Source organism: Candidatus Trichorickettsia mobilis (assembly GCF_963422225.1).
Taxonomy (GTDB): domain Bacteria; phylum Pseudomonadota; class Alphaproteobacteria; order Rickettsiales; family Rickettsiaceae; genus Trichorickettsia; species Trichorickettsia mobilis_B.
In genome coordinates, this window is sequence record NZ_OY728607.1 from 1626372 (window position 1) to 1678977 (window position 52606).

69 protein-coding genes, 1 other RNA gene and 1 pseudogene (1 of these 71 running past the window's edge) are annotated in these 52606 nt (G+C 34.2%); 39 read left to right on the forward strand and 32 right to left on the reverse strand.

The features are described from left to right. The 3 genes from R2I74_RS08245 to R2I74_RS07805 all read right to left on the reverse strand — a co-directional run. Positions 1 to 35, reverse strand: partial view of a transposase gene (locus tag R2I74_RS08245; RefSeq protein ID WP_394355837.1) — the beginning only. The gene continues 154 nt to the left of window position 1, outside the view; the window shows 35 of its 189 coding nt (coding positions 1-35); its start codon is at positions 33 to 35; its stop codon lies beyond the left edge, outside the window. Continuing rightward, complete coding sequence (locus R2I74_RS07800; RefSeq protein WP_394355838.1) at positions 5 to 856, reverse strand: IS91 family transposase; 852 nt, start codon at positions 854 to 856, stop codon at positions 5 to 7. The genes R2I74_RS08245 and R2I74_RS07800 overlap by 31 nt, the downstream gene beginning before the upstream one ends. Before the next feature lie 186 nt (positions 857 to 1042). Then, the gene (locus R2I74_RS07805; protein WP_316353273.1) at positions 1043 to 2047 is read right to left on the reverse strand and encodes an IS701 family transposase; all 1005 of its coding nucleotides are present in this window, start codon (positions 2045 to 2047) and stop codon (positions 1043 to 1045) included. Positions 2048 to 2312: 265 nt separating this feature from the next. Between R2I74_RS07805 and R2I74_RS07810 the strand changes: the two genes are divergently transcribed. The 3 genes from R2I74_RS07810 (at position 2313) to R2I74_RS07820 (ending at position 4248) form a co-directional block, all read left to right on the forward strand. After that, entirely contained in the window at positions 2313 to 2528 is a 216-nt protein-coding gene (locus R2I74_RS07810) for a hypothetical protein (RefSeq protein ID WP_316355121.1), read from the forward strand. Next, positions 2518 to 3207: a hypothetical protein gene (locus R2I74_RS07815; protein WP_316355123.1), complete on the forward strand. Its 690-nt coding sequence runs from the start codon at positions 2518 to 2520 to the stop codon at positions 3205 to 3207. Before R2I74_RS07810 ends, R2I74_RS07815 begins: the two co-directional genes overlap by 11 nt. A 252-nt stretch (positions 3208 to 3459) precedes the next feature. Next, complete coding sequence (locus tag R2I74_RS07820) at positions 3460 to 4248, forward strand: hypothetical protein (RefSeq protein WP_316355124.1); 789 nt, start codon at positions 3460 to 3462, stop codon at positions 4246 to 4248. Between the two features lie 269 nt (positions 4249 to 4517). Here R2I74_RS07820 and R2I74_RS07825 read toward each other — a convergent pair whose 3' ends face one another. The 5 genes from R2I74_RS07825 to R2I74_RS07845 all read right to left on the reverse strand — a co-directional run bounded on the left by R2I74_RS07825 (position 4518) and on the right by R2I74_RS07845 (position 9875). After that, positions 4518 to 4844 carry a transposase gene (locus R2I74_RS07825; RefSeq protein ID WP_316355126.1) on the reverse strand — a complete coding sequence of 109 codons (327 nt, stop codon included), beginning with the start codon at positions 4842 to 4844 and terminating at the stop codon, positions 4518 to 4520. 17 nt (positions 4845 to 4861) lie between these two features. After that, positions 4862 to 5691 (reverse strand): IS5 family transposase gene (locus R2I74_RS07830; RefSeq protein ID WP_316353078.1). Its coding sequence is split into 2 segments (ribosomal slippage): positions 4862 to 5301 and positions 5301 to 5691, totalling 831 coding nucleotides; the frame shifts between segments, so codons are not numbered across the junction. A 214-nt stretch (positions 5692 to 5905) separates the two neighbouring features. After that, complete coding sequence (locus tag R2I74_RS07835; protein ID WP_316355128.1) at positions 5906 to 6865, reverse strand: UDP-glucuronic acid decarboxylase family protein; 960 nt, start codon at positions 6863 to 6865, stop codon at positions 5906 to 5908. Further along, complete coding sequence (locus tag R2I74_RS07840) at positions 6862 to 8685, reverse strand: tetratricopeptide repeat protein (RefSeq protein WP_316355130.1); 1824 nt, start codon at positions 8683 to 8685, stop codon at positions 6862 to 6864. The genes R2I74_RS07835 and R2I74_RS07840 overlap by 4 nt, the downstream gene beginning before the upstream one ends. 5 nt (positions 8686 to 8690) lie before the next feature. Next, positions 8691 to 9875 carry a class I SAM-dependent methyltransferase gene (locus R2I74_RS07845; RefSeq protein ID WP_316355131.1) on the reverse strand — a complete coding sequence of 395 codons (1185 nt, stop codon included), beginning with the start codon at positions 9873 to 9875 and terminating at the stop codon, positions 8691 to 8693. Between the two features lie 460 nt (positions 9876 to 10335). On the opposite strand from R2I74_RS07845, the gene R2I74_RS07850 reads away from it, so the two are divergent. From R2I74_RS07850 to R2I74_RS07875, 6 genes are all read left to right on the forward strand, one after another. Further along, positions 10336 to 10644, forward strand: coding sequence for a helix-turn-helix domain-containing protein (locus tag R2I74_RS07850; protein ID WP_316353007.1), 309 nt, complete (start codon positions 10336 to 10338; stop codon positions 10642 to 10644). A gap of 20 nt (positions 10645 to 10664) precedes the next feature. Further along, entirely contained in the window at positions 10665 to 10820 is a 156-nt protein-coding gene (locus R2I74_RS07855; protein WP_316353265.1) for a helix-turn-helix domain-containing protein, read from the forward strand. Between the two features lie 54 nt (positions 10821 to 10874). Beyond that, complete coding sequence (locus R2I74_RS07860) at positions 10875 to 11123, forward strand: hypothetical protein (protein WP_316354176.1); 249 nt, start codon at positions 10875 to 10877, stop codon at positions 11121 to 11123. Then, a protein-coding gene (locus R2I74_RS07865; RefSeq protein WP_316353078.1) for an IS5 family transposase occupies positions 11113 to 11942 on the forward strand; the annotation gives its coding sequence in 2 pieces (ribosomal slippage) (positions 11113 to 11503 and positions 11503 to 11942; 831 coding nt in all). Before R2I74_RS07860 ends, R2I74_RS07865 begins: the two co-directional genes overlap by 11 nt. Positions 11943 to 11962: 20 nt before the next feature. Then, on the forward strand, positions 11963 to 12166 hold the full coding sequence (locus R2I74_RS07870) for a tyrosine-type recombinase/integrase (RefSeq protein WP_316355133.1): 204 nt from the start codon (positions 11963 to 11965) through the stop codon (positions 12164 to 12166). Positions 12167 to 12191: 25 nt separating this feature from the next. Then, positions 12192 to 12755 carry a hypothetical protein gene (locus tag R2I74_RS07875; RefSeq protein ID WP_316355135.1) on the forward strand — a complete coding sequence of 188 codons (564 nt, stop codon included), beginning with the start codon at positions 12192 to 12194 and terminating at the stop codon, positions 12753 to 12755. Here the strand turns inward: R2I74_RS07875 and R2I74_RS07880 are convergent. The 3 genes and pseudogenes from R2I74_RS07880 to R2I74_RS07885 all read right to left on the reverse strand — a co-directional run bounded on the left by R2I74_RS07880 (position 12729) and on the right by R2I74_RS07885 (position 14520). Next, complete coding sequence (locus tag R2I74_RS07880; RefSeq protein ID WP_316355136.1) at positions 12729 to 13661, reverse strand: hypothetical protein; 933 nt, start codon at positions 13659 to 13661, stop codon at positions 12729 to 12731. The genes R2I74_RS07875 and R2I74_RS07880 overlap by 27 nt on opposite strands. Positions 13662 to 13905: 244 nt before the next feature. Further along, positions 13906 to 14061, reverse strand: a pseudogene (locus R2I74_RS08250) (type II toxin-antitoxin system RelE/ParE family toxin); the annotation flags it as partial. Between the two features lie 51 nt (positions 14062 to 14112). Further along, the gene (locus R2I74_RS07885; RefSeq protein WP_316355138.1) at positions 14113 to 14520 is read right to left on the reverse strand and encodes a GNAT family N-acetyltransferase; all 408 of its coding nucleotides are present in this window, start codon (positions 14518 to 14520) and stop codon (positions 14113 to 14115) included. 171 nt (positions 14521 to 14691) lie between these two features. Between R2I74_RS07885 and R2I74_RS07890 the strand changes: the two genes are divergently transcribed. Both R2I74_RS07890 and R2I74_RS08255 read left to right on the forward strand, forming a co-directional pair. Then, a complete protein-coding gene (locus R2I74_RS07890; protein WP_316355139.1) occupies positions 14692 to 15150 on the forward strand; it encodes a MarR family winged helix-turn-helix transcriptional regulator in 459 nt (152 codons plus the stop codon). Next, positions 15147 to 15293: a phosphotransferase-like protein gene (locus R2I74_RS08255; RefSeq protein WP_394355839.1), complete on the forward strand. Its 147-nt coding sequence runs from the start codon at positions 15147 to 15149 to the stop codon at positions 15291 to 15293. Before R2I74_RS07890 ends, R2I74_RS08255 begins: the two co-directional genes overlap by 4 nt. 205 nt (positions 15294 to 15498) lie before the next feature. Here the strand turns inward: R2I74_RS08255 and R2I74_RS07895 are convergent, their stop codons facing one another. Further along, positions 15499 to 16623, reverse strand: coding sequence for an IS91 family transposase (locus tag R2I74_RS07895; protein ID WP_316352999.1), 1125 nt, complete (start codon positions 16621 to 16623; stop codon positions 15499 to 15501). Positions 16624 to 16756: 133 nt separating this feature from the next. Between R2I74_RS07895 and R2I74_RS07900 the strand changes: the two genes are divergently transcribed. From R2I74_RS07900 to R2I74_RS07915, 5 genes are all read left to right on the forward strand, one after another. Beyond that, the gene (locus R2I74_RS07900; RefSeq protein WP_316355141.1) at positions 16757 to 16966 is read left to right on the forward strand and encodes a hypothetical protein; all 210 of its coding nucleotides are present in this window, start codon (positions 16757 to 16759) and stop codon (positions 16964 to 16966) included. 63 nt (positions 16967 to 17029) lie between these two features. Beyond that, a complete protein-coding gene (locus R2I74_RS07905; protein ID WP_316353080.1) occupies positions 17030 to 17515 on the forward strand; it encodes a helix-turn-helix domain-containing protein in 486 nt (161 codons plus the stop codon). Beyond that, on the forward strand, positions 17509 to 18069 hold the full coding sequence (locus R2I74_RS07910) for an IS630 family transposase (protein ID WP_316353004.1): 561 nt from the start codon (positions 17509 to 17511) through the stop codon (positions 18067 to 18069). The genes R2I74_RS07905 and R2I74_RS07910 overlap by 7 nt, the downstream gene beginning before the upstream one ends. A gap of 3 nt (positions 18070 to 18072) precedes the next feature. Beyond that, on the forward strand, positions 18073 to 18345 hold the full coding sequence (locus R2I74_RS08260; protein WP_394355840.1) for a phosphotransferase-like protein: 273 nt from the start codon (positions 18073 to 18075) through the stop codon (positions 18343 to 18345). Continuing rightward, the gene (locus R2I74_RS07915; protein WP_316355143.1) at positions 18342 to 18917 is read left to right on the forward strand and encodes a GNAT family N-acetyltransferase; all 576 of its coding nucleotides are present in this window, start codon (positions 18342 to 18344) and stop codon (positions 18915 to 18917) included. The genes R2I74_RS08260 and R2I74_RS07915 overlap by 4 nt, the downstream gene beginning before the upstream one ends. A gap of 88 nt (positions 18918 to 19005) precedes the next feature. On the opposite strand, the gene R2I74_RS07920 is transcribed toward R2I74_RS07915, so the two are convergent. Continuing rightward, positions 19006 to 19835, reverse strand: a protein-coding gene (locus tag R2I74_RS07920) for an IS5 family transposase (protein WP_316353063.1) whose coding sequence is annotated in 2 segments (ribosomal slippage) — positions 19006 to 19445 and positions 19445 to 19835 — 831 coding nt in all. Because the reading frame shifts where the segments join, the coding sequence is not laid out codon by codon here. 350 nt (positions 19836 to 20185) lie between these two features. Here R2I74_RS07920 and R2I74_RS07925 point away from each other — a divergent pair. Together R2I74_RS07925 and R2I74_RS07930 are read left to right on the forward strand one after the other, a co-directional pair. Further along, entirely contained in the window at positions 20186 to 20434 is a 249-nt protein-coding gene (locus R2I74_RS07925) for a hypothetical protein (RefSeq protein ID WP_316355145.1), read from the forward strand. Continuing rightward, on the forward strand, positions 20431 to 22020 hold the full coding sequence (locus R2I74_RS07930) for a GNAT family N-acetyltransferase (protein WP_316355147.1): 1590 nt from the start codon (positions 20431 to 20433) through the stop codon (positions 22018 to 22020). Before R2I74_RS07925 ends, R2I74_RS07930 begins: the two co-directional genes overlap by 4 nt. A 217-nt stretch (positions 22021 to 22237) precedes the next feature. Here R2I74_RS07930 and ubiG read toward each other — a convergent pair whose 3' ends face one another. After that, on the reverse strand, positions 22238 to 22966 hold the full coding sequence (gene ubiG / locus R2I74_RS07935; RefSeq protein ID WP_316355149.1) for a bifunctional 2-polyprenyl-6-hydroxyphenol methylase/3-demethylubiquinol 3-O-methyltransferase UbiG: 729 nt from the start codon (positions 22964 to 22966) through the stop codon (positions 22238 to 22240). Then, the gene (gene rsfS, locus R2I74_RS07940; RefSeq protein ID WP_316355358.1) at positions 22966 to 23298 is read right to left on the reverse strand and encodes a ribosome silencing factor; all 333 of its coding nucleotides are present in this window, start codon (positions 23296 to 23298) and stop codon (positions 22966 to 22968) included. Before rsfS ends, ubiG begins: the two co-directional genes overlap by 1 nt. A gap of 138 nt (positions 23299 to 23436) precedes the next feature. Here rsfS and R2I74_RS07945 point away from each other — a divergent pair, with 138 nt between their 5' ends. After that, on the forward strand, positions 23437 to 23670 hold the full coding sequence (locus tag R2I74_RS07945) for a BolA/IbaG family iron-sulfur metabolism protein (protein ID WP_316355152.1): 234 nt from the start codon (positions 23437 to 23439) through the stop codon (positions 23668 to 23670). 294 nt (positions 23671 to 23964) lie between these two features. Here the strand turns inward: R2I74_RS07945 and trxA are convergent, their stop codons facing one another. The 5 genes from trxA to hflK form a co-directional block, all read right to left on the reverse strand. Further along, on the reverse strand, positions 23965 to 24282 hold the full coding sequence (gene trxA / locus R2I74_RS07950; protein ID WP_316355155.1) for a thioredoxin: 318 nt from the start codon (positions 24280 to 24282) through the stop codon (positions 23965 to 23967). Positions 24283 to 24465: 183 nt separating this feature from the next. Beyond that, positions 24466 to 24591 carry a type B 50S ribosomal protein L36 gene (gene ykgO, locus R2I74_RS07955; RefSeq protein WP_316355157.1) on the reverse strand — a complete coding sequence of 42 codons (126 nt, stop codon included), beginning with the start codon at positions 24589 to 24591 and terminating at the stop codon, positions 24466 to 24468. Between the two features lie 73 nt (positions 24592 to 24664). Beyond that, positions 24665 to 26317, reverse strand: a complete 1653-nt coding sequence (locus R2I74_RS07960; RefSeq protein ID WP_316355159.1) for a Do family serine endopeptidase — start codon at positions 26315 to 26317, stop codon at positions 24665 to 24667. Positions 26318 to 26382: 65 nt separating this feature from the next. Then, positions 26383 to 27240: a protease modulator HflC gene (hflC, locus tag R2I74_RS07965; protein ID WP_316355161.1), complete on the reverse strand. Its 858-nt coding sequence runs from the start codon at positions 27238 to 27240 to the stop codon at positions 26383 to 26385. A 64-nt stretch (positions 27241 to 27304) separates the two neighbouring features. After that, positions 27305 to 28354: an FtsH protease activity modulator HflK gene (gene hflK / locus R2I74_RS07970; protein WP_316355164.1), complete on the reverse strand. Its 1050-nt coding sequence runs from the start codon at positions 28352 to 28354 to the stop codon at positions 27305 to 27307. A gap of 61 nt (positions 28355 to 28415) precedes the next feature. On the opposite strand from hflK, the gene R2I74_RS07975 reads away from it, so the two are divergent. From R2I74_RS07975 to rsmD, 3 genes are all read left to right on the forward strand, one after another. Then, entirely contained in the window at positions 28416 to 29432 is a 1017-nt protein-coding gene (locus R2I74_RS07975) for an Mrp/NBP35 family ATP-binding protein (RefSeq protein WP_316355166.1), read from the forward strand. 184 nt (positions 29433 to 29616) lie between these two features. Then, positions 29617 to 30327, forward strand: a complete 711-nt coding sequence (locus tag R2I74_RS07980; protein WP_316355168.1) for a pseudouridine synthase — start codon at positions 29617 to 29619, stop codon at positions 30325 to 30327. After that, positions 30324 to 30899 (forward strand): 16S rRNA (guanine(966)-N(2))-methyltransferase RsmD, encoded by a 576-nt coding sequence (rsmD, locus tag R2I74_RS07985; RefSeq protein ID WP_316355170.1) that lies wholly within the window; start codon positions 30324 to 30326, stop codon positions 30897 to 30899. The genes R2I74_RS07980 and rsmD overlap by 4 nt, the downstream gene beginning before the upstream one ends. A 17-nt stretch (positions 30900 to 30916) precedes the next feature. Here rsmD and R2I74_RS07990 read toward each other — a convergent pair whose 3' ends face one another. Next, positions 30917 to 31390, reverse strand: coding sequence for a DUF2383 domain-containing protein (locus R2I74_RS07990; protein ID WP_316355172.1), 474 nt, complete (start codon positions 31388 to 31390; stop codon positions 30917 to 30919). 301 nt (positions 31391 to 31691) lie between these two features. Here R2I74_RS07990 and R2I74_RS07995 point away from each other — a divergent pair, with 301 nt between their 5' ends. Beyond that, on the forward strand, positions 31692 to 31868 hold the full coding sequence (locus R2I74_RS07995; RefSeq protein ID WP_316355174.1) for a DUF2706 domain-containing protein: 177 nt from the start codon (positions 31692 to 31694) through the stop codon (positions 31866 to 31868). Positions 31869 to 31920: 52 nt separating this feature from the next. On the opposite strand, the gene R2I74_RS08000 is transcribed toward R2I74_RS07995, so the two are convergent. Beyond that, a complete protein-coding gene (locus tag R2I74_RS08000) occupies positions 31921 to 33471 on the reverse strand; it encodes a lysine--tRNA ligase (protein ID WP_316355176.1) in 1551 nt (516 codons plus the stop codon). A gap of 108 nt (positions 33472 to 33579) precedes the next feature. Between R2I74_RS08000 and R2I74_RS08005 the strand changes: the two genes are divergently transcribed. From R2I74_RS08005 to R2I74_RS08030, 6 genes are all read left to right on the forward strand, one after another. After that, positions 33580 to 33825: a type II toxin-antitoxin system Phd/YefM family antitoxin gene (locus tag R2I74_RS08005; protein ID WP_316355179.1), complete on the forward strand. Its 246-nt coding sequence runs from the start codon at positions 33580 to 33582 to the stop codon at positions 33823 to 33825. Beyond that, on the forward strand, positions 33815 to 34078 hold the full coding sequence (locus tag R2I74_RS08010; protein WP_316355180.1) for a Txe/YoeB family addiction module toxin: 264 nt from the start codon (positions 33815 to 33817) through the stop codon (positions 34076 to 34078). The genes R2I74_RS08005 and R2I74_RS08010 overlap by 11 nt, the downstream gene beginning before the upstream one ends. A 47-nt stretch (positions 34079 to 34125) precedes the next feature. Continuing rightward, positions 34126 to 34698: a disulfide bond formation protein B gene (locus R2I74_RS08015; RefSeq protein ID WP_316355182.1), complete on the forward strand. Its 573-nt coding sequence runs from the start codon at positions 34126 to 34128 to the stop codon at positions 34696 to 34698. A gap of 19 nt (positions 34699 to 34717) precedes the next feature. Then, positions 34718 to 35281 (forward strand): demethoxyubiquinone hydroxylase family protein, encoded by a 564-nt coding sequence (locus R2I74_RS08020; RefSeq protein ID WP_316355184.1) that lies wholly within the window; start codon positions 34718 to 34720, stop codon positions 35279 to 35281. Then, complete coding sequence (locus R2I74_RS08025) at positions 35278 to 35799, forward strand: SixA phosphatase family protein (protein ID WP_316355186.1); 522 nt, start codon at positions 35278 to 35280, stop codon at positions 35797 to 35799. The genes R2I74_RS08020 and R2I74_RS08025 overlap by 4 nt, the downstream gene beginning before the upstream one ends. A gap of 156 nt (positions 35800 to 35955) precedes the next feature. Continuing rightward, positions 35956 to 39285 (forward strand): UvrD-helicase domain-containing protein, encoded by a 3330-nt coding sequence (locus R2I74_RS08030; protein ID WP_316355188.1) that lies wholly within the window; start codon positions 35956 to 35958, stop codon positions 39283 to 39285. A gap of 101 nt (positions 39286 to 39386) precedes the next feature. On the opposite strand, the gene R2I74_RS08035 is transcribed toward R2I74_RS08030, so the two are convergent. Continuing rightward, positions 39387 to 40505 (reverse strand): penicillin-binding protein activator, encoded by a 1119-nt coding sequence (locus R2I74_RS08035; protein WP_316355190.1) that lies wholly within the window; start codon positions 40503 to 40505, stop codon positions 39387 to 39389. 26 nt (positions 40506 to 40531) lie between these two features. Here R2I74_RS08035 and rsmI point away from each other — a divergent pair, with 26 nt between their 5' ends. The 4 genes from rsmI to R2I74_RS08060 all read left to right on the forward strand — a co-directional run bounded on the left by rsmI (position 40532) and on the right by R2I74_RS08060 (position 43223). After that, positions 40532 to 41386: a 16S rRNA (cytidine(1402)-2'-O)-methyltransferase gene (gene rsmI, locus R2I74_RS08040; RefSeq protein WP_316355192.1), complete on the forward strand. Its 855-nt coding sequence runs from the start codon at positions 40532 to 40534 to the stop codon at positions 41384 to 41386. Positions 41387 to 41702: 316 nt separating this feature from the next. Continuing rightward, a complete protein-coding gene (gene rpmI / locus R2I74_RS08050; RefSeq protein WP_316355194.1) occupies positions 41703 to 41909 on the forward strand; it encodes a 50S ribosomal protein L35 in 207 nt (68 codons plus the stop codon). Positions 41910 to 41962: 53 nt separating this feature from the next. Further along, entirely contained in the window at positions 41963 to 42331 is a 369-nt protein-coding gene (gene rplT / locus R2I74_RS08055; RefSeq protein ID WP_316355196.1) for a 50S ribosomal protein L20, read from the forward strand. Positions 42332 to 42770: 439 nt separating this feature from the next. After that, entirely contained in the window at positions 42771 to 43223 is a 453-nt protein-coding gene (locus R2I74_RS08060) for an adenylyltransferase/cytidyltransferase family protein (RefSeq protein ID WP_316355198.1), read from the forward strand. Between the two features lie 372 nt (positions 43224 to 43595). Here R2I74_RS08060 and R2I74_RS08065 read toward each other — a convergent pair whose 3' ends face one another. The 4 genes from R2I74_RS08065 to R2I74_RS08080 all read right to left on the reverse strand — a co-directional run bounded on the left by R2I74_RS08065 (position 43596) and on the right by R2I74_RS08080 (position 45310). Continuing rightward, positions 43596 to 44135 carry a hypothetical protein gene (locus R2I74_RS08065; RefSeq protein WP_316355200.1) on the reverse strand — a complete coding sequence of 180 codons (540 nt, stop codon included), beginning with the start codon at positions 44133 to 44135 and terminating at the stop codon, positions 43596 to 43598. 68 nt (positions 44136 to 44203) lie between these two features. Next, a complete protein-coding gene (locus tag R2I74_RS08070; protein ID WP_316355231.1) occupies positions 44204 to 44737 on the reverse strand; it encodes an IS630 family transposase in 534 nt (177 codons plus the stop codon). After that, complete coding sequence (locus R2I74_RS08075; protein WP_316353116.1) at positions 44676 to 45029, reverse strand: IS630 transposase-related protein; 354 nt, start codon at positions 45027 to 45029, stop codon at positions 44676 to 44678. The genes R2I74_RS08070 and R2I74_RS08075 overlap by 62 nt, the downstream gene beginning before the upstream one ends. Positions 45030 to 45067: 38 nt before the next feature. Continuing rightward, positions 45068 to 45310 carry a hypothetical protein gene (locus R2I74_RS08080; RefSeq protein WP_316355202.1) on the reverse strand — a complete coding sequence of 81 codons (243 nt, stop codon included), beginning with the start codon at positions 45308 to 45310 and terminating at the stop codon, positions 45068 to 45070. Between the two features lie 114 nt (positions 45311 to 45424). Here R2I74_RS08080 and R2I74_RS08085 point away from each other — a divergent pair, with 114 nt between their 5' ends. Beyond that, complete coding sequence (locus R2I74_RS08085; RefSeq protein WP_316353080.1) at positions 45425 to 45910, forward strand: helix-turn-helix domain-containing protein; 486 nt, start codon at positions 45425 to 45427, stop codon at positions 45908 to 45910. Beyond that, a complete protein-coding gene (locus R2I74_RS08090) occupies positions 45904 to 46464 on the forward strand; it encodes an IS630 family transposase (RefSeq protein ID WP_316353004.1) in 561 nt (186 codons plus the stop codon). Before R2I74_RS08085 ends, R2I74_RS08090 begins: the two co-directional genes overlap by 7 nt. 113 nt (positions 46465 to 46577) lie before the next feature. Here the strand turns inward: R2I74_RS08090 and R2I74_RS08095 are convergent, their stop codons facing one another. The 5 genes from R2I74_RS08095 to R2I74_RS08115 form a co-directional block, all read right to left on the reverse strand. After that, positions 46578 to 46892, reverse strand: a complete 315-nt coding sequence (locus R2I74_RS08095; RefSeq protein ID WP_316355205.1) for a hypothetical protein — start codon at positions 46890 to 46892, stop codon at positions 46578 to 46580. Positions 46893 to 46897: 5 nt separating this feature from the next. Then, the gene (radA, locus tag R2I74_RS08100; RefSeq protein WP_316355207.1) at positions 46898 to 48274 is read right to left on the reverse strand and encodes a DNA repair protein RadA; all 1377 of its coding nucleotides are present in this window, start codon (positions 48272 to 48274) and stop codon (positions 46898 to 46900) included. A gap of 223 nt (positions 48275 to 48497) precedes the next feature. Beyond that, positions 48498 to 49046: an inner membrane-spanning protein YciB gene (locus R2I74_RS08105; RefSeq protein WP_316355210.1), complete on the reverse strand. Its 549-nt coding sequence runs from the start codon at positions 49044 to 49046 to the stop codon at positions 48498 to 48500. A gap of 9 nt (positions 49047 to 49055) precedes the next feature. Further along, entirely contained in the window at positions 49056 to 49880 is an 825-nt protein-coding gene (locus R2I74_RS08110) for an FTR1 family iron permease (RefSeq protein WP_316355212.1), read from the reverse strand. Between the two features lie 21 nt (positions 49881 to 49901). Then, on the reverse strand, positions 49902 to 50240 hold the full coding sequence (locus R2I74_RS08115; RefSeq protein ID WP_316355214.1) for a cupredoxin domain-containing protein: 339 nt from the start codon (positions 50238 to 50240) through the stop codon (positions 49902 to 49904). A gap of 232 nt (positions 50241 to 50472) precedes the next feature. On the opposite strand from R2I74_RS08115, the gene ssrA reads away from it, so the two are divergent. The 4 genes from ssrA (at position 50473) to R2I74_RS08135 (ending at position 52430) form a co-directional block, all read left to right on the forward strand. Further along, positions 50473 to 50804: a transfer-messenger RNA gene (gene ssrA / locus R2I74_RS08120) on the forward strand. 198 nt (positions 50805 to 51002) lie between these two features. After that, a complete protein-coding gene (locus R2I74_RS08125; RefSeq protein ID WP_316355216.1) occupies positions 51003 to 51488 on the forward strand; it encodes a ClpXP protease specificity-enhancing factor SspB in 486 nt (161 codons plus the stop codon). Beyond that, positions 51472 to 52098: a ribonuclease HI gene (gene rnhA / locus R2I74_RS08130; RefSeq protein ID WP_458693313.1), complete on the forward strand. Its 627-nt coding sequence runs from the start codon at positions 51472 to 51474 to the stop codon at positions 52096 to 52098. Before R2I74_RS08125 ends, rnhA begins: the two co-directional genes overlap by 17 nt. Further along, positions 52086 to 52430: an NADH-ubiquinone oxidoreductase subunit NDUFA12 family protein gene (locus R2I74_RS08135; RefSeq protein WP_316355220.1), complete on the forward strand. Its 345-nt coding sequence runs from the start codon at positions 52086 to 52088 to the stop codon at positions 52428 to 52430. Before rnhA ends, R2I74_RS08135 begins: the two co-directional genes overlap by 13 nt. Positions 52431 to 52606 lie beyond the last annotated feature (176 nt).

Here is a 52606-nt window from a genome sequence, read left to right on the forward strand (position 1 = left end):
ATAATCAGGCTAGATATAAACTGCAGTACAGGCATGTGACGTGATCAATCGTGTTATTGTAGTGGTGGTCAAGAAATCTAAACGTTACTTGCAGTCCATCATATTCCTCTATTCTTGCCTCAGAAATAGGAGGTCGTTTTATATATCGCCCTAAATAGTTTATGTTGCGTTTATGATCGTCTGATGGTTTTTGCAAATAAACATACCAACTGATTTCATATAGGCCGATCATCCAGTTGTTAAAATCGCCATCATTTTGATATTTCGACGGTAATTTCAAATTACTTGAGGCGTATTCTGAGCGAAATAACTCAAGAATTCTATGTCTCCACATTTTTTTAATAGGCTCGGCAGGGAAAAATAATTTACGCCAATTACCCTTGCTATCTATACCGCCGCAAGTAACCGATAAATGGATATGAACATTACGTTTTAAATCTCTACCGAAGGTGTGCAGGGCAGTAAATATAGCGACTACAATCTTTTTCTTTGTTGCTATTTCCTTAATAATTCCGGCGGCAACAGCAGAAATTAATCCAAACAGATTGCGATTAAGCCAAAATATTGGCCATAATGAGTCGGGCATTGTAAATGTAATGTGCTGCCAACGTGTCTTTGGTAGAACATTGGTAGCTTTACTTATCCATTGATCTGTTTGCTTCTTACCGCAACGAGAACAAAATCTACCTTTACAACTAAATACTACTGATTTACCGTGATCACATGTAGGGCAGCTATAACTCTTAAATCCTAAATATTTCGTTCCGCACAATATAACTTTAGTAACGTTAAAGATAATACCATACCTCAGCTCGCTATATTTTTCAGTGAAATCGACGCCAATTACCCCGATCAAGAAAAATATGTTTTATAGAGATTCCTTTACCGATTATTTCCATCTTTTACTCTGATTATTTGTAATGACTTGCATATTACCTTTGATAACAGAAGTTGGCAAGAGATGTAAAAAGCTAAGCTGCCACCGATAGGTGGCTTATCTTGTACTTAACTACTAAAGTAGTAATTTTTATGTATACAGGACTTACGCAAATCGCACGACAGGGCTCTTTAATTCCTGGATTAAATAGTTCCTTAATAACCCGCTCTTTAGCTGATATACGGTGCTAGAAGCAGCATTTGCAGCTTTTTTCAAACAATTCCAGACCATGATAGCGCAAGCTATATGATTTCTCTGTATTCTTCCTATTCTACATTGGCACTTTTCAATACCGGTGACTTGCTTGACTTCACGATGAAATTCCTCAATCTTCCACCTGAAGCCATACTCTTGTTGTACAGCATCAAGCGAATTTTGAGCCATGTCGTTTGTGACGACATAGTCAGTTCTGTTGGTAGAAACAGTTACTCTGAATAATTTCACTTTATGATCTTTAGGAAATTTATGAATCTTGATAATCTTACCGTTGCTAATATCATCAGTACTCCAATCCAAAGAATCAACTCTACAGTAAGCCTTATTACCGTTGCTATCGTCTACTAAACGATTACTTTTGATAGGACAATAGTAATATTTACCGATAGTTTCTATTTGAAGTAGAATCGAGGTTGTCGCATACCAACTATCCATAAGTACTGTGTTAAATGCAACCTTTTTGCTATAATGAGCATTACGCAGCATTTCTTTAACGTGATCTATTTTAGTTAAACCGTCTTTATCGGGATTGAATATCCTATAATCTATTATCCAAAACTTATTCTCTTCAGGATTAACATAAACACAGGTCACAATACCTATGCCTTTTATTACTTCCTTGGCATTGCCGCTATATTGATACCTGACTTCATCTATATTATTCGAGTAACTTTTATCTAATACGCTATCGTCAAATAGCAACTTGCCGTTAGCGCTGAAGATAATCTCTTCTTTACCGTGTTCCCATATTAATCTTGGTGATAATTTAGCATTCGCTAGATATCTTCTGACCCTGTCGTCGCTTAAACCTTCTACATGATCAGCAAAATTTGTAATAGTATAATTTGTCTGGCTCGATAATAAATACTGACAATAATCTATTCTTGTAGTCATCTTATACTCACAATCTAAATTACATTATACTCCCATAATATCTCGATTCTTATCTAATTTCATTAGTCTTGCGGAAGTCCTGGTATAGTCAATTCAGTAGAATTGGGTGCTAGACGTGAGGAGTGAAGCCTATAAATAATAGGTGAACTTTGATCAACAACGCACCAAGTTCTAATCAATTGACTATATAACAATTAAGAAGCTAAATATTTACTATACAAGAAAATGAAGAAGCATAAGCGTAGGGTTTAATTAAGGGTGTGACATGAAAACACAAAATCCAACAGTACAAGAAGCAAAAGGTAAAGTTGTACTTTTATGTCCCGATGCTTTTATGCCTGACTATATACCCAAAAACGATTCATCCAAGCTTGATATTCAGGAAATAAATTCTAAAGATAAGTTTGATAAGGCATTGAGGGATAAATTGCAAGATACCCAAGTATTTTTTGTGCATGCTCATGGGAATAATGCTGAGTAACAATGGCTTTCAAACAAATTCTAATGACACTCAGGGCACTACCAAGGCTATCAATGGCACTATCCAGGTAGGACAAACAGATCATATTAAAACAATTGAATTATTAAGCAAGATACCAGGAAAGGTAGCCATTATTACTTCTTGTTTTGCTGGTCAAGTTAAGAAAGATTTAGAAAAGATGCAAGAAAGAGGCGATATAGCCAAACCTACTGACGTTTTATTTATACTACATGCTTCTTCAAAAAACCCGGCACATGCTAATCTTACACTCAATCTCTTTGATTACCAATTGTTAGAATCAAATAATCAAAACTTTGACTTACCAGCATGGGTTGCAAATAGCATATTGCAAGGTATACAGGAAAATATTAGTATCATAGACAAAGAGGGCAAGTTAGTAGAATTTAGAAATCTAGCTCCTCATACTACACCGGTAGGTAAGCATAGAGTAGATAATCCTGAGCAATTTGTAAATTCCTTAAAACTTGCTGGAACGCTAGAAAATATCCAAGATCTCTCTGCAATAATGTCTAAGTCAGATTCAAAACCTGAAGAAAAACTGAAAGAAGCAGGAAATTATTTATACACCAAATATTGTGCGGTACTTGATGAATTAAATAAAATTCAATCATTTCCTGGTAAATGGCAAGAGACAAATGTAGAAACGATCAAGGAATAATATAAGGCAAAGTTTGAACAAATTACAGAAAAGCAAATTAATGCAAACATTATTAATAGTTGGCGCCAAATAATAGTTGATTCCGATAAGTATAATACGAAGCTCTTAACAACACAATTAGAGTCCGGCGCGGGAAAAAGCGTTCAGTTGCTTAATTTTATTGCAAAGACATGCGGAATCGAGAAACTAGATAGAAAATTACAAGAAGAGATTCTAATCAATTATTCTCGCGGGATAGAAGTTTGTTTAAGTGTGAAAGAAAAGTATAGCATAGATACAATGATAAAAGCCATAGAGCTTATTGGAAAGGATACTGATATACTATTTTCTATCAATGGTCTTGGAGCTATGACAAAAGTTGGTCAAACAAAACCTATTGAACATGAGGAAATAGCTTTCAATTACTTGGTCACTGCTATTGCTGAAGATAAAACAATAATGACAGCTGAGAAAATAGAGAAAATAAAGGCTTTGGGCAACCCAAATATTAAAGAATTTGTTAAGGATGCGTATTCAGAATATCAATATTTAGTTGATATTAGTATTAAAACTACACTAGATTCATCACGTATAAAGGCTTTGTCCTCAGACGATGCTTGTAAACTCGCCAAAGACTCACCTTTATTATATAGGGAGGTGGTTAATGCAGCGATGCCTGTACAACCTGTTTCGCAAGCTACCACACTTGCTCAGAATTCATTAGGAGTCCCAGTTCTTTCTTCATTACCATTACCAAGTTTATTATTGAGTAAGCCGACGCCTGTACGACCATTGTTGAAAAACAGCATAGAGCTTTTATGTTCGGAAGATGCTCGAAATCTTGCTAAAAATTCGCCTAATGAATATAAAGAGTTGCTTGAGGTTGGTAAACTTAATCCTGAAGCTCTGAAACAAAAACTAAGAAATCTAACAAAAGAACAAAACCTTGTACAAAGTAATTCAACTGAAGGTAAACAGCCAAATATTGGCAAATATACTGCGGTAGTAAATACAAAAAAAATAGAACAGGATAACACACAGTCGAACAACCAACGAAGGTAAGTTGTATCAACACACGTGAATGGTGCTATAGGTTTAGTTCCAATATCTGATGGGTTGGATTTAAAATAAACAGATTTGGCTCTTTTTTGCCAAGTGCTTATTATAAATTTATAAGGAGTTAACACTTTTAACCTTAGTTCTGGATTAGAAGATGGCAAGAAGGCGGTTATATACAAGGAATTAGAGAACTCTATAAAAGACTTAGAACAAATTTTAAAGAGTATCATGAGAAAATATATAACCGCACTATATTATACCAATTGCAATAATTAACACGGTGTATTTATCCAGTCTCTATACATAATTGATTTTACTAAATCTACATTCTGAGCAAGTTGATTCCAAGCGTAACAAGCCATAGTGACAATATCTTCATATGCACCGTAACATTGGTTAGACAAGAAATGATTTTTGATCCACTCCCAAACTTGTTCCATTGCATTAAGTTCTGGTGCATAAGGCGGAAGCGGTATCAAAGTGATATTGCTTGGAACAGTTAGTTTTTTGGCTGTGTGCCAACCTGCATTATCCATTAGTAAAGCTATATGTCGGTTGCTTTGAGTAGTGAGAGAAAGGTCTTCTAAGAATTTATTCATTAGACCTCTTTCGAAACTCATTTACCAAGATCCCAATTATATAAACCAGCAATTAAATTGAACCTAAGACCAAATCTTTTGCGTCTATTTCGATATTTATCAGCAATTATTTTAAAACGCTTTAACATACCTATAACATTTTCATTTAATACTCTGTCACTTGCTAAACTTCTATTATTTTTCTTATCTTCTTTGGTTAAAGCATTCTTTTTACTCTTTTTTTTTGGTAGCTCAGAATTTGTATGAATCTTCTGTAAGCCTTGATAACCAGTATCAGTAATCACTTTAACCTCAGGCAGTATATGGGTTCTTGATTCTTTAAATAATTTAAAATCATGACGCTTACCATTGGAAAAAGAAGTGCATATGACTCGTTTGCTTTTCTTATCTACTACTATTTGAGTCTTTAACGTATGTCTTTTCTTTTTACCTGAGTAATAGTATTTCTGTTTTTTTGGGGTCGCTCTATAGGGCTTTCTGTAGCATCTATTAAAACTAATTCATACTCCATACCGCTTTTAACTAGAGCCTTCTTACCTGGAAGAGCAAAATCCGGATGTTTTATTAGAGTGTCTTCAACAAAACGAATTGTTTTAAATGCACTGCTTTCGCTAACCCCATAATTCTTAGCTATATGAAAATAGGTACGGTATTCCCTTAAATATTCAAGTGTCATTAATAGGCTGTCTTCCATACTAAGACTAGCTCTTCTGCCACCTTGGTACCTCCTATTTATTTGTTTCTCTGTCTTTAAAATCCCTACCATCTTTTCGAATGTACTATTTCTTACCCCAGTTAATCTTCTAAAATGCTCTTCCGATAAAATGCTTAAATTTTTATATCTCATATAGTTCTAAATTAAGTAAATTCGACTTTATAGCATATTTAGTCCAGTTTCGAAAGAGGTCTAATATCTTACGCACTCCTATATCAGGATGGCGGTCACAGACTAAGTTATTAAAACTCTATACAAATCAAATACCCATAAATGCGCAAATTACCAATTTAAATCAAAATGAGAGATGCTTCCTATAATTATTGAAGCCTGCTGTTATTATGGCTTAACTTGACACGTATGGTTCATTAAGCATCCTCGTTTTAAAATAATAAATCGCTTTTAGTAAACCATCTTTTAGCAATATTTGCGGTTGCCACCCTAACGTTTTAGCTAGGCTAATATCCGGACAACGTTTTTTAGGGTCGTCTAATGGTAAAGGGCAATAAACAATTTGGCTCTTAGATTGGCACAGATTGATAATAAGATTTGCCAAATCCTTCACTGTTATTTCTTCAGGGTTACCAATGTTAACAGGGCCTGTAACATCAGAGTTAACCATTGCCATTATGCCTTTTAGCAAATCATCGACATAACAAAGAGATCTCGTTTGCTCTCCTTGACCATACATAGTTAAGGGTAAACCTTGTAATGCTTGAGTAATAAAATTACTAACAACACGACCATCTTCTGGATCCATGAAGGGCCCATAAGTGTTGAAAATTCTTATAATTTTAACTTGAACACCATGATATCTTTTGTAATCCATGCTAAGTGCTTCAGCTGCCCTTTTACCTTCATCATAACAAGATCTGATTCCAATAGGATTAACGTTTCCCCAATAATCTTCAGTTTGTGGATGTTTCTCAGGATCTCCATAAACTTCAGAAGTAGAAGCTTGAAAAAAAATAGCTTTATGCTTTTTTGCAATTTCCAGCAAATTTAGGGTTCCAATAACATTTGTTTTTAAGGTAAAAATAGGATTTTTTTGGTAAGGAATAGGGCTTGCTGGACTAGCTAGGTTAAAGATAACATCATATTTTTCATCTTTAAAATCAAATTGATTAATAATATCATGTTTTATAAATTTAATGTTTTGATATTTTTCTAATGTCTTTAGGTTACTCAAAGACCCTGTGCATAGATTATCAACTATGGTTATAGATTGTGCTTTATCTTTTAAATAATGAGCTAAATTTGTTCCTAAAAACCCGGCTCCACCAGCAATGAGTATTTTATTATTCATAGGTCTCTTTCTATTATAATTGGGTCTTTGTGATTCTGTTTTGAATATTTTGTGTGATTCTTAATTAAATCATCAATAGCTTTTTTAAAATAATGATTGTCTGTTAGATGATCTATTACTTGTTTGATATCTTCAAGTTTAAATAAATTTTGTGCTTGCTTTAATTTTTCTGGGTTATTGATTAATTCAACTGTTTTTGAGATATATTCTTCATCTGAGTAGGCTATAAAATCCTCAGCTTTGAGCTTGCGTAAAATAGCCGAGGCAAAACGGCCGTAAGCTTTAGAAGATTCGTAAGTAATAGTTGGTTTTTCAAGGTACAAATAATCAACAACCGTGTTGAATCCTCCAAATGGATAGCTGTCTATAGCAAAATCTGAGGATTCAATGATACCCATATAATAATTGTAGGAAGCAGCCGGAGAAATTTCTACATGCTCTGCTCCTAAAACATCTGTTACATTTTTACAAAATGGAATGAATTCATTTTGCATAGTTAAGCCACCAGCTATAATGCGAAATACAACATACTGATTTGCACGCTCAATAATTTTACGTAAATTTAATAACATTGGGTAATTATATTTAGAGGCTGCCCAACCACAACAGATAAAAATTTTATCTGCTTGTGGTTTATAAAGATCTTGTTTTTTATAATTTGGCCATATGGCTTGTGCAGCCAGGCCTGGAATTAAAACAAGGCGTTCAGAATAGTTCTTAGCTGCATTTGGTACATCTTCAACATCTTGACCACCAATAAAATAATCAATTTTTGAACCAAAAGTAGAAACAGGGTGTCCATACATACAAACTTGAATAGGAGCAATACGAACATTAGAGAAGAAAATACTTTCGAATGTCATACCAATATCTGGATAAATAACGACATTAATATCTTGTGCAGATATACCCAAAGCCCCATCATTCATAGGGTCGATAAAGATAGTTTCTTTAAAAACAGAATAATCCATATTCTCATATCTTTCTTTGCCAAAGTTAATAAGAGTAAGCTCATAATCATCTTTTAAACTGTTGATTAAAGGAGCTAAACTTTTATACACTGCTGTAACGCTAAACCATTTTGCTGATGCAATGGCTATTTTTTTCTTATTAGGTTTTTTTAATACTTTAAATTCTCCCACAGTATCAGAGAGCAACTGATTTAGCTTGTATTTGATCAATTTATCATTTTCACAATCGTAGTTAGTTGATAAAAACATAATCGATCCAGGATCTAGATACTTTATAAGTAATCTTTCATCAACATTTTTTAATGCATAACTTAAATTACGGGAGCACGTTGGATGAGCAGTAATGCCAGAATGAAAGAGATATGAACTATACCATATAGAAGCCAAACTTGGGCTAAGATCGAATAATAATTTAGGGCTCAATTGAAGCGAGTTATAAGGATTTAATAACATCAATATTTTTGGCCAATTACTATCTTTTTGTGATAGAATTATAGATAGAGGGACGCATGTGGTTTTGTGACTGGACATGGCGGCCATATTACAAATAGTACTATTCAATCGAACAAAAATCTCCTCACAAGAAGCAGGAATAATAAAATCTAGGCGACATATTAAATGAAAAAAAGTTTGTAAAAAATGATTTAAAAACTCATATAGAGAACTATTCATCTTGAAATAGGAATTGTTATAAAAAAATGCAAGAATAATATATATTTCATTGCATAAAGTATCAATTTTTTTCTGTTCATAAAGAGTGAGAAGGTAGGATTCATCAAATGAAATTGAGGTTGTTCCATCTTCATTTGTTATAGTTTTTGCATTTGATTTCACTTCTACTTTAGACATAAAAACTACTCTGAATAAACAACTATATTATTATTTTTTATGTAATACACATTTTGATAAGCAATTTTCATTTTTTTAATTTGTAAATAGATGTCTTGGACGCGCCATGACGTGGTAACAATAATGTTATCAACTGGATTTTTTAATAAAATTGATGCATTTTGAATCAATTGCCCTGTCCCAGGAACATAAAAACCACATTTGCGCTCATCAGAATCAACGATTAAAGGAAAACGATCATTTGATACATTAAAAGCATTTAAAAACGCAGCTCCTTTACCTGTAGCTCCCCAAAATGCTGTTTTATTTTTATCTAGTGTGTTTAAGAATTCTTCGACGTTCTCTTTTTCCTTCTGAATACCTTGAAAGTAATTTTTTGACTTGTTTTTAATGTCTGAAAGGCCGTCATCTGGAATTGCTTTTATAAAAGCAAGAATTACTTCGTCATTATATTCAGATGATATCTCTTCAATATTAAAACCTGATCTTTCTGTCAAAAACTTAAAGCTTCTGTCTGAAAAATTTGATACATGCTCATAGATAAGGTCAGAAGTCCTTTTTTGTTCAATAGCTTTGTTTATTTTGGGCATCTCAACAACAAATAAAGGATAGTGATTATAGTAAGAACACCAAAACGCAATATCAGCCATAAAATTAAAAGGATCTTCAAGATGCTCAATCACATGGCGACAAATTAAAATATCAGGCTTGTACAATTCTATATCTCGTTCAGGTACAAAGTAATCTTTAATACCTTGAATTTCCGAGTTTAGTTCTGTGGCATCAATAGAAGGATCAAACCCAATACATTTTGCATTTGAAAATTGGGCTTTAATTTTTTGTAAAAAAACACCATTTCCACAGCCTATTTCAATTACTGTACTTTGCTTAAGCGGAAGTTTTTTATTAATCTTAGTAATAAGCTGATCGAGGTATTGGTTCCAAATATCTCCACTATTGTACATTAGATTAGAGCCGTCACTATACGGGACTTGGTCATATGCAAAAGAAAAATTAAAAATATGCCCGCATCGTGCACAAGAGCAAAAATTAAGAGGTAATCTTTTAGCGTTTGTAGCCTCCTTATGACTTTTAGGCAAATTTAAGGCGCATAAAGGCTGTTGGTGATCAATGTAAATTGGGTATAGTTTATGAAAACCACACACGATACAATGTTTCTGTATATTCATCAGATGCCGCCTTTATTCAGTTGCTAATTATGTATAAATCAAGACTTCTACCTAACCACAAAAAGTTAGTAGGTTTTTGTTCTAGCAATAGATAATTGATTAAGCAAGATATTATTAAGATTAAACACACATATGAAGATCTTGTACTAGTTTTTTGGATACAGGTCTGTATATAGCTGAAAAAATTGGAAGATTTATCAAATCTTGAAAACCTCAATTTTGGATTAGGAAAGAGTGTTTTATTGAAAGTTTTATAGGTTTAAGGCAATAAGCCAACTACAGTAGAAAGAATATGAACAAAGGCATTGAGGACGTTCAACAAAATGTTAATCTATCTGTCACTAATCTTAGCAAAATCATCGACAAAACAAGAGAGGTCTAATACCAATTGCAATAATTAACGCGGTGGCCTAAAATGGATTTTTAACGGATAAAAGGTACTCAAATAGCTAAGTTAATATTGCCGCTAGGTTTTCATGATCATGATTTTATAAAAATGATGAAACATGAGCCGCATGGTCGGAATCGCATACGTTTATTGGCGATGTATCACCTTCAATTAGGCAAATCTTTTAAAGCCATATCTGCAATAGTGAAGTTGCACTGGAAAACCGTGCAATCATGGCTCAGAAGATTTAGAAATCATGGTTTTGAAGGTTTATTTGAATCACAAAGAAGCGGCGCTCCTAGGAAGATTAACACTCTACAAAAATCTGCTCTTTTTGATAAAATCAATATGCTCAGTGAAAGTGAAACTGGCGGTATATAACCGCAAAGGAGCTACATAACATGTTGCTTGAGGAATATGGCGCTAAATGCGCTTTAAAAACAGTCTACAATACTATGCATCGCCTTGGTTTTAGCTGGATTACTTCTCGTTCAATGCATCCAAAGTCAAATCAAGAGACTCAAAATACATATAAAAAAACTTCCCAGACATGTTAACAGAATTATTACCAAAAAATATCGATAGATGTAACGTTGATATATGGTCTCAGGATGAAACTCGAGTTGGGCAACAAGGGTAGCTTAACTCGTATATGGGCTAAACGCGGCACTAGACCCCGTAAAGTTCGGCAACAGCAATTCATTTCAACATACATTTACGGAGCTGCTTGCCATGATACGGGAGAATCTTTTGCATTAATTTTACCATATGCCAACACACGGGCAATAGACCTCTTTCGAAACTGGACTAAATATGCTATAAAGTCGAATTTACTTAATTTAGAACTATATGAGATATAAAAATTTAAGCATTTTATCGGAAGAGCATTTTAGAAGATTAACTGGGGTAAGAAATAGTACATTCGAAAAGATGGTAGGGATTTTAAAGACAGAGAAACAAATAAATAGGAGGTACCAAGGTGGCAGAAGAGCTAGTCTTAGTATGGAAGACAGCCTATTAATGACACTTGAATATTTAAGGGAATACCGTACCTATTTTCATATAGCTAAGAATTATGGGGTTAGCGAAAGCAGTGCATTTAAAACAATTCGTTTTGTTGAAGACACTCTAATAAAACATCCGGATTTTGCTCTTCCAGGTAAGAAGGCTCTAGTTAAAAGCGGTATGGAGTATGAATTAGTTTTAATAGATGCTACAGAAAGCCCTATAGAGCGACCCCAAAAAAACAGAAATACTATTACTCAGGTAAAAAGAAAAGACATACGTTAAAGACTCAAATAGTAGTAGATAAGAAAAGCAAACGAGTCATATGCACTTCTTTTTCCAATGGTAAGCGTCATGATTTTAAATTATTTAAAGAATCAAGAACCCATATACTGCCTGAGGTTAAAGTGATTACTGATACTGGTTATCAAGGCTTACAGAAGATTCATACAAATTCTGAGCTACCAAAGAAAAAGAGTAAAAAGAATGCTTTAACCAAAGAAGATAAGAAAAATAATAGAAGTTTAGCAAGTGACAGAGTATTAAATGAAAATGTTATAGGTATGTTAAAGCGTTTTAAAATAATTGCTGATAAATATCGAAATAGACGCAAAAGATTTGGTCTTAGGTTCAATTTAATTGCTGGTTTATATAATTGGGATCTTGGTAAATGAGTTTCGAAAGAGGTCTATTAATGAAATATACAAATTTGGCGGGCATTGTAAAATCAATTTCGCCACATAAGCTTAGACATTTTCTGTTTACTTGGCTGAAAAAAGGCATAGACGATGCTTTAATCCAGCCTTATTTTGGTCATGAAAAAAGAGGCTTCCTAGAAATATACTTCTGCCTTAGTTTATCTGACGCTCAGGAAAAATATAATGAAGTCATTAACTAAAGGCCTTATAATATGGTTGTTTCATATGACGTCAGCTCATGCAGAATCACGATTTATTGAGCTTGGTAATCCTGAAGCTAAGGACTGTTGGGTGTATCTTTGTGGATTAGCAGAATCTTTTTATTCGTCAGATGAGCAGAAATATAGGCAAATATTGCATGATATAGGGAGTAAGCTTAATATACGGTTTATAGCACTTATGCCACGGTATCGATGTGCAAAATTTGATAATAAAATTTGTTGGGCCCATCAAGATTTTAAACAAGCAACAGAAACCTATCAATCCATATTGACAGATTTACAAGGTATGCACGTAACTGGCTGGATTGGATTTTCTAACGGTGGTTATTTTTTACATGAAATTTCGCAGCAAAAGTTTTTAACTGCACCAGTTATAACAATCGGAGCAGCAGGACATATAGATTCAACAGATCAAGTTTACATTATGATAGGTAAATATGATAAGTATGCATACGAGCGTGCCAAAAATTTAAGATATAAAATTATTGAATATGAAGGTGGGCATACTATAGATAGTGATGCTTTAGGGAAAACGTTACAGCTAATCTGTACTCCCCCGAATGGCTAGTATTATTGCTACTGGACTTCGACCACATCCGTAGCCATAGCAAAATGGAACTTTTGATTTAGGATTTGTCTCATAATATATTTTGTACAAATCTTTTTGGAAATAACCGCTCCACTCCTTGCCATAAGGCATAAGATAATTGCCAAATAAATGTATCTTAAAATCTTTAGGAAATTTTTTTAGTGGCACGCCTGTATCATCCTGTAGTATGACGTCAGCATTTGTTAGCACAAAATCCCTTAATTTAGAAAAAATATTTTGGTGAAATGAATAAGAACTGGCTTTGATCATACAAGTATCAAATAAACTATTATCTTTTATGAATTTGATTAAATCATCGCTCAAATTTTGATTTACCACATTTGTTTGAACATAGATAAGTTTCTTTTCTAATTGTAGATGTATGAAAGTTATTTCAAGAGTCTTGCCGAAAGAATAATCTGGGTATTTAATATCTTTAACTAAGCCACCCATCAATGCAATCTGTGCAAGAAACAAAGGTAAAATACCATGTTTATGAGTAATTATTTGATTCATGTCTGAGGTAACAAAAAAGCTGCGACGCAAGAGAGAGTCCAGTTGACGATTTAAGTTTTTAGGGATTTGCAAGCCATCACCAGCAACGCCTCTTGGTTCCAAGCCAATTAAAAGATAGTTCTGCGCTTGTGGAAATAACATCAAAGGGTAAATAATATCTGGCCCACCAAATGGATAAAATACTGCTTTGGTTTTATGAGTAAATAATCTTAGCTGGTGATTAACAAAACTTTCTAATCTTGGGGCTGTAATTGCTTTAAATTTGTCAAAGCGCGGATGTTGGTATGTTTTAAACATATCATCTTGTAATATGGCTACCACAGAAGAGCTATAGATAAGGCTTAAAAGTAAAAATATAAATTTTTTCATAAATCTTTAAAAAAGGCAAGTATCACATTATACGTCAGCATCGGTAATAGTAGTCAACAAATAATTTAATAACTCACCTTACGTAGCAACAAATTGATGTGGAAGCCATCCCCTATTTTGTTTAAATACAGAGATTTGACGTTCTAAATAACGTCAGATATCATATCAGGATAGCGGTACTGTACAGACTAAGTTATTAAAACTCCATACAAATCAAATGCCTATAGATGCGCAAATTACCAATCTAAATCAAAATGGGAGATGCTTCCAATCTATGTTGATTATTCCTTTTACCTTTTAGCTTCTTTAAATGATTAGCAGGTGGTATTTTTAAAGATTCTATATTTGCAACAGCAGCAATCATCTTCAATTTTTTTCTAGCTATTGATTGTATCTCGTTGGGTAACTTTTTGGATAAGGTTCCATGTCAGACTTTTTCAGTTTCGCTACATTACAAGCTCCGCTTTAAAAAGATGCAGCTGGAATTTTGCGTATAACCAGGTCTCTCAAAATCCACCATGTACTTCAATTTTTCATAAAATGCTTTAGCGCCCTGAAAGCTCATTGTAGTAACCGTTGCCATGCTGCATCCTGATTTGCGACCATAATCATGAACTTGCGCCATCAATTTATACCCCAAACCGCTCTTGCGAAACTCTAGATGTACCCATAATTGATCGGTATAAATGCTGCCGAAAATCACACTGCCATTGCATCCTGCTATGATTTGATTATATTCATTGCGTACAAAAAAAGCAAAAGGATAAGCTTTGCCAAATTCAGGTGTTTCTTGATTAATTTCTTTAGTTAGAAAATCAATGTCAATACTTGCAGGAGATTTTGTAAATTCGATATTCATGATTTGTCACTCCTCTGATGACCAAAATTACGATTTAAATCCAACTTTATCTTGACATATTTTACTATTATATGCAAATATAATCTGTGTGCAAATCATATTATTTTATGAAGATTTCTATATGTCAAAATCAAAGCAACTTATCACACTGCACAATCAGAGGGTAATACCATGAAAAAAGACAGTAATTGGATCAATATGACCGACATGAGTGGATTTTTGCTTTATCAAACCTACTTTTCTTGGAAAAGGAAAATTGAAAGCACGCTTTTACCGCATGAACTAACTCATGTCCAATTCATTCTTTTAATGTCACTTGGATTTATGATGCGCGAAGGTTCTGAAGTCACGCAAAATGATCTGTCTAGATTTACCAGTTTTGACGTCACTATGACCTCACAAGTTTTAAGACTTTTAGAAAAAAGAGGCTTCATTAAACGTTCTCAAAAAATCGGCGATGAACGTTCTAAATTTCCAAAACTGACAACAGAAGGGATCAATAAAATTAAAACTGCAAGCGCTGATTTAATGGAAGCTGAGAAGTGTTTTTTTGAATGTCTAAAAGGTCAAAAGCAAGAATTTGATACCTTTTTGCGACGGATATTAAAACATCAGGTCGTAGTCGTATGAGCAAAATTATATTTTTAAATGGATGCGGATCATCAGGCAAAACATCTATTGTAAGATCAATACAGCATTTGAGTAACGACCTTTGGCTTACCTTTGGAATTGATACATTTATCAGCATGACACCATTCCCTTTTTTAGTATAGGAATTTCAAAAATTTTACCAAAAATATTTTTTTGAAAATTTTAAAATTTTCTTTAAAAATTTGGTTGTTAAATTGTGATATTAGAAATTATTGACACTTGTATAAAAATCTTCTCTTAAAATCTATCTCAAAATAGGCCAATTTTTTAAAATTATATTAACGTGGCGTGAAGCAACGGTTCACCATATGAATATCACCGAGGCGTTCACAATAATTCATTGATCTTCACTAATAACAAGGGTGGAGATAAACCGTAATAAACCTGTCTCAGGCTCATAAATTGATTACAGTTTGGACAAGATAACGGATCTTTTTTAAAGTTTAACCAAATCATTAATCTCCAGTTCAATGACTTGATTTTCTTAGGTATAATTTGGTTTATCGCCTTATATACAATAGGTAGTTGTATTCCTCTAGTTCTGTTAGATAAAAAGCCGTAGTACCTTATTATTCGAAAATAACGATCGGGTATGTGCATAATCAGGCTAGATATAAACTGCAGTACAGGCATTGTGACGTGATCAATCGTGTTATTGTAGTGGTCAAGAAATCTAAACGTTACTTGCAGTCCATCATATTCCTCTATTCTTGCCTCAGAAATAGGAGGTCGTTTTATATATCGCCCTAAATAGTTTATGTTGCGTTTATGATCGTCTGATGGTTTTTGCAAATAAACATACCAACTGATTTCATATAGGCCGATCATCCAGTTGTTAAAATCGCCATCATTTTGATATTTCGACGGTAATTTCAAATTACTTGAGGCGTATTCTGAGCGAAATAACTCAAGAATTCTATGTCTCCACATTTTTTTAATAGGCTCGGCAGGGAAAAATAATTTACGCCAATTACCCTTGCTATCTATACCGCCGCAAGTAACCGATAAATGGATATGAACATTACGTTTTAAATCTCTACCGAAGGTGTGCAGGGCAGTAAATATAGCGACTACAATCTTTTTCTTTGTTGCTATTTCCTTAATAATTCCGGCGGCAACAGCAGAAATTAATCCAAACAGATTGCGATTAAGCCAAAATATTGGCCATAATGAGTCGGGCATTGTAAATGTAATGTGCTGCCAACGTGTCTTTGGTAGAACATTGGTAGCTTTACTTATCCATTGATCTGTTTGCTTCTTACCGCAACGAGAACAAAATCTACCTTTACAACTAAATACTACTGATTTACCGTGATCACATGTAGGGCAGCTATAACTCTTAAATCCTAAATATTTCGTTCCGCACAATATAACTTTAGTAACGTTAAAGATAATACCATACCTCAGCTCGCTATATTTTTCAGTGAAATCGACGCCAATTACCCCGATCAAGAAAAATATGTTTTATAGAGATTCCTTTACCGATTATTTCCATCTTTTACTCTGATTATTTGTAATGACTTGCATATTACCTTTGATAACAGAAGTTGGCAAGAGATGTAAAAAGCTAAGCTGCCACCGATAGGTGGCTTATCTTGGTTTTGTTCCAGGAAGAAATGGTCGCAGTCCAACTATGGGTGTTGAAACAGGCTCCAAAGGCGATCAACTTTTTGGGGTTATGCCTGATTTTGCTAATCTGCTGGCAAGCGGAGGCAATAATCTTATTATTGACGAAGTTTTATTTGACGATATTTATCTTAAATCTTACATCAATGCATTATACCAATTGCAATAATTAACGCGGTGGCCTAAAATGGATTTTTAACGGATAAAAGGTACTCAAATAGCTAAGTTAATATTGCCGCTAGGTTTTCATGATCATGATTTTATAAAAATGATGAAACATGAGCCGCATGGTCGGAATCGCATACGTTTATTGGCGATGTATCACCTTCAATTAGGCAAATCTTTTAAAGCCATATCTGCAATAGTGAAGTTGCACTGGAAAACCGTGCAATCATGGCTCAGAAGATTTAGAAATCATGGTTTTGAAGGTTTATTTGAATCACAAAGAAGCGGCGCTCCTAGGAAGATTAACACTCTACAAGAATCTGCTCTTTTTGATAAAATCAATATGCTCAGTGAAAGTGAAACTGGCGGGTATATAACCGCAAAGGAGCTACATAACATGTTGCTTGAGGAATATGGCGCTAAATGCGCTTTAAAAACAGTCTACAATACTATGCATCGCCTTGGTTTTAGCTGGATTACTTCTCGTTCAATGCATCCAAAGTCAAATCAAGAGACTCAAAATACATATAAAAAAACTTCCCAGACATGTTAACAGAATTATTACCAAAAAATATCGATAGATGTAACGTTGATATATGGTCTCAGGATGAAACTCGAGTTGGGCAACAAGGTAGCTTAACTCGTATATGGGCTAAACGCGGCACTAGACCCCGTAAAGTTCGGCAACAGCAATTCATTTCAACATACATTTACGGAGCTGCTTGCCATGATACGGGAGAATCTTTTGCATTAATTTTACCATATGCCAACACACGGGCAATGAATAAATTCTTAGAAGACCTTTCTCTCACTACTCAAAGCAACCGACATATAGCTTTACTAATGGATAATGCAGGTTGGCACACAGCCAAAAAACTAACTGTTCCAAGCAATATCACTTTGATACCGCTTCCGCCTTATGCACCAGAACTTAATGCAATGGAACAAGTTTGGGAGTGGATCAAAAATCATTTCTTGTCTAACCAATGTTACGGTGCATATGAAGATATTGTCACTATGGCTTGTTACGCTTGGAATCAACTTGCTCAGAATGTAGATTTAGTAAAATCAATTATGTATAGAGACTGGATAAATACACCGTGTTAATTATTGCAATCGGTATTACACAATCATGTTGTCTATTTTGTTGGAGTATTCTGTGATCTCGCAACCATGCAGATGCGAGAAATCTTAAGGTGTGATCGTGCCATTGGGCTTGCAAATGATCAAATAGATAGAGTGCATGTTGGTCTTAGAGAATACGATCTCAACGTTGATACAAGTACTGCATCGCCATTTGAGACTGCAACACAAATTTTGACTTTTGTAGAGAGCACGCACACGCCACAAGGTTTTATTAATATGCAGAAGAAATTCAAATGAATATAACTTTCACTCCTTTAGCTGAATCACATTTTCCGCAGCTAGCGAAGTGGTTAGAGGCACCGCACGTTAAAGCATGGTGGGATCAAGATGTTCAATGGACTCCAAAATTAATCCAGGAAAAATATACCGATTACGTCAAGGGAAAAAGACAAGAAAACGGTATTGCTAAAGTGATCAGCGCTCATGTTATTTGTGTGGATAATACACCTATCGGTTATATCCAAATTTATAATGCTTATGATTTTGCACGCAGGGAGCCGTTAATTGACCTACCTTCAAGCCTTGCTGCCTTTGATGTATTGATCGGTATCGAGCATTATTTAAAACAGGGTATCGGATCTCAGGCCATCTCACAGTTTTTAAAAGAATATGGTAATTCATATACTCATATCTTTGCTGATCCAGAGAATACTAACTTTGCCGCTATTAGAGCATATGAAAAAGCTGGTTTTAAGAAAAGTACAAAGCAGCCAAGTACGGGAGGTGAAGTATGGATGATTCGAGAGCAAACAGCTCGTCTCAGATCCGCTCTGCACTATCCAAAAGATATGGTGATGAGTGGCAAATGATATTTCATCAAGGCACAAAATACGAGGTTGAAGATGAGCACGAAAAATAATACTCAAAAAAAATCATATATTAGACCTCTTTCGAAACTCATTTACCAAGCTCCCAATTATATAAACCAGCAATTAAATTGAACCTAAGACCAAATCTTTTGCGTCTATTTCGATATTTATCAGCAATTATTTTAAAACGCTTTAACATACCGATAACATTTTCATTTAATACTCTGTCACTTGCTAAACTTCTATTATTTTTCTTATCTTCTTTAGTTAAAGCATTCTTTTTACTCTTTTTCTTTGGTAGCTCAGAATTTGTATGAATCTTCTGTAAGCCTTGATAACCAGTATCAGTAATCACTTTAACCTCAGGCAGTATATGGGTTCTTGATTCTTTAAATAATTTAAAATCATGACGCTTACCATTGGAAAAAGAAGTGCATATGACTCGTTTGCTTTTCTTATCTACTACTATTTGAGTCTTTAACGTATGTCTTTTCTTTTTACCTGAGTAATAGTATTTCTGTTTTTTTGGGGTCGCTCTATAGGGCTTTCTGTAGCATCTATTAAAACTAATTCATACTCCATACCGCTTTTAACTAGAGCCTTCTTACCTGGAAGAGCAAAATCCGGATGTTTTATTAGAGTGTCTTCAACAAAACGAATTGTTTTAAATGCACTGCTTTCGCTAACTCCATAATTCTTAGCTATATGAAAATAGGTACGGTATTCCCTTAAATATTCAAGTGTCATTAATAGGCTGTCTTCCATACTAAGACTAGCTCTTCTGCCACCTTGGTACCTCCTATTTATTTGTTTCTCTGTCTTTAAAATCCCTACCATCTTTTCAAATGTACTATTTCTTACCCCTGTTAATCTTCTAAAATGCTCTTCCGATAAAATGCTTAAATTTTTATATCTCATATAGTTCTAAATTAAGTAAATTCGACTTTATAACATATTTAGTCCAGTTTCGAAAGAGGTCTATTATTTATCTCATCGGAAAGCCTGGTACAGGCAAGTATACAATCGCACAAGAATTAGCAAAATTTGGATTTATTGTTTGCGATAATCAACTGATTAACAACCCCATTTTCACATTGCTGAATTATGATGGTTTCAGCAAAATTCCTGAAATTGGATGGAATGCTATTGGACGCATACGCACTGCTGTCTTCGATTTTATATCAATAGAACAAAACCACAATTACGTTTTAACCAATTGTCTGTATGAGACGCAAGGTGATCGCAGGTGCTACTCACAAGTAGAATCTATGGCATTAAAACGTGGCTCGTTATTTATTCCTGTAAAACTGCTTATCTCAGAAGAAGAGCACTTAAAGCGTATTACGGAGCCTTCAAGGAGAGCGAGGTGGAAATCAATTGATCCTTTGGATGTATACCAAACCGAGCCGCTGATCACCATAGAACATCCACATTTATTCGAATTAGATGTGAGCGGGTTCTTTGCAGCGCAAGTAGCCGAGAAAATTTTAAAGCATATACAGAGCTTAATCTCATGAATAACACAGGCTTAGTTGAAGAAAAAATAAATATACATTTTGGAAAAGCCAACATAAATCACATTGATATAATTTTTGATTGGCTAGCTGAACCTTTTGTTCAAGAATTCTGGGATAATACGCAAGAGCATAAAGACGATATTTTAAATTTTGTTAATGGCAGAAAAGTGCTTTCGAATTATTGTGACGGCAAGTATGTTTATTGGATAGCGGCTTGCGATGGTCATCCGTTCGCAATGCTGATGACCATCCAAGAAACAGCTGAAGATCATAAGGGTGGTATTAAATTAAATCACCTTTCGAAAACCGGTCATACTTATGGTATCGATTACATGATCGGGGATAAAAATTATTTTGGCAAAGGCTATGGCGCAAAAACATTGTCGAAATTTCTTGATTTTTTTAGAAGAGATTTCGACACATCAGCAGATACATTTATAATCGACCCTTCCAGCGATAACGCACGAGCAAAACATGTCTACATGAAGGCAGGCTTTCTGCATATTGCTGACTTTGTAATGGGTGGAGATTGTAGCGGTGCCGGTAAACCCCACCATTTATTGATTAAATGGTTTCTGTCTGTGAATAATAATCATATCAAAGCAATTTGCCATCATTTTAACCTTGGAACGCCCATTCAAGTGCCCACAAGAGTACACGGTGGTTTGCTTCACATCATGTGGCGTCTTAGTACAGATAAAGGCTCTTACGCAATCAAGCAGCTATCAAAAGATATTGATTTGAAAAACGATCAAGTTATTAAAAATTATGAATTGAGTGAAAGAATCGCCTCGCGCTTTGTAGTGTATGGTATTTCAGGCGTATGTGCTATCGCACAATCTGGCAAATATCTCTTCATGATAGATGGGGCTGGTTTTTTAGTGTATCCATGGGTTAATGCAAAAGCACTAGATCAACACGCTGTTTCAGAACCTCATGCCCTAAAAATAGCGACTTACCTCGCCAAAATGCACTATCTTAATTTGGATGAACCTGAAATAATCCAGCCAGAATTCTATACTTACACAAAAGAAAAAATTCTTGAATTAATTGACAAAGCGATGCGTTTTAATTGCCCTTTTACTGCAACTTTACGGAGAAATCAAAATAATATATTGGCAGCTAACGAATCATATCAAAAAGCAATACCGATTTTAAAAACACATAGTATCGTCAGCCATGGTGATTTGGATCAGAAGAATGTTTTGTGGGACAGTAGCAATAATCCAATCCTAATCGATTGGGAATCTGTCCGCAAAGTCAATCCTACTTATGACATTATCAACACAGCATTTTATTGGAGCGGAATTACCAGTAACTTTGACAAGGATCTCTTTTTTAAAATGATTGAGGCATACCAAAAAGCTGGTGGCGTTATACATCATGATCATGTTTTTGCTGCGATTTATGGTGTATTTAGTTGGATTGGTTGGTTAGTTTATAACATAGATCGTTCCTGTGTTCATGGTGATTCTGAACATAAATCTATGGGCATTGAGCAAGTGAATCAAACGTTAGCGACGATTCTACGACTACAAACGGTCATACCTGAAGTAGTCAAAATGATGAATGGCGTTGTTGCCTGAATAGGATTCAAGATATATTACCCCTTTTCCCCATAATCTGGGTTTAAGCAACGCGCATGAAAATTGGTTTGCCGATTTCAAACATTTTGTTTACATCTAACCCTCTGAGATTCACAGACATTTTTTGTCCCCATGTTCTATCGTAAGAACAACTTAACAGTGCCATATATATCTGATCAAGGAATGGAACTGCTATTGTTGAATAGTTTTCTACTGGTTATTGTTTTATGGCATAGGCAAAATAGTTAACATCAATATCATCACTTAAATACCAAAGACCACTGCAGGGATTAAACGTTAATCCCTTTAATTCTTTTAAACATACTTGGTGATTATATAATAAATGATAAAGTTCAGATGGTTTAAGAAATTTACTATAATCATGCGTACGTTTTGGCACCCAACCTAACAAATATTCAGCAACAATAATTCCTAATAAATAAGATTTGATAGTACGATTAAGAGTAGAGAGAATCAGCATGCCATTAGGTTTCAATAATGAAGCAAGGCTTTTTATGAAGTAGTGAATATTAGCTACATGTTCAACTAGCTCAAGGCATAATAATACATCGTACTGTAAATTCTGGGCAGCTAATTCTTCTACAGTGCAATGGAGATAATCTATTGATAAATTATGTTTTTCTGCATAATTACGTGCTACTTTTATATTATTATTGCTAGCATCCAAGCCGGTGACATTAGCTCCTAATTGATGTATAGGCACTGTAACCAGACCACCACCACAACCAACATCTAAAATACTCAAACCCGTAAATTGCTGATTTTGAATTTGAAAGTGCAAACTAATTTTATCTTTAATAAACTGCAATCTTATCGGATTGATCTGATGCAATATCTTAAACTCGCCATTCTTATCCCACCAGCTTTCAGAAATTTTATCAAATTTTTCTAACTCACTGTGATCAACCGAAGAATTGACTATCATTAAATTACCTTATTCCATTTTTCTTCCAATCTTAAATGCTCTCTAGCTGCTGGATAGAAAATATGGACGATAATATCACCAGCATCTACTAACACCCATTCAGATTTACCCATGCCTTCTATATTAATAGCTAAATTAGTTTTATGCTTTAACTCAAGACTCAAATATTCAGCAATTGCTGAAATATTTTTAATAGAGCGACCATTAGCAAAAATCATATATTTAGCTAATTGTGTTTTATTACTTAAGTCGATAGTAACTATATCTTCTGCTTTTTTTTCAAGCAGACATTCTATAATAAAATCTCTTAGTTGTTCGGTGTCAGTTATCAACATTTTTTCTTCCTATAGCCAAATTATATAATATACTTCTCTCATGCGCTAAATTATAGCAAAGATCCTTCACGGAGCATAACTTATAAACTAAGAATTTTGCAAAAAATTTATGGACTTTATTAGAGGTGAAATGAGATGGCAATATCTTCACAAAAACTTGAAAATATTATACGCGAGCATTTTCCAAATGCAGTAATAAAAATTACTGATCTTGCAGGGGATCAAGATCACTATTCCTTGGAAATAACTGATAGCAAATTTCAAGGACTTAATATACTAGCTCAACATCGCATGGTAAAAGCTGCGCTATCCAATGTTTTAGATAAAGAGCTACATGCGCTTACGATCAAGACTAAGATCCCAGATTAAACTTTAATGCGAAAAACGTTTCACGGTTTTTAAAATCGAACGTTTATGCCGTTCTTATGCCGTCATTGTGGTAAGCGTTTATGAGTTCTTAAGTTTGAATGTTAATTACTATATCTAAATGAAATCTCAAATGGCAAAATCCATTTCAAAATCTTTTGTCCCTAGTGCTTATTTTAGACTTACAATGGTTACGGACGAGCGTATTGTATAAAGACCAGATTGCTTCAACTTTTAACAAAACCTCGCAATGACGACTATTCTAAAAACTGTGAATGTCATGAGTTAAATGAGTCGCTAAATTACAGAATTAATCCATTCTTCAATAATATTTTTTGGAAAAGCTCCAGATTTAGTGGCACATTGTTTGCCATCTTTAAAAATAATTAACGTGGGTATAGAACGAATACCAAGCTCAGAAGGTATAATCGGATTTGTTTCAACATTCATTTTACAGATCTTCAATTTGCCTTCTAACTCTTTGCTTAGAGCCTCAATAATTGGTGTAATCATTTTACACGGACCACACCATTCAGCCCAAAAATCAACTAGTACGGGGACATTAGCTTCTAAAACTTGCTTTTGAAATGAGCTATCGGTTATTTCATAAACCATATATTTAATTATTTAATTAAAAAAAGTATTAATTGTTAAAATATAGCTAGAGTCAGTTAGGTGGGGATAGTTAAATTTTAAGGTGAGGAGGCACATGCAGTAATTAATTTGTTTTACACAATCACCTAACAAATTGGCTGTCACCACCTAACCTGACGACGCTATAGGTAATCTCTAAGATCTTTACCCTTGTTTAGCTTTAAATCTTTTATTTTTTTTGTTGATAACTAAAATTTTACCATTGCGCTTTACTACCTGGCAATCTTTATCTCTTTTTTTTAGTGACTTAAGTGAGCTTACAACTTTCATAATTATCCTTGAAACATAATAATAACTAGCCTTATTAAATAATAAGTACCATATTTTACTAATATAGTCAATGTTAAGCTATTGGAATAGCTATAAAGATATCTATATTTCTTCTTTTTATTAATAGAACGATATTTTGTTTTTTATCTGCTTTGGCGTTATCGTAATATTTATGCAATTGCTCAACATTATTAATATATTGCTGATTAATGGCCATGACTATATCTCCTACTTTTAGGCCATAATTTCTTTGATCTTTATCAATATTAGTAATGATAACACCATTAATTCCTTCTTTTATGGCAAATTTTTCACGTATGGCATCAGTCAGATTGCTAAAAGTTATGTGATTTTTTTCTATTGTGTCTAATGAAGAATGCTGTTTATGGTTTTTATGGTCAAAATTTGCCAATTTATTACCAACGCGATCTACCTCTGTAATCTTCACATGTAAGTTATGTATTTTTCCGCCACGCATTATTACAACTGGTACTTCTTTATCCACTGGTGTTTCTGCTACTAATACTTGTAATTTTCTAGAATTTTTTACTGATTGTCCTGCAAACTCTATAATAATATCACCAGATTTAATACCAGCAATATCTGCTGCTCCTCCTGCTATTACCTCAGCTACTAATGCTCCATTTGCTTCTTTTAAACCAAGAGCTTCAGCAATATCTGTAGTAATTTCCTGAACAGTAACATCAAGACGACCTCGGCTAATTTTTCCACTTTTCTTTAATTGTTCAATGATTGTTTGAGCGGTATTAGAAGGAATGGAAAAACCAATGCCAATATTAGTACCTGATGGAGAGAAAATAGCGGTATTTACTCCGATAACTTCGCCATCAAGATTAAACATCGGGCCACCAGAATTACCACTATTAATCGCAGCATCAGTCTGAATAAAGTCATCTACTACACCGCCGGTATTAATATCAATATCACGTCCTTTGGAGGAAATGATACCAGTGGTTACAGTGCCACCAAGTCCAAAGGGATTACCAATAGCAATAACCCAATCTCCTACTCTGGATTTCGATGAATTACCAAATTTTACATTAGGTAAAGATTGTTTGCTCTCTACTTTAAGGAGTGCTAAATCTGTTCGTTGGTCAGTGCCAATTAGTTTTGCCGGTAATTCAGTATTATCAATAAGTTTAATATGTATTTCATCGGCATTACTTACAACATGATGATTAGTTACAATAAATCCAGCCTGGTCAATAATAAACCCTGAGCCAAGTGAAACCGCTTTGGGATTAGAATATAGTTCTTCAGAATTAAATGGGATATTGAATTGTTCAAAAAAATCATTAAATTGATCAAATGGAAAACCTTCGGGAAATGGAGCTTTTGGTGGATACTGATTTTTCTTATTATATTGTACCGTATAAATATTTACTACCGCTGGCATTAGTGGTTCAACGATATTGGCAAAACTTGGATGAGTTACAACGAATTGTGCTTTTGGTGCAGTGAGATTGCTTGGTGAATCAACGATTTCAACTTCTTTTGCAACTTCATCTATAGGTAATTTAGTCGGTTGATTTTCACTTTCTCCAATATAGGTTTGGTTTTTATTTTTTAGTACTGCTTCTGGCTTTTTCTCGTCGACAAGGCTAAAGTAATTACTATCGGCAGCAATAGCTGAGATTTGGCTAAAAATTAATAATAAGAATACCAAATATTGAGATAATCGGTTGTTAATATGAATAAATATCATAAAATTAATAAATCTCCTGATATTAGACCTCTCTCATGCTTTAGTTTGTAAGAGAGGTTATTAGTTTACTTACTTAAGTTAAGGTACTTAAAGAACTCTGATGATGGTGATAACACAAAAGAAGTATCATCTTTCTTTAATACGTTTCTATACACTGTCATCGAGCGATAAAATTTATAGAATTCTGGGTCTTCAAAATAAGCAAGGTTATATATTTTTGCAGCGATTGCATCACCATCTCCTTTAATAATCTGGGATTGCATGTAAGATTCAGCCACTAAAATCTTACTTTCCTTATCTGCTCTGGATCTAATTCTGGCAGCTTCTTCTTGCCCTTCAGCTCTAATCTGTTTAGCTTCCTTCTCACGTGCAGTTTGCATCCTTTGATAAATTGCTGCACTATTTTCTTTTGGCAAATCAGCTCTCAGAATTCTAACATCAAGCACATTAAGACCAAAGGTTTTTGCTTCCTGAATTACAATATCTCTAATATTATGCATTACATCAGAGCGCTCATCTGTTAATAAAGCTGTCAATGGAACTTTACCAATGACCTGACGCATCGATGATTCTAAAATTTTGTTTAATCTAATTCGTACTCCTTGAAAGTCGTGAACAGTTTTATAAAATTTGACTGGATCTATGATAGTAAATTTGGTAAATGCATCAACAATCAATCGTTTACCATCGACAGCAGTTAATTCTTTGGCTTCCGCTTCTACATGTAAAATCCGTTTATCAAAAAATTCTACATTTTGAATAAAAGGAATCTTAATATTTAAGCCTGGAGCATCAACAGTACGCATAGCTTCACCAAACTGGAAGACTACCGCTACCTGGCGTTGATCAACAGAAAATAAAGAGCCAGCTATAGACAACAAGCTTATAAAAACTCCAATAATTATGTAATAACTTTTATTCATTAATTTATTTCCTTAACTTTTGTTGATACCAAATCACTTATCTGTTTATACAAGGAGCCTATTACTACTTTGAAATTAAAGTGTTAGGAGATACAGCCATATGAGGGAGCATACCATCAGCACCTATAATTACTTTATTTGGACCTTTAAAAATTTCCTCGATAGTTTCCAAGTATATCCTATCTCTAGTTAACTGTTTATTAGTCGTATATTGTTTATAAATTGCAGTAAATCTCTTACTATCACCTTCGGCTCTTGCAATAATTTCTTGCTTATATCCTTCAGCTTCTTGCAACATTTTTGCAGCTTCACCTCTAGCTTTAGGCAAGATATCATTATTGTAAGCCTGTGCCTGATTAATTTCACGTTCTTTATCAGCCTTTGCAGTTTGCACATCCCTATAGGATGCAATAACATCAGCTGGTGGTTCTACTTTTAGCAGTTGAACATTTTCTATACTTACTCCGGCAGTATATTGATCTAAAATTTTTTGTGTTAATTCAACAATTTTATCCGCTATTTCTAGCTTTTGATTTGATAATACCGATGCAATAGGGGTATTACCTATAACTTCTCTGATGGCGCTTTCTGCTGCTGTTTTTACGGCTTCTTCTGGATTATAAATATTAAAAATAAATTTTTCCAGATCGTTAATATGCCACATCACATCGCAATTTAACTCGATGATATTTTCATCGCCAGTAAGCATCGTACTTTCTGCGGTAACAAGCCTAGTGCTTTCACTATATGATTTTGTCGCATTACCTGATCTATAACCTATCTCAATTCGGCGTGACTGATTTACCTTTTCTTTTATTACCAACTCAAAAGGAGAGGGTAAATGATAGTTCAGGCCAGGAAAACCTTTTCTGGCAAAGCGACCAAACCTTATTACCGCTGCTTCTTCACCTTCTTTTACTTCATAAACCCCTGAGGCAAGCCAAGCTATCATTAATAAAATTAGTCCAACGATAATACTCTTATTATTGAAATTAAATTGAAAATTATTCAAATTAAATTGATTCTTGCGTGGTTGGGTGAAAATATTTTTTTCTTCTTGTTGGTCATCCCACGGTGATTTTTTTAGAATTTGTCTTAAAACCATATTAAACATTTTTATTACTGCTATATTGAATTTATTGTTAAATATATAAAACTTATTGGATAATTCAAGTATGAGTAGTTTAAATCAGCAAATTATTACTAAAATTTCTGATATTATATTTCCCAATGGTCAAAAACTATCAGATTTAATGTCTGAGGTTATAATAAAGAATAATAATATAGGTTTTTCTATAGATATTAGCAACCAAGATTTAGCTAATGCCGAATTGATACGGCAACAAGCTATCAACAAGTTAAGTAGTATAGCCGAGATTGATAAAATTACCATTGTATTTACTAAAAATGAACAGCCGCCAAGCAACGCTAACCCATCAGCTAAAGCTGGTAAGGTTAAGCTTCTAATTAATAATGTCGGAAAAGTAATATTAGTTGCTGCTGGTAAGGGTGGAGTAGGTAAATCTACAATTGCAGCTTTGATAGCGGAGCACTTAACTCGCAAAAAATATGCTGTAGGTATAGTAGATGCTGATATTTATGGACCATCAATTCCACAAATATTTAATGTTAACGGCGCTCCTACTATTACAGCAGATAAAATGATGATGCCATTAAAATCAAGAAATATACAAATCATGTCGATTGGATTTCTAGTGGCAGAGCGTAGTGCTATTGCTTGGCGTGGACCAATGGCTAGTAAAGCTATCTATCAGTTATTATCTTCAACATTATGGGATAGACTGGACTATTTGATTATTGACATGCCTCCTGGTACTGGAGATATTCATCTGGCAATTCTAGAGAATTATCATATTGATGGAGTGGTAGTGGTAACCACTCCCCAACAAATATCTAAATTAGATGTACAAAAAGCAATAGATTTATATAAAAAATTTAATCTCAAAATTCTGGGAATTATTGAAAATATGAGTTATTTTATCGACTCTGATGGCAGAGATATCAAAATCTTTGCTGGTACTAGTGGCAATAGTTTAGCTCAGGAATATTCAGTGCCATTTATTTGTCAGTTGCCATTAATAGCTGCACTATCTGAAGCTTGCGACCGAGGCACTAGCCTTGCTGATGTTTTAGACTTGCCGATAGAACAGTTACTAGCTAATCTTGATTAAGATTATACCAGTCATTATAATTAACTATCACGTTGTCAAACTTCAGGATCTGCGCTGCTCACGTACCCAAGCGTACGCTGCGCTGCTCGACCTTCGTTTTTCTAGTGCTAGTTTAATTCTAATGACTGGTATCAGACCTCTCATGCTTGAGTTTGAAAGACTTTATAGCTTCTGGAGAAATTATATGCAACAAAGGATTGCTAAAGCTATCAGCAGTGCCGGTGTCTGTTCTCGACGCCAGGCTGAATTGCTAATCGCTGACGCGGTAGTTAAAGTTAATAATGTGCTGGTGACCTCGCCGATAACATTTGTAAATGATGATAGTGTAATCTCTATAAATGATGTGGTAATAGAGCGGGCACACCGACCTAGAATCTGGATATATTATAAACCAGTTTCATTAATTACCACTCATCATGATCCATATGATAGGGATACGGTATTTGATAATCTTAGTGGTTTGCCTAGGGTAATCTCAGTAGGTAGACTGGATTTAAATAGTGAAGGATTGTTATTATTAACTAATAATGGAGCGTTAGCCAGAAATCTGGAATTACCATCGACTAAAATGGAGCGTGTATATAAAGTACGAGCTTACGGTAACTGTGAATTACTACAGTCATTATCATTCCCAGTTGAGGTTAATGGTGTTATCTATAACCCAAAAACAATTAAATTAATACAGCCAGGAGTAAAAAATTCTTGGTTTGAAGTAGTATTAACCGAAGGTAAAAATCGAGAAATTCGTAAGCTGTTTAATCATTATGGTTTAATGGTAAGTAGATTAATTAGAACTCAATATGGAGCTTTTTCATTAGGAGATCTAAAACCAGGTCAGTACCAGGAGCAAACTAGTAAGATCCAAAGTCTAAATTTTCAAGAAATAAATTTATGATTAAGATTATAGCGGGTAAATATAAAAATTTAAGCATACCTATTGCAAGAAATGCAACTTATCGACCATCAACAGGCAGATTTAGAGAAGCGGTATTTAGTATATTGACTTCTGGAAAATTTGCAGATCAACAATATAGTATGGTGTTGGATCTATTTTCTGGCAGTGGTAGCCTTGGACTTGAGGCATTATCCAGAGGAGCCAAGTTTGTTAGTTTTATCGATATTAACCGTGATTATCTAAAAACTATTGAGCAATTTGTAAAAATTATTGGTGCGATCCCGGCTTCGGATACACATGTCCAGTTTCTATGCTTGAATGCCCTGCGTTTACCACAATCTTCTTGTGGCTATGATATAGTTTTTATAGATCCACCATATCATAATAAGTTTACCGGCCAATCGCTAAATTCACTGTTGGTTGGTAATTGGCTAAATAATGAAGCTTTAATAATTATCGAACTAGCCAAGACTGATGATCTCGTTTTACCAGACTCATATAATATACAGTTAATAATGGAACGCATATACGGTAATAATAAATTATTAATTTTACAGTTCATCAAATCTTGACTAGTACATATTAGTTATCATACAGATACATGCACGTGAAATATTTGTGGTCTTTCTTCCAGCCATTTTTTATGACGTTTTTCATCTTCTAATCCACGCCTTATGACCTCACATACATCCTTCCACCCATCTTCTCTGGTATAGATACGTTCATAAGCTACATTAGTATCAAATTCATTACCTTTCATAGCAGCAATTATAAATTCATCTCCTATAATGTTAGCTACAGTCACTTTACCGTTTTTAATCCATTGTTTGGATTTGCTTGCTTCTTTAGGTGGTTCTTCATTGTGCTGTCTTAAAAGCGCAGAAAGTTCGCTAATATGACGTTTATGATCTTCTAAAAATGAAATAAGATGTATCTTACATTCACTATTATGAGTTAATCTACTGACAGCAGTTTCATAAGATTCTACAGCTTCATATTCTAGCTCAATGAGTTCTTTAACCGCATTTGTAAGATTGTTTTGGATACCTACTAAAGTTGTCATAATCCCTCTTGATAGTTGTTGATGATTACTAATTCTCTATATTATTTATCTTAACATTTAAATTGACTAGCATCAAATATTAATAATATTTATAAAATACTTAGAGAGTATAAGATAATTTTTAGGATATTTTTTATATTGCAAGCTACAACTTCATAATAGTAAAATATGAAACGACAAAATTACCGCTCCGGTTAAGTAATATCAGAAATCTATCAAGAAATTCGTTGAATAATTAATCCAATATCAGCTAGCATTACAGAATATAATATAGCTTAAATGATTGATATAAGGAAAGCGCATGAATACCACTACTTCATTGCTAATCAGTTGTATTATCTTGCAACTATTATCGTCCTGTACCCCTAGTCCGCCATATGAAATAAGAAGTCCTTGCGTTTCTGGTGCAACGGATAGCCCATATGCTATTAATCCTTGTGTACGTAGACCAATAAATATAAATCACGATATTGGTTAGTGGTTCATTGAACGCTCTTAAAAATAGTGAGCGTTGTTAAAAGCAACGTTTACTATTGTTTCATTCTATCTTGAATAAGTTGTTTAGTTTGTTCTATGCCAAATAATTTGATGAATGATCCAAGGCGTGGGCCTTCGGTTTGGCCAAGCAATATTTGATATAGTTCTTTAAAATAATCACGCAAATTCTGGTAACCAGCTTTAGTTCCAATAGCATAGATTTTTTCTTGAATCTGTTCAGCTTCTGCAGAGCTCTGCAAGTCTGTCAGTACTTTCAAAATTTCCTTTAATATAACTTGATGTTCAGTGGTTGGAGTTAGATAAATTTTATTAGTTTTGATAAAATCATTATAATAATGTACGGCAAAATTTGCTAGATGGTCTAAATATGGTGCACTTTCTGCATTAGCCTCTTTAGCATATTTGCTTATAAAGCCCCATAATACTGATTTATGATCTGGATTACATACTGAAGCAAGGTTTAGTAGCAGTGCAAAGCTAATGCCAAAAGTTTCAATTTGTGGTACATTGCCTTGATGAATGTGATGCACTGGATTTTCCAGTTGCTTTAGTCGGTCAGATTCTTGATGATATTTTCGGTTAAAAGTCAAATATTCATCGACAGTTTTAGGAATTACATCAAAATGTAGCCTTTTGGCTCTTGATGGTGATTGATACATAAATAAAGCCATGCTTTCAATGGGAGCATAAGTTAGCCATTCATCAACAGTGATACTATTGCCTTTGGATTTGGAAATCTTACTTCCAGCTTCATTGAGGAATAATTCATAAAAGAACTGCACTGGTGCGACACCATCTAAAATAGTGCAGATTTCTGAATATAATCCGGCATTAGGCATATGATCTTTGCCGTACATTTCATAATCTACTGCAAGCGCAGCCCAACGCATGCCAAAATCAGGTTTCCACTGTAACTTACAATGTCCGCCGGTAACTAAAGTTTCAACAAATTTGCCATTGGCATTTTTATAAGTAATGGTTTTTGCTGATAGATCAATTTTCTCTATGGGTACCTGTAGTACTATCCCAGTATCAGGGCAGATTGGCATGAAGGGAGAGTAAGTCGATTTTCTTTCTTCTCTAAAAGTAGGTAACATTAATTCCATGATCTGATCATATTTTTCTATTACTTTGATCATCATTTGATCAAACATGCCGGATTTATAGCATTCAGTGCTGCTGAAGAATTCATACTCAAAACCAAAACGATCCAGGAAAGAACGTAACTTGGCGTTCATATAATGTCCGTAACTGAGCGATTCATTGAATGGATCAGGAATAGAAGTCAGTGGTTTGCCAAGATGTAATGCGAGCATTTCCGGATTAGGGATGTTGCTCGGTACTTTACGTAAACCATCGAGATCATCGGAAAAACAGAATAATCTAGTCGGGATTTCAGATAATTGTTTAAAAGCAGCTCGAACCATCGTTGTTCTAGCTACTTCGCCGAAGGTACCAATATGAGGTAATCCTGATGGACCGTAGCCGGTTTCAAATAATACATATCCTTTTTTAGGGGCTTTATTACCAATATGATCAAGAATTCTTTGTGCTTCTACAAATGGCCAGGCATTAGGGTGCATGATATTTTCTCTGTTTAGATATTAATTTTTTTCAAGTGAAATTTCTTGTAGATGAGTATATGATATTGTACAATAAAAATGTACAGGTCAAGATGGAATATAAAAATTATGGAAAAAGTTACTTATAGTTATACTAGACAACATTTAAGCGCAATATTGGATGAGATTACCAAACACTCAGAAATATTTTGTATAGAACGTAAAAATGGTGAAGAAGTAATAATGCTTGAGCGAGACGAATATGATAAATTAGTAGAAACTGCTTATTTATTACGCTCACCTAATAATGCTAAAGAGTTATTTAAGGCATTAGCGGAAGCAGATCAAAATTTAGGAGTCAAAGTTGACTTTTGAAATATTATGGACTCCTGCTGCTTTAGAGCAATTAGAATATTGGCGTAAAAATGATCTTAAAAAAGTACAAAAAATTAAGTTACTGTGTCAAGCTATTGAAGTGTATCCTGAATCAGGTTTAGGTAAACCGGAGCGATTAAAATTTTTCAAAGGAAATGTATGGTCACGTAGAATAGATCAAGAACATAGATTGGTCTATGAGGTGAGAAGTAATAATATAGTTTTTATCCTTCAATGTCGCTATCATTATTAAATTCCAACTTTGTCCAATATTCATAAAATATGAGAGATAAAGGCTATATGTCAATTTTAACTGTTTTAAAATCACTTGGTATAATATTTAGTAAAAATAGTTTTCGATTACTTTTTATAACGCTGATTTGTATATCAATAACAGCTTTGGCTACTGCTTATTATGCAGAATATGTAATGGGGCTTGAGCCATGCCCATTATGCCTATATCAAAGACTACCATATTTAGCATTAATAAAATTAGCGGTGGTTGCATTAATTTTCAAAAAAATTAGTAAATATGGCATAATTTTTGTTATGCTAACATTATTCGTAGCCTGTCTGCTTGCCGGATATAATAGTGGTGTTGAACGAGGAATTTTTAAACCAACTAGTTTGTGTTCGTCAGCAATCAAGATTCCAGAACATTTATCTATTAATGATATAAAGACGATGTTATATAATAAGGGTGTAGCCTCTTGTACCAGACCAGCAATCAAAGTTTTGGAATTATCAATGGCTGAGTGGAATTTATTGTTAAATATTGCATTATTAGTGAGTGTTATTGTTGTGTATTTCTTGAATCCACAACAATCTGAAGTAGCTGCTGACATGCCAGCGAAAACTATAAATATGTCTTAGCAAAATTTATGGAGAAAAGATGCCACGACCTAGTTTTATCGAAGGTAAATCCAAGATTGCAGAAATGATTAGAGTAAATCATGCGGGAGAGTATGGAGCTAAGAGAATATATGAAGGGCAAATCAAATTTGCAAAGAAAATACAGGATAAAAGATTATACGCAATGATGTTAGCGCAAGAGCAGAAGCACCTTGATTATTTTACTAATGAATTAATCAAGAGAAGAGTAAAGCCCACAATATTACTGCCATTTTGGCATGTAGGAGGATATTTGTTAGGGGCTCTGTCTTCTATGGCAGGGGTAAAATTTGCAATGTTAGTCACGCAAGCAGTTGAAGAAGTAATAGAACTGCATTACCAGCAGCAATTATTAGATTTGAATGATAATATGCAGGAAAGAGATTTAATGACTAATATTGAGCAGTTTAAACTTGAAGAGGTAGAACATAAGGAGATAGCGAGCTCATTTCAGCAAGAATATGCAACAAATTTACAGCAAGCTGGCGGTGGTGATAAAGGTGTGATTAGTGCTATGATCAGAAAAATATGTATAATAGCTATTAATTTGAGTAAAAAAATATGAAGCGAATAATTTTAATGAGACATGCAGCTGCAACAAAATCTAGTTTAATCAGTGATTTTAATTCGCAATTAAGTGGGATGGGTGAAAGTCAGGCAATTGCTGCTGGTGACTTTATAGCAAAATTGGGCATTGAGCAAGTGTTGGTATCGCCAACAAAAAGAACTACCCAAACTCTGAGTATTATCTTACAGCATGCTGAGATTCCAGAAATTGAGTCAGTTAGAGCTTTGTATGAATCACCGAGTAGTAAGATTATCGAAATTATTGCTGGGACTGCTGATAACATAAATAATTTAATGATTATCGGTCATAATCCGACTATTTATCAGCTGGTGCTTGAGTTATCGCAAAATAGTTCTAAAGAATATGAGCGTATGCTAACAACAACTATGTCCACTGCTCAGGTAGTAGTTATAGAATTTGCAGATTTAGTTGATTGGTGTAATATATCTCTTCAGTTGGGTAACGGCAGTATTACGCATATATTTAATCCTAACCTAGAACTCGGTGAAAATTGAGAATTGCGTTGTCGTATCTAAAGGTCTGCGGTGCTCACGTATTAAGTATACGCTCCGCTCCTCGACTTTGATACTCCTAGCACTTCTTCAATTTTGACCTTCGTCTACTCTTTCAACTTGTGTACGTTCGTTTCAGAGAGTACCATCCTAAATGTCATGAATAATCTACAATTAAAAGCGTCAAATCCAGAAAATTCGGTGTGGGTTTCGGCATCAGCAGGAACTGGTAAAACTAAAATATTAACTGATAGAGTACTCCGATTATTAATTAGTGGAGTACCTCCACAAAAAATATTATGTCTTACTTTTACCAATGCTGCGGCTGGTGAAATGCAACATCGTATTTATAATAAGTTGGAAGCATGGACAAAAGCTGATGATAATCAGCTAATGGCTGATTTACGGTTATTGACGGGTCTTGCACCTAATAGAGAAGAATTGGAATATATCCGTACAATTTATCATAAATTACTTGATTATCACAATATAATTAACATTTATACTATTCACTCATTTTGTCAAAAAATTCTAAAAACTTTTCCAATTGAGGCCGGTTTAAGTCCTGGTTTCCAGATTTTAGACAATCTAAACGAATGCGGAATTCTTAATGCACTAAAACAGCAAATATATATTGATCCTTTACATGAAAAAATTGCTAGTTTTCTTAGTATGAATTTTCATGAAATGACTATTAATGACATCATCAATGAAATAATTGATAATAAATTAAAGTTCAAAAATTTGTTTGAAAATCACTCTACGGTTTCTGAGAATGTTAACCATTCCCAATTTAGCCGTCATCCCGAACGAAGAAACAGTCATCCTGAACCCAGCATCAGTTATTCCGAACTTGTTTCGGGATCTCATGAGGTTTTGACGAAATCCCGAAACAAGTTCGGAATAACTGATGCTAGTTCAGACGAAACTCAGATTCGTGATGCTTTACGACAACTTATTGAAGCTTATGATAATCCAATAGCTTTACCTGATAATCTATTTACCTTCTTTTTAACAAATGATGGAAATAAACGTAAACAATTGATCGCACGCAAAATATATTTAAATAATTTGGAATTTGCAGCAAAGCTCGATGATATTCAAGAGTTAGTATATCAATTTGACCAAGATATCAAAACCGAAAGATTGCTGGAATATTCTAATATACTATTAGAATTGGCTAAGGCTCTGATTACTATTTATGATGAATATAAAAACCAAAAGAACCTACTTGATTATGATGATTTAATTTTTTATACCAAAGAATTGCTTACCAAAAAAGCAACCAAAGACTGGGTGCTATACAAGCTTGATGGTGGAATTGATCATCTTTTGGTAGATGAAGCGCAAGATACTAGCCCAGAACAATGGCAAATTATAGAATCTTTGATTGGAGAATTCTATGCGGGAGATAGTGTTAAAAGGCACCGTACTATCTTCGTGGTTGGCGATGAAAAACAGTCGATTTTTAGTTTTCAAGGAGCAGATACTAATTCTTTTAATATAGTAAAAGACCATTTAAAGCAGAGATTAATTGCGGCTAACAAGAATTTTGAAATAATCAATCTTGAACTATCTTATCGATCAGCAACTGCAATTCTAGATGTAGTATATAATGTTTTTCAACAAATTAAGAATTGTACCCCAGCATTATTTTTAAGTGATAATCCATTGATATTACCAACCCGTAAAACTAGTAAAGGTAGAGTTGAGCTATGGAATTTGATCAGTACGCCTAAGAATTGCGAGGAACTATTTTGGCCTTTACCTGAAGATTATCAGCAATTTGTGTCGCCTGCCCAAACTTTGGCAATTAAAATTGCTGAATTTATTAAAGATCAAATTAATTCAAGAGTAATCAATCTTGACACCGGGTTACCATTAACTGCCGGTGATTTTATGATATTGGTGCGTAAGCGTGATCAATTGACTAATGAAGTAATAAAACAATTAAAAAATTATGGTTTAGCGGTAGCTGGAATCGACCGTATGACTCTTAGTAAAAATTTATCGGTAATTGATTTAATTAGTGCGGCAAAGTTTGTGCTTGCTCCCAATGATGATTTAAATTTAGCTCATTTAATTAAATCTTCGATCATCGGTGGTAACGAAGAAGATCTGTATAAACTTGCCTTGATACGCCAGAATTTGTCTATCTGGCAGGTTTTGCAGAATAATATTGAACTCAATAATATTCCGCACTACCAAATGATTTATAAAAAATTAAAAGCATTAAATGATTTATATCAAAACACTCATGCTGGTAATTTTTTTCATATTATTATTGATAATTTGTCTTTGCGTAAAATTTTCTTACAGCTTAACGGTATAGATGATAGTGAAGCAATTAATGAATTACTTTACTTATGTTATAATTATGCTGATAAGATTGATATTTCATTGCAGGCTTTTATTTATTGGTTTGAGGCTAGTGAGATTGAGGTGCAGCGTAATGTTGAAGCTTCGGATAAAATTCGAGTAATGACTATACATGGTGCTAAAGGCCTGCAGGCGCCGGTAGTAATTTTATGTGATACTACAACTATACCGATAAATCAAAGTAACTTTGTTTGGACAGATGATAGTCAGGTTCTTTATTCAATGTCAATGGATCAGGCTCCACAAATATTAAAAGAATTGAAACAGCATATACAAAATAAGGATTTACAGGAATATTTACGATTGCTTTATGTGGCGATGACCAGAGCAGCGGATCATTTAATTATATGTGGATATAGTATGAGTGAGAAACTGCCTGAATATTGTTGGTATTCTTTGGTTGCTAGCGCAATGAGGGGGATGTGTAGGTCTAATGAAGATGGCGCATTTATTTATGGCGATCAACAACAACAGGTTATTCATGCCTTTAAGCATGAGCCTAAGGTAGTGCCGAATGTTAGTGCTGTGGATATTAGTGTTTTGTCGAGAGAAAATTTTGATTGGACTTTACGGTTGCCTAAATGCTTACATAAAAATAATGCTACAATAACAGTAATGCAGGATAGACCAGCAATATCATTGTTGGTCAGTAATAACCACTTTCAATATGGTAGGATATTTCATAAGATTCTGGAAGATTCGGTAAAAGGTCGTAATATTCATAACATCTACACTCACCCTTTAATCGCTACTTTACCCGAACTGCTTCGATGTAAAATTTTGATAAGTATAGCTAATATTCTCTCTAATAACGAATTTATTAATATAATATCTTGGGATGAGGTAAAAACAGAAGTTAACATAGGTGTATTACAAGATAATCAGACTAAAATTGGGCGCATAGATTTATTAAGTATATCATCGGATAAGTTGATTATTATAGATTATAAATCAGACGCACATCCGCCGATGGTACAGCATTTTATTTCCACTGATTATATTAATCAATTGAATTTTTATCGTAGTATAATGCAAGAAATATATCCTCGACATAATGTAGTATGTAAAATATTATGGTTAGAAAATGGAAGTTTTATGACTGTAGACTGAGTTGTTCACTGTTTTTAGAAAAAATCGTCTGAGAACGTTATAGTAACATTCAATTTTAAAAATCCGTGAACATGCTCCAATAGATCTCTTGCATAATTTTTCTATTTCGTAGCAGCTAAAGTGCTATAAGTACCATTCTCACGTTTGATAATATCATATTCTCGTTGGGCGATGTTATCGATAAAATGGATGTTACCAGATATTCCGATATAAGGTTGTTTATTATTTAGTTTACTTAGAAATCGATGGCTAACAAAATTATCACCAATACAACTAATTGTCATTCTGCCTAAATCATAGGCCATTGCATGCATAAATGATAGATGATTGATTCCCATATCTTTTGCTCGTTCACTAACATCCATATTTAAAATATTTAACGAACCAGTGAAAGTGATATCAACATTAACAGGAGAGTCAATATCAATGCGGTTATCACCAATAATTATCGCTTTTTTGTCTAAATTATATTTATGGATACTATTAAAAACCAGATTTAAACTTTTATAATCATCTGTTAAATATATAATTGGTTTAGTTGTAATATCATCCATCTCGTTTAAATTGTCGACACTAGCTTCAACGATTTTCACCGCCTTATTGATTGATTCAGGGTTGTCAGCATAAAATTCAGTACGTACTAAAGTAGAATTTTGTGTAATTGCCATTTCTTGAATAATTTTACTAATCGTTTGGGCGTGTTGCCCAGCTGGAAGTAAAGCAATAAAGTGCTTAGCTTCAGCATTTAAAAAATAACTTACAATTCTTGTCAATTGTTTTAATGGGGCATGACCAAAAACAAATAATTTGGAGTCAGCTATAGCAGGATTATTTGACATAGTAATTACTATAATGTCATGTTCTTTAGCTTTATTCGCAATTAATGAAGTTATTGGCGAATATAGAGGGCCGAGGATAATTTTCGTCTTACGAGCTATTATTTTCTCTAATGAAGCCAGTGCCTGTTTTTCGTCAGCAGCGTCATATGAAGTGACGTTGATATGACTAGTTTTTAAACCATCTTCAATGCCCATTTTTATTAAAGCACTATATTGCCGTCCAACAATAGCATCAGCTCCACTAAGAGGCATCATGATTGCTATATCAGTGACTAAAGGAGTATGTGGTTCGGGAATGTTGGATGTGGTTTGACATGAAGATAAAATTCCAACAACAATAAATAAGATGAAATATGAAATTTTTGCTTTTATAATGTTCATGATAAATTCTTAAAAATTATTTTAGTATGTTATTAAAACCTGGGTTATATATTGTATCTACACCGATTGGCAATCTTGATGATATTACTATCAGAGCATTGGACGTCCTAAAGCGCTCAACTGTCATCTTATGTGAAGACACTAGAGTGTCCCAAAAATTATTGCTCAAGCATAATATAACTCAAACTCGCCTGCAAGTATATAACGATCATAGTGATACTAAACAGCGAGCGCTAGTTTGTGCTTTAATTGATAAGGGTGAAATTGTCAGCTTGATTTCTGATGCCGGCACTCCTTTGGTTTCTGATCCTGGTTATAAGTTAATCAGGACATTAAGAGATAGTGGTTATCATATTGACATGCTTCCTGGAGTATCTGCACCGATAGCTGCTTTGACAATTTCCGGGTTACCGTCTGATCGATTCTTATTTATAGGATTTTTACCAAAAACTACCGTAGGTCAACAAAAAATTTTTACAGAATTATTAGCAATTAAGGCAACTATAATTTTTTTTGAATCAGCAAAAAGAATAGTACAGTCATTATCGACGGCAAAAGCTGTTCTGGGAAATCGTGAGGCTGCTGTAGCCAGAGAGTTGACTAAAAGATATCAGGATCTAAGATATGGCTCTTTGACACAATTAATTGAGCATTACCAGCAATATCCAGAGCAACTTAAAGGAGAAATTGTGTTATTGGTATCAGGACATGCTGATGAAAGAGAAAGCACAGCTACCTTAGAAAATCTTGAGCAAATGTTGAAATTATATTTGACTAAAGGAGTGACGACTAAGAATGCTACAGAATTGGCTCATGCACAATTTAAGTCATTTTATAGCAAACGGGAAATATATTCATTAGCCAATAAAATCAAGCAATAATGGTTTTTTGTCTTGCAAAATATACAGAAAATAATATACTGACCGGATCTTGAGTGATATGGCTTTGGTATGCCTATTGTTTACTCAAATATTTAGTATATATATCTGAATCTTATTTAGAACTTAAGAGCTTGTCAGATCAGTGCATCTAAGAGGTAATTTTGTCGTCAAAACTTGTCTCCGTTCTTCACGTACTATTATGTACGCTGCGGTACTCGACTTCGTTTTTCCTAAAAATTCCTCTCTTAATATCTACTGATCTGACAAGCTCTAAGATATATATAATCTTGTAAATACCAAAATCTAAGGAAATTTTATGCCTAAACTCAAAACCAAGTCGGCGGTCAAGAAACGGTTTAAACTTACAGCTACAGGCAAGGTTATTGCTTCGCAGGCCGGTAAAAAACATTTTATGAGACGTCGTACTAAATCTCAGCTTCGTAACCTTAGAGGAACTACCATTCTTTGCCCTCAGGATGCTAAAAATATTATTAAGTATTTTCTTCCATATGGCTCGAATTAACCTAGGGGAAAAGTAAGAGAAAAAGTAAGGGAAAAGGTTAAGGGAAAAAGTATATGTCTCGTGCAAAATCAGGAAAAGTTTCTAAAAATCGTCATAAAAAAATTCTAAAACTAGCCAAAGGTTATCGAGGTAGAGCTAAGAACTGCTTTCGTATCGCTATCGAAAAAGTTGAAAAAGCTTTGCAGTATGCCTATAGAGATCGCCGCAATCGTAAGCGTGATTTTAGGGGCTTGTGGATTCAAAGAATCAATGCTGCTGCGCGTATCCATGGTATAGTGTATTCGCAGCTAGTTGGTGGACTTAAAAAAGCTGAAATAGATATCGATCGTAAAATGCTGTCAGAACTTGCGGTAAATAACCCGGAAGCATTTGCTCAGATAGTTGAACAGGCAAAATCAGCAATGTTGGAAAAAGCTCTCTAAAACGATAGTACCACCACACCTAGTCATTGCGAGAGCTTTGCTTGAAGCAATTCAGTTATAGTATTTACTAGATTACTTTGGTTAAAGCTTCGTAACGACAGTGTTCGTATCGTCTCTTTCTCTTAAACTTGCCGCGTAGATTTCCGTGAACACTCTCAAGCGCAGACTTCACCTATAAACTCAAGGAGTGTGTGAGAACTTGTCTTGAAGTGGATATTTAGAGATGAGTTTGACAACAAATTACCTCTTAGATGCATGTGTCAGACAAGTTCTGAGAGAGCTATTCTCTAATTTTCTGTCGCAGGTGAGTATGCTCATTATCCAATATCTCAAAGTATTTTTCTGTAATATAGTAATATTTACCATGCTTCAAGCATGTAGCTCGTATACAGTTAAAGATAATATGCCCGCCAAGATTATTTCCTACCACAAGCGATCAGTGCATAAATGTTCAAGCAATCATAATATCGTTTTAGTTGGTGGATGTTTTGACTTGTTACACTATGGTCATCTGCAATTTTTGCGTAAAGCTAGAGCGCAAGGTGATTATTTAATTGTTGCTTTAGAACCAGACGAAACTATTCTTAATTATAAGAAGCGTCATCCAATTCATAATCAGCGGCAGCGTGCAGAAAATTTGAGCAGTTTACGTTTTGTTGATGAGGTAGTCGTGTTGCCGGTTTTAAAAGGATTTGATGACTATAATCAACTAGTACAGGATATTTGTCCCGCAGTAATCGCAGTAACTAAGAATGATCCTCAAATTGTCAATAAACGGCGTCAGGCGCAAGTTGTTGGAGCAAAAGTTATTGAGGTGATTGATGCATTGGCAAGTCAAACAGGAAATGCGGTATTGTCAAATACTGCTATTCTCAATAAATTATTGGATTAATTTTTTACTTCCAACAATCTTTTATAATATGTGAGTTGCCAATCAAAATCGCTAAAAATTGGTAAGTGTTCACGGTTTTTAAAAAAAGTCGTCTGAGCTGAGGCTTTTAGCCGAAGCAATCCAGAAGGTCTAGTGCAAAGTGCAGAGAACTGGATTGCTTCAGAGCTAAAGCTTTTCGCAATGACGTTGGTCGCCAGTTTTGTAAGTCGTATATTGACGTTCAAACTTAAAAACCGTGAACGTTCACAAATATCATAAGATCTCAAAACAAGTTAGAGGTGACTTATTATAGTTTATAGTTCGGAACGACTTAGTTTATTTTAAGCTAATTCAACTGTTTTCAACTATAAATTGAGAAGACTAGAATTTTTTCTAACTGGCTTCATAATTGTTGCCAAGTAATCCAGTTTCTTCAAAAATTGTTATTTTCTCAGCATCAGATATATTTGCTTGGTCGCATATTTCTATAGCTTTGTCATATTGCTCTAATTCAACAAAATTGTTTACTATTTGATGTATTATATTACTATCAGAATTATAAATCTGAGGATTTAACTCTAAAATTTTTAACATGTATTTTTGTCTGACTTCAGTGCTATAATTTTCAAAATTAACTGTTTGTTCGAGAATATCAGCTTTCTTTATATCATCTATTTGTGCTTTGTTACACAGCCTTATTACTTCTCCATGTTTTTCAAGTACTTCCAGATTTGTTATTAATTTCTTAAATATAATGGGATCGTTAGGAGCTAGATTAAAGGCTTCCTTGAGGTACTCGATACTTCTGTTATACATAGTATATAATTCGTCTTCATCTGTTGTAATATGAGATATGTTATTCTCAACCAACTCTTCAAGAAGATACGTCTTATCTAGGTTATTATAAGCTTGTTTGCATAAGTCTATTGCCATTTCGTCTTTATTTTGGTCTGCATAGTCTGCAGCTATTTCTCTGATATAGCTAAACCCCTATAAAACGGTTATAACATGTACTTTTCAAACAGAGTGTCTACGTCACAGCGATATTTCCTTCTTCTAGATTTAGCTTGAGCCCATTTTGGTTCAATAGGATTCAAATCAGGAGAATAAGGCGGTAAGTACTCCAATATATGACCAGCTTTTTCTATCATAGTTTTTAAATACGGACTTTTATGGAAACTTGCATTGTCTGTCACAACCACGGAATTATTAGGTAATTTCGGTATTAAATCTTGTTCTACCCAGCTGTTAAAAATAACTGTATTAACATTGCCGTCAAAAATTGACACGGTTAGCAGCGATTTACCTACTAATGCCCCTATAACATTAGTTCTTTTTGACGGATGCCAATCATGAACACCATAACACCTCTTGCCTTTTGCCGAATATCCGTGAGTTCTAGGCGCGCTATGGACAAACCCGCTCTCATCGGTAAAGACAATAACTTTTTCCTCTGCCTCGTACTTTTTTATCTTATTCTGAAATTCTAACCTCTCTTCTTCTTTTGCCTTCGGATGTTTTAAAGCTTTTTTTATACGTAATGTTCAACTTCTTTAATGCTTTTTGTATTCCAGATTTACTCACTCCTAACCGCTCAGCTCTTTCATATTGATACGCGTCACTATATTGCACCACGTCTTCTCTCAATTTATCAATCGGTATTTTTTTCGAAGCTCTATTCCTATTCTTTAGAGGAGATATTTTTTTAGTCCATACAAATACCGTGTTTTTTCCTACTCCAAAACGTTTTGATATTGATTCAAAACTCATCTTCTCTTTTTCTTTGATAGCCAGTACTTTCTTTCTAAAATCTATCGAATATGTCATAACAATTATTTTAATTATACCCTTTGATTATAACCGTTTTATAGAGGTTTAGCTATATTTCTAAGACCGATTTCTTCTGCTTTATTTAGGTATTTAGTAGATCTTCCTTCTTCACCTGTTTGTTCCAAATACTGAACAATTTTTATAAGGTTTTGTTTAGCCACTCTTAAGCTTCGTAGATTACTAAAAAATTCTATTACTTTACTATCCTCTCCTTGATTGACAAATTCCATATAATTAACATTATTGATCTTAGTCAATTCTTTGAAGCTTTTTTTCATTTTACTGCCTTAATTTTGTTTGCGAGAAAGGTATAATACCAATTGCAATAATTAACGCGGTGGCCTAAAATGGATTTTTAACGGATAAAAGGTACTCAAATAGCTAAGTTAATATTGCCGCTAGGTTTTCATGATCATGATTTTATAAAAATGATGAAACATGAGCCGCATGGTCGGAATCGCATACGTTTATTGGCGATGTATCACCTTCAATTAGGCAAATCTTTTAAAGCCATATCTGCAATAGTGAAGTTGCACTGGAAAACCGTGCAATCATGGCTCAGAAGATTTAGAAATCATGGTTTTGAAGGTTTATTTGAATCACAAAGAAGCGGCGCTCCTAGGAAGATTAACACTCTACAAGAATCTGCTCTTTTTGATAAAATCAATATGCTCAGTGAAAGTGAAACTGGCGGGTATATAACCGCAAAGGAGCTACATAACATGTTGCTTGAGGAATATGGCGCTAAATGCGCTTTAAAAACAGTCTACAATACTATGCATCGCCTTGGTTTTAGCTGGATTACTTCTCGTTCAATGCATCCAAAGTCAAATCAAGAGACTCAAAATACATATAAAAAAACTTCCCAGACATGTTAACAGAATTATTACCAAAAAATATCGATAGATGTAACGTTGATATATGGTCTCAGGATGAAACTCGAGTTGGGCAACAAGGTAGCTTAACTCGTATATGGGCTAAACGCGGCACTAGACCCCGTAAAGTTCGGCAACAGCAATTCATTTCAACATACATTTACGGAGCTGCTTGCCATGATACGGGAGAATCTTTTGCATTAATTTTACCATATGCCAACACACGGGCAATGAATAAATTCTTAGAAGACCTTTCTCTCACTACTCAAAGCAACCGACATATAGCTTTACTAATGGATAATGCAGGTTGGCACACAGCCAAAAAACTAACTGTTCCAAGCAATATCACTTTGATACCGCTTCCGCCTTATGCACCAGAACTTAATGCAATGGAACAAGTTTGGGAGTGGATCAAAAATCATTTCTTGTCTAACCAATGTTACGGTGCATATGAAGATATTGTCACTATGGCTTGTTACGCTTGGAATCAACTTGCTCAGAATGTAGATTTAGTAAAATCAATTATGTATAGAGACTGGATAAATACACCGTGTTAATTATTGCAATCGGTATAAAATAATCATGAATAATAATCAATTTAATGATTCTATTTATTAGTAAGAATAAATACTATAGTGACATTGTTGTACTAATCAAACTTACATAGAAGTTAATATTCAGTATTCATTATTTTTGCAGCACTTGAATTTCCAGTATATTTTATGTTCTTATAACCAAGTTTTTTTGCTGTGAATAAAGCTGCGTGATCATCGCCTACATCGACGATAACATCTGTTATTTGAGGAAATTCTTTTTGCAAAGTGTTAAAGATGTAATCAAGCACCAGGATGCCATAGTATTTTATACTATTTGGTGAGTTGGTAATAGTTAATGATTTTTGAGTATTAGTTATATACTTCCTAGCGCTACTTAAATTTTCTATTTGGTAAAGAATTGCTTCGGTAGTATCTAGTGAAGTAATCATGATGGTTAGCTAATGATACTTTTTAATTGTTTGAGATGCACAATCTGGCGAATTAAGTGATCATCAGGATTATTCTGATAACCAGCGCAAATAATCTGATTAAATCCCATTCGCATTGCTTCTTTTCCTCGTATTTCGCTGCGAGTTACTTTACGTATTTCTCCACTAAGAGCCACTTCGCCAAAAAAAACCATTTCTGGTGGAATCGGTATGTTAGTAGCTGCTGAAATGAGTGCGGCAGCTACTGCAAGATCTGTGGCAGGTTCAGTAATTCTTAAGCCCCCGGCAATAGTAAGATATACTTCATGTGCAGATAAATTCAAACCAAAACGAACATTAAGCACTGCTATCATCATCGATAGGCGATTTACATCCCATCCTACTACTGAACGTCTAGGCATGGCCATATGTGATGGAGCTATTAATGCCTGAATTTCTATCAATAATGCTCTAGAGCCTTCAATTCCGGCAAATACTGCACTACCACTTGCGGCTTTATCAGATCTTGATAAAAATAATTCTGATGGATTTGGTACTTCCTGTAACCCAAGTGCTGTCATTTCAAATACGCCGATTTCATTAACGGAGCCAAAGCGATTCTTTATTGAACGTAAAATACGAAAATGATTGTTATAGTCTCCTTCAAAATATAATACTGTATCAACCATATGTTCAAGCATCTTAGGACCAGCTAGTTGTCCATCTTTGGTGACATGGCATGCTAACAATAAAATAATATTATGATGCTTGGCATAATCTATGAGTTCAAATGTACAGGCGCGGATTTGTGAAACAGTTCCTGCGGCAGCAGATAAACTATTAGATGACATAGTTTGTATTGAATCGATGATTACCACACAAGCATCATTTTTTTGCTCTAATTGTGGTAAAAGTCTGTTGTTATACGAATCAATGGTGGCGATAATATCTTCTATGTTCGTTGCAGCTAGGATATTAGTAGAATTATTAGCAATACCTAGTCTTAAAGCTCTAAGTTTGATTTGTTCTGGTGATTCCTCGCCAGTAACGTATAAACATCCGATCTTATTAGCAGTAAGGCTTGCTGCTAATTGTAGTAGCAAAGTAGATTTGCCAATACCCGGATCTCCACCAATAAGGATAGCGGAAGATGTAACTAACCCGCCTCCTAATACGCGATTTAGTTCTTCAATGGCGGTAATAATACGTATATTATTTGCTACATTAGCATCAAGGGCAGTGGTGACTTGCGGAGTGCCTAATGGCTTAATTTGGTTCAGGTTATATTCGATTGCTTCTTCGTTAATGCTACCCCATGCACCACAATCAAAACATTGTCCTGACCATTTATTAACAATGCTGCCGCAAGTAGAACAAGAGTATCTTTTTTTTGTTTTACTCATATAAAAATTCGAGAGTGTTCAATGAACCATACTCGTCAAGTTAAGGAAAAAGAGACGATACTAACAGTTTTGCTTGGTACTCACCATCATTGCGAGACGAAGTCGAAGCAATCCAGGAAATGAACAGACTGTTAACCAGATTGCTGCGACCACTTCGTGGTCTCGCAATGACGAACTGGTATCTGTGGTGTTTAAAACATTTCAATTGGCAACTCGCGTTAATTTAAGATTTTTTGGTGTCGTCATTTATTTTATTTTTTAGTAAGAAAGGTAGTTGAAGTACAATAAATAATAAAGTTAAAGGTACTGCTCCAAATACCTTGAACTTTACCCAAAATAATTCATCAAAATTTCGCCATACTAATTCATTAATTATAGCCATAAAGAAGAAGAAGGCTGCAAATCGATAACTTAGAGTAATCCAGCTTTCTTCTTTTAAATTGAAAGTATGGCTTAATAGTGATTTCATTACCGGGCGGTTTTTTATTGCGGTGAACAAAAGAGTACAAGCAAAGATTATATATAGTATAGTAGGTTTCATCTTGATAAACATAGAATTACCGCTGATTAAGGTAGCGGCAGCTGAAACGAATAATATACCAAACGATACTAATGAAAATGTATAAAATCTTCTCTCAAAGATATAGCAAATGGTGATGCCAATCATTGATGAAAGTAACATATAAAGAGCTGCGTCTCTCATACCGTTACCATATATATAACCTATAAGAAAAGCAGCTAAAGGACCGAATTCTGATAAGAATTTCAGCATATTTTTCCTCTATTTAGTTTTAGCTTTTGCATACAGTTTTTGTTGTAACAGTATCAAAACTCCTATTGAAAATAATGTAGAAAAGTAAAATATAATCTGCATACCATTAGGCCTTGCGGTGTATCCCGCAACAGCTTTTAGCATTTGACCGGTAACACTTCTATCGTCAATAAGCCAATTACTGTCCCATAACTCATCAGAAAATATCTCAATAATCCCAGATGAAGTTAAAATGCTAGCGGCCTCACTGGCAAGCCCGGCGGCAATAAACATTAATAATACCGAAGATACTTTAAACAAATATTTTTTTGCCAATTTGAGTAATCCCCAATATATTAAAATACCAGATGATAACCCAGTGGCTGAGCCTAGAGCAAGGCCAAATAAATAATCATCCATATCTACTTGTTCCATTGAAGCGATACTATAAACACATAGCATGATTTCTACTCCTTCTCTTAGGATAGTAGTAGCAACAATTGAGGTTAACACGAAACGGCTAACAGTGCCGTTATTAATTGCTATTGATAAAGTTTCAAAATCCTGTTTCATTTTATTAGCAAAGTCTTGCATCCAGATAATAGTACAGCTAATCATAACCACAGTTACTAAAATTATAGTTGAATTAACTATTTCATCTCCTAATCCACTGAATGAAAGTGAGATTGTTTTGGTAAAGAATGCAAATAGCGAAGCTATTACTACCCCTAGCATAACCCCGGCGATAATATGCATCCGTGAATTTTCTATTTTTTTAGTAACAGCCATCAAAATGCCAAGTATAAGGGCAATTTCTAGACTTTCCCGAAAAATGATAACAGCAATTTTAAACACGCTATCCTACTATTTCATTATTTATTTTACTATTATATGACCATTAGCAGTATCTTGGTGAAATTCTCCCATAAAATTGTATTTTCCTGGTTTTAAAGGGGCAAGTATTATATGCACACAGGTATGACTCGGTATAATTTTTTCACGCTTTAGATCTATGCTCTCGAATTCTTCCATTGTATTATCATTGTTACATATCGTAAGACGTATCTTTTGACCTGTGGGTATTTCTATAATAGAAGGTTGAAAATAATGATTCTCTATTAAAATATTGTATTCTATAAAATTAGCACCAATAATGATGGGGGAGTATATCGATAATGATAATAATATCATTAAACGGCAAAAATATTTATTCATATATTATAAAAATATAATCTTAAAATGAAGACATCACAATATATAGTCTATAATTAATTCTATAATATTTTGTATATAGCTAGATGACCGACGCAATACAAATCATTTGTACATTTTAGTTATGCATTGTACAATACGCTATGTCAATGATAAATAATAAATATTATTTGGTGTTCTGTAGATTTTCATTATAAAAGTTTAGTGAGTATTTTTATTGTAAAATAGATAGTAAGTTTTTGCTTTCCCGATAAAAATATGCAATAATAATCATTGCTGTGATTTTACGGCTATAGCAATAAACGTTATTTGAAATAGAAGTTGCGGACTCGGGGGCAGTACCCGGCGCCTCCACCATTAACTTGTTTTTGGGGGCGAAATAGGATCGACGTGCTTAATAAAGGAATGATTTTTGCTCAGTATGATTCCGCTGAAGAATCTAATTATTTAGGTTTTTTGGGTCAAAACAACAAATGCAAACGATAATAATCGTTCCGTAGGTTTTGCAGCAGCGGCTGCTTAACACTACGCGGTTGGGGTTTATCCGGGCAACAGAAAAGCCCCGCTACCAAACTTTTTTGGTTCTTTTGAGAATTTTGTTAAAAATTAGTTGAGTAATATCTTCGATCAATTTAGATGTTTATTATTCAAGTTCACTAGCTATCTCACAAACTCTGTCTTGTCAATTATTGTGAGAGAGATGGCTAGTACTTAGTTTCTGAAATACTTTAAACATATCTTTGTTCTTAATAATCGCTAATAATTATGACTGTTAATTACCATAAATTTCTTGATGAAGCCATGCTTGAGGTTATAAAGAAAGTGTTGCTGCAGGTTCAAAATGAAGGGTTACAAGGTGATCATAGCTTGTATATCTCATTTAACACTCAAGATCCATTAGTACAATTATCAGCAAGAATGAAGCAACGTTACCAGCAAGAGATCACTGTGGTATTACAACATCAGTTTGATAATTTGACAGTAGAATCTAGTAATTTTTCTGTTGGTATAAGTTTTGATGGAATTCATGAGCATATTAAAGTGCCGTTTCGTGCTATAACAGGATTTGTAGATCCAAGTACTAAATTTAGCTTACAATTTAAGTATCCTGAGAATATAGATTTGTTAGATGAATTAAGTGTAGTATCACAAGAAATCTTGAATACTAGCGGCGGCAATGCCAATAATACAAAAGAAGCCAAGGATAATGTAATCGTATTGGATAAATTTCGTAATAAAAAGAAATTGTAATTTGAAAGATATATTACGTATATACACTGATGGTGCTTGTGCCGGCAATCCTGGGCCTGGAGGTTGGGGAGCTATGCTGCAATATGGAGGCAATATTAAAGAAATCTTTGGTCATGAGTTGCAAACTACTAATAATCGTATGGAACTAAAAGCGGCAATTGAAGCATTGAAAACTTTAAAAGCATGTGCGTGTGATATCGAAATCTATACGGACAGTAAATATGTCCAACTTGGTATAACACAATGGATACATAAGTGGATCACAAATAATTGGCGCACAACTACTAATAAGCTTGTAAAAAACTCTGATTTATGGCAACAATTATATTTAGAGCTAGGTAAATATAATAGGCCTCTTTTAAAACTTAGCGAAGAGAGAGAATTTGAAGGAGACACGGAACGCAGATCCGCAGCGCACTTTTGGTTTGTTTCGGATTCGAGTACCAGACCTGTGTACAAATCATCTGCAGAAGTAGAATTTGGAAAGAGGCCTAATATAACGTGGCATTGGGTTAAGGGGCACTCAAATAATATTGGTAATGAAATTGCCGACAGGCTTGCAAATCAAGGTAAGGAGATGGCAATTAGGATGTTAAAATGTCGATATTAAACAAACTTGTGATTGAAATTTGTTATAAAGTAGTGGGCGTTGATCAATTTGGCAACAAGTATTATGAAGGCAATAAAGTTGATTCCTTAGGTAATAAAAAAAGATACGTAATATACAAGGGTAGTGCTGAACCTTCGAAAATACCACCATTATGGCATGCTTGGTTGCATTATACGGTCGATGAAATACCAGCTGCTTCAGCAAAGAGTTTTGTTTGGCAACAAAATCATTTACCTAATCTTACTGGCTCTAAACTAGCATACTATCCACTAACCAGTGGTCAGGTTAGAAAAGAAGTATCGGCTGATTATAAAAAATGGCAACCAAAATAATATGAAACAAAATATTTTAGAAACTCTAGTTGGAGCGGGGGTTATAGCTATAGCTGTAACCTTTATTGCTTTTGCAATTAATGTTAACAGAGGAAATTCAGTAGGCAAAGATAATTATCTTTTAAAAGCGCGTTTTCAGAATATTGAAGGAATAGTTGATGGTAGTGATATAATGA

Excerpts from the sequence above, each read along its gene's own strand:
- R2I74_RS07890 (WP_316355139.1), top strand. The coding sequence starts at position 14,692 with ATGAAAAAAGACAGTAATTGGATCAATATGACCGACATGAGTGGATTT.
- R2I74_RS07945 (WP_316355152.1), top strand. The coding sequence starts at position 23,437 with ATGGCAATATCTTCACAAAAACTTGAAAATATTATACGCGAGCATTTT.
- rpmI (WP_316355194.1), top strand. The coding sequence starts at position 41,703 with ATGCCTAAACTCAAAACCAAGTCGGCGGTCAAGAAACGGTTTAAACTT.
- R2I74_RS08105 (WP_316355210.1), bottom strand. The coding sequence starts at position 49,046 with ATGCTGAAATTCTTATCAGAATTCGGTCCTTTAGCTGCTTTTCTTATA.
- hflK (WP_316355164.1), bottom strand. The coding sequence starts at position 28,354 with ATGTTTAATATGGTTTTAAGACAAATTCTAAAAAAATCACCGTGGGAT.
- R2I74_RS07815 (WP_316355123.1), top strand. The coding sequence starts at position 2,518 with ATGCTGAGTAACAATGGCTTTCAAACAAATTCTAATGACACTCAGGGC.
- R2I74_RS07960 (WP_316355159.1), bottom strand. The coding sequence starts at position 26,317 with ATGATATTTATTCATATTAACAACCGATTATCTCAATATTTGGTATTC.
- R2I74_RS07860 (WP_316354176.1), top strand. The coding sequence starts at position 10,875 with ATGAAACTCGAGTTGGGCAACAAGGGTAGCTTAACTCGTATATGGGCT.
- R2I74_RS07930 (WP_316355147.1), top strand. The coding sequence starts at position 20,431 with ATGAATAACACAGGCTTAGTTGAAGAAAAAATAAATATACATTTTGGA.
- R2I74_RS08030 (WP_316355188.1), top strand. The coding sequence starts at position 35,956 with ATGAATAATCTACAATTAAAAGCGTCAAATCCAGAAAATTCGGTGTGG.
- R2I74_RS07975 (WP_316355166.1), top strand. The coding sequence starts at position 28,416 with ATGAGTAGTTTAAATCAGCAAATTATTACTAAAATTTCTGATATTATA.
- R2I74_RS08125 (WP_316355216.1), top strand. The coding sequence starts at position 51,003 with ATGACTGTTAATTACCATAAATTTCTTGATGAAGCCATGCTTGAGGTT.
- R2I74_RS07995 (WP_316355174.1), top strand. The coding sequence starts at position 31,692 with ATGAATACCACTACTTCATTGCTAATCAGTTGTATTATCTTGCAACTA.
- R2I74_RS08015 (WP_316355182.1), top strand. The coding sequence starts at position 34,126 with ATGTCAATTTTAACTGTTTTAAAATCACTTGGTATAATATTTAGTAAA.
- R2I74_RS08095 (WP_316355205.1), bottom strand. The coding sequence starts at position 46,892 with ATGATTACTTCACTAGATACTACCGAAGCAATTCTTTACCAAATAGAA.
- R2I74_RS07805 (WP_316353273.1), bottom strand. The coding sequence starts at position 2,047 with ATGACTACAAGAATAGATTATTGTCAGTATTTATTATCGAGCCAGACA.
- ykgO (WP_316355157.1), bottom strand. The coding sequence starts at position 24,591 with ATGAAAGTTGTAAGCTCACTTAAGTCACTAAAAAAAAGAGATAAAGAT.
- R2I74_RS07845 (WP_316355131.1), bottom strand. The coding sequence starts at position 9,875 with ATGAATATACAGAAACATTGTATCGTGTGTGGTTTTCATAAACTATAC.
- rplT (WP_316355196.1), top strand. The coding sequence starts at position 41,963 with ATGTCTCGTGCAAAATCAGGAAAAGTTTCTAAAAATCGTCATAAAAAA.
- R2I74_RS07825 (WP_316355126.1), bottom strand. The coding sequence starts at position 4,844 with ATGAATAAATTCTTAGAAGACCTTTCTCTCACTACTCAAAGCAACCGA.
- R2I74_RS07915 (WP_316355143.1), top strand. The coding sequence starts at position 18,342 with ATGAATATAACTTTCACTCCTTTAGCTGAATCACATTTTCCGCAGCTA.
- R2I74_RS07835 (WP_316355128.1), bottom strand. The coding sequence starts at position 6,865 with ATGAATAATAAAATACTCATTGCTGGTGGAGCCGGGTTTTTAGGAACA.
- R2I74_RS07980 (WP_316355168.1), top strand. The coding sequence starts at position 29,617 with ATGCAACAAAGGATTGCTAAAGCTATCAGCAGTGCCGGTGTCTGTTCT.
- R2I74_RS08080 (WP_316355202.1), bottom strand. The coding sequence starts at position 45,310 with ATGAAAAAAAGCTTCAAAGAATTGACTAAGATCAATAATGTTAATTAT.
- R2I74_RS07875 (WP_316355135.1), top strand. The coding sequence starts at position 12,192 with ATGACGTCAGCTCATGCAGAATCACGATTTATTGAGCTTGGTAATCCT.
- radA (WP_316355207.1), bottom strand. The coding sequence starts at position 48,274 with ATGAGTAAAACAAAAAAAAGATACTCTTGTTCTACTTGCGGCAGCATT.
- hflC (WP_316355161.1), bottom strand. The coding sequence starts at position 27,240 with ATGAATAAAAGTTATTACATAATTATTGGAGTTTTTATAAGCTTGTTG.
- R2I74_RS07855 (WP_316353265.1), top strand. The coding sequence starts at position 10,665 with ATGTTGCTTGAGGAATATGGCGCTAAATGCGCTTTAAAAACAGTCTAC.
- R2I74_RS08025 (WP_316355186.1), top strand. The coding sequence starts at position 35,278 with ATGAAGCGAATAATTTTAATGAGACATGCAGCTGCAACAAAATCTAGT.
- R2I74_RS08075 (WP_316353116.1), bottom strand. The coding sequence starts at position 45,029 with ATGACATATTCGATAGATTTTAGAAAGAAAGTACTGGCTATCAAAGAA.
- R2I74_RS07990 (WP_316355172.1), bottom strand. The coding sequence starts at position 31,390 with ATGACAACTTTAGTAGGTATCCAAAACAATCTTACAAATGCGGTTAAA.
- R2I74_RS07885 (WP_316355138.1), bottom strand. The coding sequence starts at position 14,520 with ATGAATATCGAATTTACAAAATCTCCTGCAAGTATTGACATTGATTTT.
- R2I74_RS07880 (WP_316355136.1), bottom strand. The coding sequence starts at position 13,661 with ATGAAAAAATTTATATTTTTACTTTTAAGCCTTATCTATAGCTCTTCT.
- R2I74_RS08255 (WP_394355839.1), top strand. The coding sequence starts at position 15,147 with ATGAGCAAAATTATATTTTTAAATGGATGCGGATCATCAGGCAAAACA.
- R2I74_RS07840 (WP_316355130.1), bottom strand. The coding sequence starts at position 8,685 with ATGTCTAAAGTAGAAGTGAAATCAAATGCAAAAACTATAACAAATGAA.
- R2I74_RS08035 (WP_316355190.1), bottom strand. The coding sequence starts at position 40,505 with ATGAACATTATAAAAGCAAAAATTTCATATTTCATCTTATTTATTGTT.
- rsmD (WP_316355170.1), top strand. The coding sequence starts at position 30,324 with ATGATTAAGATTATAGCGGGTAAATATAAAAATTTAAGCATACCTATT.
- R2I74_RS07870 (WP_316355133.1), top strand. The coding sequence starts at position 11,963 with ATGAAATATACAAATTTGGCGGGCATTGTAAAATCAATTTCGCCACAT.
- R2I74_RS08065 (WP_316355200.1), bottom strand. The coding sequence starts at position 44,135 with ATGGCAATAGACTTATGCAAACAAGCTTATAATAACCTAGATAAGACG.
- R2I74_RS07810 (WP_316355121.1), top strand. The coding sequence starts at position 2,313 with ATGAAAACACAAAATCCAACAGTACAAGAAGCAAAAGGTAAAGTTGTA.
- trxA (WP_316355155.1), bottom strand. The coding sequence starts at position 24,282 with ATGGTTTATGAAATAACCGATAGCTCATTTCAAAAGCAAGTTTTAGAA.
- R2I74_RS08005 (WP_316355179.1), top strand. The coding sequence starts at position 33,580 with ATGGAAAAAGTTACTTATAGTTATACTAGACAACATTTAAGCGCAATA.
- R2I74_RS07910 (WP_316353004.1), top strand. The coding sequence starts at position 17,509 with ATGTTAACAGAATTATTACCAAAAAATATCGATAGATGTAACGTTGAT.
- R2I74_RS08000 (WP_316355176.1), bottom strand. The coding sequence starts at position 33,471 with ATGCACCCTAATGCCTGGCCATTTGTAGAAGCACAAAGAATTCTTGAT.
- R2I74_RS08135 (WP_316355220.1), top strand. The coding sequence starts at position 52,086 with ATGTCGATATTAAACAAACTTGTGATTGAAATTTGTTATAAAGTAGTG.
- ubiG (WP_316355149.1), bottom strand. The coding sequence starts at position 22,966 with ATGATAGTCAATTCTTCGGTTGATCACAGTGAGTTAGAAAAATTTGAT.
- R2I74_RS08020 (WP_316355184.1), top strand. The coding sequence starts at position 34,718 with ATGCCACGACCTAGTTTTATCGAAGGTAAATCCAAGATTGCAGAAATG.
- R2I74_RS07925 (WP_316355145.1), top strand. The coding sequence starts at position 20,186 with ATGGCATTAAAACGTGGCTCGTTATTTATTCCTGTAAAACTGCTTATC.
- rsmI (WP_316355192.1), top strand. The coding sequence starts at position 40,532 with ATGTTATTAAAACCTGGGTTATATATTGTATCTACACCGATTGGCAAT.
- R2I74_RS08090 (WP_316353004.1), top strand. The coding sequence starts at position 45,904 with ATGTTAACAGAATTATTACCAAAAAATATCGATAGATGTAACGTTGAT.
- R2I74_RS08115 (WP_316355214.1), bottom strand. The coding sequence starts at position 50,240 with ATGAATAAATATTTTTGCCGTTTAATGATATTATTATCATTATCGATA.